This window comes from Streptosporangium nanhuense (assembly GCF_059358815.1).
This window is the reverse complement of the sequence record NZ_JCADBG010000017.1, coordinates 172,199-228,281: the sequence shown is the minus strand read 5'-3', so window position 1 is coordinate 228,281 and position 56,083 is coordinate 172,199. Positions and strand designations below refer to the sequence as shown.

The 56,083-nt window shown below is 73.2% G+C and carries 50 protein-coding genes and 1 riboswitch (2 of these 51 cut by a window edge); of the genes, 24 read left to right on the top strand and 26 right to left on the bottom strand.

The window, feature by feature from the left end; all coding sequences use genetic code 11:
- On the bottom strand, window positions 1-61 hold the 5' end (the start) of the coding sequence (locus tag AC5L38_RS29925) for a hypothetical protein (protein ID WP_362695007.1). The gene continues 134 nt to the left of window position 1, outside the view; the window shows 61 of its 195 coding nt (coding positions 1-61); it begins with the start codon at window positions 59-61; the stop codon falls past the left edge of the window.
- A gap of 295 nt (window positions 62-356) precedes the next feature.
- Between AC5L38_RS29925 and AC5L38_RS29920 the strand changes: the two genes are divergently transcribed.
- Window positions 357-524, top strand: coding sequence for a DUF3073 domain-containing protein (locus AC5L38_RS29920; RefSeq protein WP_350976188.1), 168 nt, complete (start codon window positions 357-359; stop codon window positions 522-524).
- Between the two features lie 1,056 nt (window positions 525-1,580).
- Window positions 1,581-2,672, top strand: a complete 1,092-nt coding sequence (gene speB / locus AC5L38_RS29915) for an agmatinase (protein ID WP_495246173.1) — start codon at window positions 1,581-1,583, stop codon at window positions 2,670-2,672.
- Window positions 2,673-2,789: 117 nt separating this feature from the next.
- On the opposite strand, the gene AC5L38_RS29910 is transcribed toward speB, so the two are convergent.
- Window positions 2,790-3,239 carry a hypothetical protein gene (locus tag AC5L38_RS29910; protein WP_495246172.1) on the bottom strand — a complete coding sequence of 150 codons (450 nt, stop codon included), beginning with the start codon at window positions 3,237-3,239 and terminating at the stop codon, window positions 2,790-2,792.
- A 503-nt stretch (window positions 3,240-3,742) separates the two neighbouring features.
- Between AC5L38_RS29910 and AC5L38_RS29905 the strand changes: the two genes are divergently transcribed.
- From AC5L38_RS29905 to AC5L38_RS29890, 4 genes are all read left to right on the top strand, one after another.
- The gene (locus AC5L38_RS29905) at window positions 3,743-4,807 is read left to right on the top strand and encodes a CHAP domain-containing protein (RefSeq protein WP_495246171.1); all 1,065 of its coding nucleotides are present in this window, start codon (window positions 3,743-3,745) and stop codon (window positions 4,805-4,807) included.
- Window positions 4,808-5,135: 328 nt separating this feature from the next.
- The gene (locus AC5L38_RS29900; RefSeq protein ID WP_495246170.1) at window positions 5,136-6,125 is read left to right on the top strand and encodes a siderophore-interacting protein; all 990 of its coding nucleotides are present in this window, start codon (window positions 5,136-5,138) and stop codon (window positions 6,123-6,125) included.
- 209 nt (window positions 6,126-6,334) lie between these two features.
- Complete coding sequence (locus tag AC5L38_RS29895; RefSeq protein WP_495246169.1) at window positions 6,335-8,173, top strand: glycoside hydrolase family 15 protein; 1,839 nt, start codon at window positions 6,335-6,337, stop codon at window positions 8,171-8,173.
- A 414-nt stretch (window positions 8,174-8,587) separates the two neighbouring features.
- Entirely contained in the window at window positions 8,588-8,776 is a 189-nt protein-coding gene (locus AC5L38_RS29890; RefSeq protein WP_495246168.1) for a hypothetical protein, read from the top strand.
- A 33-nt stretch (window positions 8,777-8,809) separates the two neighbouring features.
- Here AC5L38_RS29890 and AC5L38_RS29885 read toward each other — a convergent pair whose 3' ends face one another.
- Window positions 8,810-12,676, bottom strand: coding sequence for a cobaltochelatase subunit CobN (locus AC5L38_RS29885; RefSeq protein ID WP_495246167.1), 3,867 nt, complete (start codon window positions 12,674-12,676; stop codon window positions 8,810-8,812).
- Between the two features lie 286 nt (window positions 12,677-12,962).
- A riboswitch (cobalamin riboswitch) is annotated at window positions 12,963-13,135 on the bottom strand.
- 46 nt (window positions 13,136-13,181) lie between these two features.
- On the opposite strand from AC5L38_RS29885, the gene AC5L38_RS29880 reads away from it, so the two are divergent.
- The 3 genes from AC5L38_RS29880 to AC5L38_RS29870 are packed head-to-tail and all read left to right on the top strand — an operon-like array spanning window position 13,182 to window position 16,755.
- Window positions 13,182-14,594 carry a ferredoxin-like domain-containing protein gene (locus AC5L38_RS29880; RefSeq protein ID WP_495246166.1) on the top strand — a complete coding sequence of 471 codons (1,413 nt, stop codon included), beginning with the start codon at window positions 13,182-13,184 and terminating at the stop codon, window positions 14,592-14,594.
- On the top strand, window positions 14,591-15,217 hold the full coding sequence (locus AC5L38_RS29875; protein WP_495246165.1) for a precorrin-8X methylmutase: 627 nt from the start codon (window positions 14,591-14,593) through the stop codon (window positions 15,215-15,217). Before AC5L38_RS29880 ends, AC5L38_RS29875 begins: the two co-directional genes overlap by 4 nt.
- Window positions 15,214-16,755 (top strand): precorrin-2 C(20)-methyltransferase, encoded by a 1,542-nt coding sequence (locus AC5L38_RS29870; protein ID WP_495246164.1) that lies wholly within the window; start codon window positions 15,214-15,216, stop codon window positions 16,753-16,755. Before AC5L38_RS29875 ends, AC5L38_RS29870 begins: the two co-directional genes overlap by 4 nt.
- A 377-nt stretch (window positions 16,756-17,132) precedes the next feature.
- On the opposite strand, the gene AC5L38_RS29865 is transcribed toward AC5L38_RS29870, so the two are convergent.
- The 3 genes from AC5L38_RS29865 to AC5L38_RS29855 all read right to left on the bottom strand — a co-directional run bounded on the left by AC5L38_RS29865 (window position 17,133) and on the right by AC5L38_RS29855 (window position 20,839).
- Window positions 17,133-19,364 carry an FG-GAP-like repeat-containing protein gene (locus AC5L38_RS29865; protein WP_495246163.1) on the bottom strand — a complete coding sequence of 744 codons (2,232 nt, stop codon included), beginning with the start codon at window positions 19,362-19,364 and terminating at the stop codon, window positions 17,133-17,135.
- Between the two features lie 301 nt (window positions 19,365-19,665).
- On the bottom strand, window positions 19,666-19,797 hold the full coding sequence (locus tag AC5L38_RS29860; RefSeq protein WP_495246162.1) for a hypothetical protein: 132 nt from the start codon (window positions 19,795-19,797) through the stop codon (window positions 19,666-19,668).
- Window positions 19,798-19,804: 7 nt separating this feature from the next.
- A complete protein-coding gene (locus AC5L38_RS29855) occupies window positions 19,805-20,839 on the bottom strand; it encodes a PucR family transcriptional regulator (protein ID WP_495246161.1) in 1,035 nt (344 codons plus the stop codon).
- 95 nt (window positions 20,840-20,934) lie between these two features.
- Between AC5L38_RS29855 and AC5L38_RS29850 the strand changes: the two genes are divergently transcribed.
- The 3 genes from AC5L38_RS29850 to AC5L38_RS29840 all read left to right on the top strand — a co-directional run bounded on the left by AC5L38_RS29850 (window position 20,935) and on the right by AC5L38_RS29840 (window position 25,458).
- A complete protein-coding gene (locus tag AC5L38_RS29850) occupies window positions 20,935-21,831 on the top strand; it encodes an alpha/beta hydrolase (protein WP_495246160.1) in 897 nt (298 codons plus the stop codon).
- Window positions 21,832-21,898: 67 nt separating this feature from the next.
- Window positions 21,899-23,728, top strand: coding sequence for an ABC transporter ATP-binding protein (locus AC5L38_RS29845; protein ID WP_495246159.1), 1,830 nt, complete (start codon window positions 21,899-21,901; stop codon window positions 23,726-23,728).
- Window positions 23,725-25,458 carry an ABC transporter ATP-binding protein gene (locus AC5L38_RS29840; RefSeq protein ID WP_495246158.1) on the top strand — a complete coding sequence of 578 codons (1,734 nt, stop codon included), beginning with the start codon at window positions 23,725-23,727 and terminating at the stop codon, window positions 25,456-25,458. The genes AC5L38_RS29845 and AC5L38_RS29840 overlap by 4 nt, the downstream gene beginning before the upstream one ends.
- On the opposite strand, the gene AC5L38_RS29835 is transcribed toward AC5L38_RS29840, so the two are convergent.
- The gene (locus AC5L38_RS29835; RefSeq protein ID WP_495246157.1) at window positions 25,459-25,938 is read right to left on the bottom strand and encodes an NUDIX hydrolase; all 480 of its coding nucleotides are present in this window, start codon (window positions 25,936-25,938) and stop codon (window positions 25,459-25,461) included.
- A gap of 244 nt (window positions 25,939-26,182) precedes the next feature.
- Between AC5L38_RS29835 and AC5L38_RS29830 the strand changes: the two genes are divergently transcribed.
- Window positions 26,183-27,007 carry a DUF2599 domain-containing protein gene (locus AC5L38_RS29830; protein WP_495246156.1) on the top strand — a complete coding sequence of 275 codons (825 nt, stop codon included), beginning with the start codon at window positions 26,183-26,185 and terminating at the stop codon, window positions 27,005-27,007.
- Between the two features lie 21 nt (window positions 27,008-27,028).
- Here the strand turns inward: AC5L38_RS29830 and AC5L38_RS29825 are convergent, their stop codons facing one another.
- The 5 genes from AC5L38_RS29825 to def form a co-directional block, all read right to left on the bottom strand.
- The gene (locus tag AC5L38_RS29825) at window positions 27,029-27,835 is read right to left on the bottom strand and encodes a cobalt-precorrin-6A reductase (RefSeq protein WP_495246155.1); all 807 of its coding nucleotides are present in this window, start codon (window positions 27,833-27,835) and stop codon (window positions 27,029-27,031) included.
- A 22-nt stretch (window positions 27,836-27,857) separates the two neighbouring features.
- The gene (gene cobM / locus AC5L38_RS29820) at window positions 27,858-28,601 is read right to left on the bottom strand and encodes a precorrin-4 C(11)-methyltransferase (RefSeq protein WP_495246154.1); all 744 of its coding nucleotides are present in this window, start codon (window positions 28,599-28,601) and stop codon (window positions 27,858-27,860) included.
- A complete protein-coding gene (gene cbiE / locus AC5L38_RS29815) occupies window positions 28,598-30,055 on the bottom strand; it encodes a precorrin-6y C5,15-methyltransferase (decarboxylating) subunit CbiE (protein ID WP_495246153.1) in 1,458 nt (485 codons plus the stop codon). Before cbiE ends, cobM begins: the two co-directional genes overlap by 4 nt.
- Window positions 30,048-30,437: a pyridoxamine 5'-phosphate oxidase family protein gene (locus AC5L38_RS29810; RefSeq protein WP_495246152.1), complete on the bottom strand. Its 390-nt coding sequence runs from the start codon at window positions 30,435-30,437 to the stop codon at window positions 30,048-30,050. Before AC5L38_RS29810 ends, cbiE begins: the two co-directional genes overlap by 8 nt.
- A 227-nt stretch (window positions 30,438-30,664) precedes the next feature.
- Entirely contained in the window at window positions 30,665-31,213 is a 549-nt protein-coding gene (gene def, locus AC5L38_RS29805; protein WP_495246151.1) for a peptide deformylase, read from the bottom strand.
- Window positions 31,214-31,535: 322 nt separating this feature from the next.
- Between def and AC5L38_RS29800 the strand changes: the two genes are divergently transcribed.
- The 4 genes from AC5L38_RS29800 (at window position 31,536) to AC5L38_RS29785 (ending at window position 35,445) form a co-directional block, all read left to right on the top strand.
- The gene (locus AC5L38_RS29800; RefSeq protein WP_495246150.1) at window positions 31,536-32,813 is read left to right on the top strand and encodes a cytochrome P450; all 1,278 of its coding nucleotides are present in this window, start codon (window positions 31,536-31,538) and stop codon (window positions 32,811-32,813) included.
- Between the two features lie 2 nt (window positions 32,814-32,815).
- Window positions 32,816-33,289 carry a low molecular weight protein-tyrosine-phosphatase gene (locus AC5L38_RS29795; protein WP_495246149.1) on the top strand — a complete coding sequence of 158 codons (474 nt, stop codon included), beginning with the start codon at window positions 32,816-32,818 and terminating at the stop codon, window positions 33,287-33,289.
- 264 nt (window positions 33,290-33,553) lie between these two features.
- Complete coding sequence (locus AC5L38_RS29790; protein WP_495246148.1) at window positions 33,554-34,777, top strand: sensor histidine kinase; 1,224 nt, start codon at window positions 33,554-33,556, stop codon at window positions 34,775-34,777.
- Window positions 34,774-35,445 (top strand): response regulator, encoded by a 672-nt coding sequence (locus AC5L38_RS29785; protein WP_495246147.1) that lies wholly within the window; start codon window positions 34,774-34,776, stop codon window positions 35,443-35,445. Before AC5L38_RS29790 ends, AC5L38_RS29785 begins: the two co-directional genes overlap by 4 nt.
- A 49-nt stretch (window positions 35,446-35,494) precedes the next feature.
- Here AC5L38_RS29785 and AC5L38_RS29780 read toward each other — a convergent pair whose 3' ends face one another.
- A complete protein-coding gene (locus tag AC5L38_RS29780; protein WP_495246146.1) occupies window positions 35,495-36,418 on the bottom strand; it encodes an FAD binding domain-containing protein in 924 nt (307 codons plus the stop codon).
- A 160-nt stretch (window positions 36,419-36,578) separates the two neighbouring features.
- Window positions 36,579-39,092: a molybdopterin-dependent oxidoreductase gene (locus tag AC5L38_RS29775; protein ID WP_495246145.1), complete on the bottom strand. Its 2,514-nt coding sequence runs from the start codon at window positions 39,090-39,092 to the stop codon at window positions 36,579-36,581.
- A 93-nt stretch (window positions 39,093-39,185) separates the two neighbouring features.
- Here AC5L38_RS29775 and AC5L38_RS29770 point away from each other — a divergent pair, with 93 nt between their 5' ends.
- A complete protein-coding gene (locus AC5L38_RS29770; protein WP_495246144.1) occupies window positions 39,186-39,731 on the top strand; it encodes a TetR/AcrR family transcriptional regulator in 546 nt (181 codons plus the stop codon).
- Between the two features lie 25 nt (window positions 39,732-39,756).
- Here the strand turns inward: AC5L38_RS29770 and AC5L38_RS29765 are convergent, their stop codons facing one another.
- The 3 genes from AC5L38_RS29765 to AC5L38_RS29755 form a co-directional block, all read right to left on the bottom strand.
- Complete coding sequence (locus AC5L38_RS29765) at window positions 39,757-41,367, bottom strand: SDR family oxidoreductase (protein WP_495246143.1); 1,611 nt, start codon at window positions 41,365-41,367, stop codon at window positions 39,757-39,759.
- 211 nt (window positions 41,368-41,578) lie between these two features.
- Window positions 41,579-42,496 (bottom strand): Sco1979 family transcriptional regulator, encoded by a 918-nt coding sequence (locus AC5L38_RS29760; protein WP_495246142.1) that lies wholly within the window; start codon window positions 42,494-42,496, stop codon window positions 41,579-41,581.
- A gap of 127 nt (window positions 42,497-42,623) precedes the next feature.
- Window positions 42,624-42,860 carry a DUF397 domain-containing protein gene (locus tag AC5L38_RS29755; protein WP_495246141.1) on the bottom strand — a complete coding sequence of 79 codons (237 nt, stop codon included), beginning with the start codon at window positions 42,858-42,860 and terminating at the stop codon, window positions 42,624-42,626.
- Between the two features lie 231 nt (window positions 42,861-43,091).
- On the opposite strand from AC5L38_RS29755, the gene AC5L38_RS29750 reads away from it, so the two are divergent.
- The 3 genes from AC5L38_RS29750 to AC5L38_RS29740 all read left to right on the top strand — a co-directional run bounded on the left by AC5L38_RS29750 (window position 43,092) and on the right by AC5L38_RS29740 (window position 45,569).
- Window positions 43,092-43,592 carry an ATP-binding protein gene (locus AC5L38_RS29750; RefSeq protein ID WP_495246140.1) on the top strand — a complete coding sequence of 167 codons (501 nt, stop codon included), beginning with the start codon at window positions 43,092-43,094 and terminating at the stop codon, window positions 43,590-43,592.
- Window positions 43,593-43,829: 237 nt separating this feature from the next.
- Entirely contained in the window at window positions 43,830-44,645 is an 816-nt protein-coding gene (locus AC5L38_RS29745) for an SAM-dependent methyltransferase (protein WP_495246139.1), read from the top strand.
- A 105-nt stretch (window positions 44,646-44,750) separates the two neighbouring features.
- Window positions 44,751-45,569, top strand: a complete 819-nt coding sequence (locus tag AC5L38_RS29740; RefSeq protein WP_495246138.1) for an SAM-dependent methyltransferase — start codon at window positions 44,751-44,753, stop codon at window positions 45,567-45,569.
- Window positions 45,570-45,746: 177 nt separating this feature from the next.
- On the opposite strand, the gene AC5L38_RS29735 is transcribed toward AC5L38_RS29740, so the two are convergent.
- The 5 genes from AC5L38_RS29735 to AC5L38_RS29715 all read right to left on the bottom strand — a co-directional run bounded on the left by AC5L38_RS29735 (window position 45,747) and on the right by AC5L38_RS29715 (window position 50,311).
- Window positions 45,747-47,399: a RecQ family ATP-dependent DNA helicase gene (locus tag AC5L38_RS29735; protein WP_495246137.1), complete on the bottom strand. Its 1,653-nt coding sequence runs from the start codon at window positions 47,397-47,399 to the stop codon at window positions 45,747-45,749.
- 119 nt (window positions 47,400-47,518) lie between these two features.
- The gene (locus tag AC5L38_RS29730; protein WP_495246136.1) at window positions 47,519-47,950 is read right to left on the bottom strand and encodes a GNAT family N-acetyltransferase; all 432 of its coding nucleotides are present in this window, start codon (window positions 47,948-47,950) and stop codon (window positions 47,519-47,521) included.
- A 305-nt stretch (window positions 47,951-48,255) separates the two neighbouring features.
- Window positions 48,256-48,771 carry a hypothetical protein gene (locus AC5L38_RS29725; protein WP_495246135.1) on the bottom strand — a complete coding sequence of 172 codons (516 nt, stop codon included), beginning with the start codon at window positions 48,769-48,771 and terminating at the stop codon, window positions 48,256-48,258.
- Window positions 48,761-49,189 carry a MarR family winged helix-turn-helix transcriptional regulator gene (locus AC5L38_RS29720; protein ID WP_495246134.1) on the bottom strand — a complete coding sequence of 143 codons (429 nt, stop codon included), beginning with the start codon at window positions 49,187-49,189 and terminating at the stop codon, window positions 48,761-48,763. Before AC5L38_RS29720 ends, AC5L38_RS29725 begins: the two co-directional genes overlap by 11 nt.
- A 465-nt stretch (window positions 49,190-49,654) precedes the next feature.
- Window positions 49,655-50,311 (bottom strand): fasciclin domain-containing protein, encoded by a 657-nt coding sequence (locus tag AC5L38_RS29715; protein WP_495246133.1) that lies wholly within the window; start codon window positions 50,309-50,311, stop codon window positions 49,655-49,657.
- A 213-nt stretch (window positions 50,312-50,524) separates the two neighbouring features.
- Here AC5L38_RS29715 and AC5L38_RS29710 point away from each other — a divergent pair, with 213 nt between their 5' ends.
- Entirely contained in the window at window positions 50,525-50,986 is a 462-nt protein-coding gene (locus tag AC5L38_RS29710) for a PPOX class F420-dependent oxidoreductase (protein ID WP_495246132.1), read from the top strand.
- Between the two features lie 75 nt (window positions 50,987-51,061).
- On the opposite strand, the gene AC5L38_RS29705 is transcribed toward AC5L38_RS29710, so the two are convergent.
- A complete protein-coding gene (locus AC5L38_RS29705; protein WP_495246131.1) occupies window positions 51,062-52,288 on the bottom strand; it encodes an NAD(P)/FAD-dependent oxidoreductase in 1,227 nt (408 codons plus the stop codon).
- 145 nt (window positions 52,289-52,433) lie between these two features.
- Complete coding sequence (locus AC5L38_RS29700) at window positions 52,434-53,069, bottom strand: hypothetical protein (RefSeq protein ID WP_495246130.1); 636 nt, start codon at window positions 53,067-53,069, stop codon at window positions 52,434-52,436.
- Between the two features lie 17 nt (window positions 53,070-53,086).
- Here AC5L38_RS29700 and AC5L38_RS29695 point away from each other — a divergent pair, with 17 nt between their 5' ends.
- Window positions 53,087-53,302 (top strand): hypothetical protein, encoded by a 216-nt coding sequence (locus tag AC5L38_RS29695; protein WP_495246129.1) that lies wholly within the window; start codon window positions 53,087-53,089, stop codon window positions 53,300-53,302.
- Window positions 53,303-53,360: 58 nt separating this feature from the next.
- Here AC5L38_RS29695 and pdxR read toward each other — a convergent pair whose 3' ends face one another.
- Window positions 53,361-54,764, bottom strand: coding sequence for a MocR-like pyridoxine biosynthesis transcription factor PdxR (gene pdxR / locus AC5L38_RS29690; RefSeq protein ID WP_495246128.1), 1,404 nt, complete (start codon window positions 54,762-54,764; stop codon window positions 53,361-53,363).
- Between the two features lie 44 nt (window positions 54,765-54,808).
- Between pdxR and AC5L38_RS29685 the strand changes: the two genes are divergently transcribed.
- Complete coding sequence (locus AC5L38_RS29685; protein WP_495246127.1) at window positions 54,809-55,696, top strand: metallophosphoesterase; 888 nt, start codon at window positions 54,809-54,811, stop codon at window positions 55,694-55,696.
- Here AC5L38_RS29685 and AC5L38_RS29680 read toward each other — a convergent pair.
- Window positions 55,663-56,083 carry the 3' portion of a VC0807 family protein gene (locus tag AC5L38_RS29680; RefSeq protein ID WP_495246126.1) on the bottom strand. 239 nt of this gene lie beyond the right edge of the window, so the window shows 421 of its 660 coding nt (coding positions 240-660); the start codon falls outside the window, past its right edge; the stop codon is at window positions 55,663-55,665. The two genes, AC5L38_RS29685 and AC5L38_RS29680, sit on opposite strands and share 34 nt — an antisense overlap.

Below are 56,083 nucleotides of genomic sequence, written 5' to 3'. Positions count from 1 at the left end.
GCTCCAGCTCGCCGTCGACATCGGCGATGCGCGCTCGTAGCTCGGCCGCGAACTCGCTCATGTCCCCCACCTCCCGTGGATCAGGTCACTCCCCGGCGTCTGGTTTATCGGCACACCGTTCCTCATGATGTGGCAAATTGCATAATTCTTCAAATCGTAATGACGTTGGCTATGATGGCGAAGGCCGTTTTCCAACAGGGCCCGCAGCCGGTTCGAGCCCGATCGATGACGGATCGACCACGAAGCGGGATACTTGGTACGGCTACCGCAGACTGACCTGCGGCGTCAGAGCGCGCCAGCCGGCGATGCGACAGTGACGAGAGGCCGAGCACGGCCTGCGCGAGGGAGTACAGCCAATGGGACGGGGCCGAGCGAAGGCTAAGCAGACGAAGGTTGCTCGCGAGCTGAAGTACAGCAGCCACAGCATGGACATCGACCGGTTGCGCAAGGAGCTCGGCGCCGACGACGATCCCACGCCGGAGAGCGAGGCCGACGACCCCACCGGTGAGCCGACCGGCAGGTGACACGGCGGACGGGCCACCGGTCCCGTCCGGCCGCCGCGGCACCTGCGGAGCCCGCTTCCGGGATCCCCGCGTGACCTCGGCGGCCCCGGCCGCGTGACCCGCCCGCCGGGGTTTCCCCGCGAGGGTTCTCCCGCGACACGCCGACCGACCGGCGCACGGTGAGACGGCGCACCGGTGAGACGGCGCACGGACCGGCCGTCGTGCCGGTGGACGGATCGGCCGCCGCACCGGTGCGGCGACATATGGATCAGTCGTCGTACCGGTGAGGCGACGTATGGACCGGCCGTCGCGCCGGTGGACGGATCGCCCGCGTACCAGTGGGACGGCACGGGATCGGCCCGCGCGTCGGCCGACCGGCGGACGCCCGTGGCGGCGTCCGGCGGGCGACGGCGAATTCCGCGCAACATCCGGCAACATCATTGAGGCACCCGCCCGGGGCTGTTTAACGTCACGGTTGTGCGTACCGCAGCGCGGCGGTCACGCACCCCCGGTCAGCGCGTCGACGGAGAGCTCTGGCGGGTCCCACCTCATCCCACGGTGCCCGGCTTGCCCTTCCCCGCCGGGCATCGGGATCTGCCAGTTCACACGCCGTGGCCCCGGGACGAATCGCCGTGTCGCGCGAGGTCGTGCGCTCTCGCGAGCGGAAAGTCTCCCAGGGCCACGGCCACCATTCGCCTCTTCGGGCCGCGGCGGACCACGCCGTCCCTCACCACGACCGGCCCTCACCGGGTCCGGCCTTCCGGGTCCGGCCTTCCGGGCCTGACCTTCCGGGCCTGACCTTCTGGGCCTGACCTTCCCCGGGCCAGGCCGGACCTCGCCTCCGCGCCCGATCCCCCCGGCTTGAGCCCCCGGGCACGCGCCCCATCCCGTCCTCCGGCCCGGTCTCTCCGGACGCGTGCCCCGCGCCGTCCCTTTCCCGGCCTGTCTGGTCCAATTGACCCACCGGGTGGAGTTCCCGACGAAGATCTCCCCGAGGGCGGCCGAGGCCGCCCGGCGAGCCGCGCCCGGCGGCGACGGGCCGCGCCCGCGGACCGGTACCTTCCCGGCGGAGGAACAGTGACGAACCGCTACGGGCCCCAGTTCGGGCCCGACATCACCTTCCTCGGCGTCGAGCGGTGCTCGCTGGAGGACCCCGAGAGCTACGCGGGCGCCGACATCGTGATCGTGGGGGCGCCGTTCGACGGCGGCACCTCGCACCGGCCGGGCGCGCGCTTCGGGCCGCAGGCGATCCGGATGACCGACTACCTGCCGCACGACGGGGCGCGCCCCAGCCTGGCGCTGCGCACCGACGGGTTGCGCGACCTGCGCGTCCTGGACGCGGGCGACGTCGAGATGCCGCCCGGCGACATCCTGACGTCGCTGGCCGCCCTGGAGGCCGCCGTCGAGAAGGTCGCCCGCTCGGGAGCCATCCCGGTGATCCTGGGCGGTGACCACTCGATCGCCTTTCCCGACGCCAAGGGGGTGGCCAACGTCCTCGGGCACGGCCGGGTCTCGATGATCCATTTCGATGCCCACGCGGACACCGGCGACATCGAATTCGGCTCGCTGTGGGGGCACGGGCAGCCGATGCGCAGGCTCATCGAGTCGGGGGCGCTGCGCGGCGACCGGTTCCTGCAGATCGGCCTGCGCGGCTACTGGCCGCCGCCGGAGACGCTGGACTGGATGGCGGAACGGGCGATGCGCTCGTACGAGATGACCGAGATCACGCACCGCGGCCTGGAGGAGTGCCTGACCGAGGCCTTCGCCATCGCCGTCGACGAGTGCGACGGCGTCTTCCTGTCCGTCGACATCGACGTGTGCGACCCGGGCCACGCGCCGGGCACGGGAACGCCGGAGCCCGGCGGCATCACCGCGCGCCAGCTCCTGGACTCCGTACGGCGTATCTGCCTGGAACTGCCGGTCGTCGGGGTCGACGTCGTGGAGGTCAGCCCGCCCTACGACCACGCCGACATCACCGCCGCGCTGGCCAACCGCGTGGTGCTGGAGGCGTTGAGCGCCATCGCCCGGCGGCGGCGCGACGCCCGGGACGGGACCACCTGGAACCCGCTGCTGCCACTGCTCGCCGAACGCCCTGGCAGCCCTGGCAGCCCTGGCAGCCAGGACCGTACGGATCGCACGGCCGGCCCGCTCGGCCCCGCTGGGCCCTGATCGATTGACGCCGCTCGGCCCCGCTTGGCTCTGATCGATCCGCTCCCGGCTCGATCGGCCGGGCCGCCGAGACGCCCGCCGGTTCACCCGCCCGCCTCTCCCGCGGGCGCGGGTGGGCTATCGGGTCTTCGGGCGGTTGCCCCACTTGGGCTTTCGGAACAGGTCGCGGCGCTCCAGCAGGTAGACGAGCTTCGAGGCCGCGATCCTGACGGCCTCCTCGTGGCGGTGGCGCTTCTGCGGGACGACGGCGCTCCAGCGTTCGAGCAGGAGGGCGATCTCCTCGGCGAGCTCGCCGATCACCCGGTAGCGGGTGCTGAAGGCGTAGAGGTCGCCGTGCACCTCGCCCACGAGGTCCTCGTCGACCCGGTGGGCCAGCGGCCTGACCCTCTTGAGGATCCCGGTCTCCATCGCCGGGGTGACCGGTGCCCGCCGGGCGTCGCCCTCGGGCACCATGATGAGGGCCCGGACCCGCGCGACGGCCAGGGTGCGCTCGGCCTGCGGGGTCGCGGGGTGCTCGGCGAGGTCCAGGAGGCGGCGGAGGGTCTCCTGCGTCTTGTCGTCGAACATGGAAAACCCATTCCGCCTTCGCGTCCCCGTTTTCGCCGGACCGGGAGGGAAGGCCTCGGCGTCGGCACCGGCGCATGCCGCGCACGTGCCATCACATGCTATTCGACCCGATGGGCAGGGACGCGTCCGGTGTGACCCGTGAGCGCGGGGTGAACCGGGATATGCCCGGTGCGCGCGAACGGCCTCCGGCGCCCTCGTACCTCACAGACCGGGACCGGAACGGGCCGCCGGGGCCGGCGTTCCAGGGGCGATGTTCCGGGCCGGCCTTCCGGGGGTGGCGTTCTGGAACCGGGCGTCGGCCGGAGCCTGAGGCCAGTCGATGGTAGGTGCTGCGGGGGTGCTTTTCCCGCCTTTCGCCGAATCCGGTATTTGACAGCCTGTCGACTCGGCTTTTTAAGCAAATAGGCCTACTTTTCCGTTTTTCTGCGAATACAGTCCAGCTTTGTCGGACGGCGCCCCCTTCTCGGAAGGGTGGAGGAGAGTGGACGGGGTGGCTCACAGCCATGGATCCGATCGGTGACGATCTGCTCAGGACCATCAAGCCCGAACTCGGGTACCGGGAGGGATCCGGCCAGCACAGCAAGTTCGGTGAGTGGTACGCGGTGAACGTGGCTCAGGACCCGCAGTACAGGACGGCCCCCTGGTGCGCGATGTTCATCGCCTGGGCCGCGGAGAAGGCGGACGTGCAGGAGTACGTCGGGCAGTTCGCCTGGACCCCGTCGCAGGCCCGCTGGTTCGAGACCCACGACGCGTGGACGCGGACGCCGGAGCCGGGCGCCCTGGTCTTCTTCGACTGGTCCGGCGGCAAGGACATCAAGGGCATCGACCATGTCGGCGTCGTCGAGAGCGTGAACGGTGGAACGATCCACACCATCGAGGGGAACGTCGACCGGGTCTGGCTGAAGCGCAAGACGCGCGACCAGAGCAAGGTGGTCGGGTACGGGCTGCCGCGCAAGGTCAAGGAGAAGCTGACGGGCGCCGCCGAGAAGGACCCGGCCCCCGTGGCGGCCGGGCGGATCGAGGTTCGCCCGGCGCTCGCCCCGGGCTCCGCTCCCCCGGCGGACACGCCGGGAACGCTCCCCGTGTCCATGGAGACCGCCGCGATCGCCGGGTTGCTGGCCTTCGTCCTCGGCACGACGTTCGTCCTGTCCCGGCTGCGCCCCCGTGTCTCGGCGGGACGGCACCGCAGGAGGACGGGGTCGCGGGACCGGGTGGACCCGTGGACCGGCGTGACGTCTCCGGCCGAGGAGGCACTCCCCCGCGCGGAGACGCCCCCGGCCTGGAAGGCGCTCCCCCGGACCGTGGCGCTCCGTCCCGGCGGGCCAGACCCTCTTCGTCCCGGCGGGCCGGACCGGCCGGACACCGCGCCCCGAAGCCGCGAGACGCTCCGCGTGAGCAGGCCGAGCTGGGCGTGCGAGCCGTACCGCACGGGCGTCCCGAAGCGCGCCGACGGCACCGGGACGCCCGGCCGTGCCGGCAGCCGGCCCGTCGCCGGGCCGGACCTCGACGGGAGGACGCGACGCGGCGCGCTGGAGACACGCGAGGGCGAGAAGGCCCGCGCCGCGTGACCGTGCCCGGCGGACGCCGCGCGACCGTACCCGGCGGACGCCGCGCGACCGTACCCGGCGGACGCCGCGCAACCGTACCCGGCGGACGCCGCGCAACCGTACCCGGCGGACATCACGTGACCGTGCCCGGCGGACATCACGTGACCGTGCCCGGCGGACGCCACGTGACCGTACCCGGCGGACGCCGCGACCGCACCGGCGGAGGGTCCCTGGCCGTATCGGCGAAATATGACGAGAACGGGACAGAACGGAGATCCCATCAGGTTGCTTAATAAGGTTAGGCAAAGCTAAGTTGCTGGGGAAGCATTCCCCCAGTGAAGGCGGCACGATGACAGCGGGCGAGCAGACCTTGGAGCGCGCGGCGGAGGTTCCGGCCTATCGCGGCCACCAGGTGGAGGTCCTGCGGACGGTGCGGCTCAGCCCGAGCTTCGTCCGGGTCACCTTCGGCGGCGAGGACCTGGCGGGCTTCGCCGACAAGGGCTTCGACCAGCGGATCAAGGTGATCCTCCCGCTGCCGGACGGCGGCATCACCCCCCTGGGCGACGGCGGCGACTGGTACCAGCGGTGGCGGGCGCTCCCCGACGAGCTGCGCAACCCGATCCGCACCTACACCGCCCGCGCCGTACGGCCCGAGCCGCGCGAGCTCGACATCGACTTCGTCCTGCACGGTGAGAGCGGTCCCGCCTCCCGCTGGGCGACCCACGTCACCCCGGGCGACCGGATCGTGGTGGTCGGCCCCAACGCCGCCCACCCCGGCCCCGTCGGCGGCCAGGAGTGGGCCCCGCCCGCCGGGGCGGCGCACCTGCTGCTGGCCGGGGACGAGACGGCCGTGCCCGCCATCGCCGCGATCGTCGAGTCGCTGGCCGGCTCCGTGCGCGCCACGGCGCTGCTGGAGGTCCCCGAGGCCGCCGACGCGCTCCCGCTCGACGTCCGTCCGGGCGTGAACGTCATCTGGCTGCCCCGCGAGGGGGCCCGCCACGGTGACCTGCTCATCCCGGCCGTACGCGACGTCCTGGGCACGCTCACCGCGCCGGGCGGCACCGTCCCCGGTGAGCCCGTCTCCAGTGAGCCCGTCGCCGGTGAGCCCGTCCCCGCCGCCGTGGCCCCGCTGGAGGACGTCGACGTCGACGAGGAGATCCTCTGGGAGGTCCCCGAGGCCCCCGAGGTGTCGGGCGGCGACGGCCTGTACGCCTGGCTGGCGGGCGAGGCGGGCATGGTCAAGCTGCTCCGCCGCCACCTGGTGCAGGAGGCGGGCGTCGACCGCTCCTCGGTGGCCTTCATGGGCTACTGGCGGCTGGGACGCTCCGAAAGCGCCTGAGTGCCGGCTCCCGGCCGGGAGCCGCACCACGGCCGCACCACGAATCCCGCGCCCGGTGACGGGGCCGTCGCCGGGCGGCCTTTGTCCTCGCCCGCGGAAAACGTGCCGACTCCTTGACGCGGGATTGACGCGGGACGGAACCGGGCAGGCGTCCGGGGCACGTAGCTTGAGGGCGTAAGGTGCCCTGCTCGCGACGTGAGAAGGCCGAGATGACAGCAGCGGAATCCGCTCGTCAGGACCCGGCGGGCGCCCCCGGATACCGGCCCATCGCCGACCACGGGCTGATCGGCGACCTGCACACCGCGGCGCTGGTGGACACCGGCGGCACCATCGTCTGGTACTGCTGCCCGCGCTTCGACGCGCCCAGCGTGTTCGGCTCGATCCTGGACTCCGGCCGGGGCGGTTCGTTCGAGCTGAGCACGGTCGCCCCGGCCAGGACCAAGCAGTTCTACTTCCCCGACACCAACGTGCTGATCACCCGCTTCTCCGCCGCCGACGGGGTGGGCGAGGTCCAGGACTTCATGCCGATCGTCGGCGACACGCGCGACGGCGCCCGGCACCGGCTGATCCGGCGGGTGAGATGCGTACGCGGGTCGCTGCCGTTCCGGGCGCGGGTGGCCCCGCGCTTCGACTACGGCAGGCAGTCACACGTCCTGAGCATGCACCAGGGCCGGGCGCTCTTCGAGTCGCCGTCGCTGTCCCTGACCCTGTCGTCCAGCGCCACCCTGGAGGTGGACGGCCAGGACGTGTGCTCGGAGTTCAAGCTCAACGAGGGCGAGTGCGCGGTGTTCGCCCTCGACAGGCACGGCGAGGATGTGACACCGCGCTCGTGCCCGATCGAGGAGGCCGAGGAGGAGTTCGCCTCGACGGTGGCGTACTGGCGCCGCTGGCTGTCCTCCTCGAACTACCGCGGCCGATGGCGGGAGATGGTCCACCGGTCCGCGCTGACGCTGAAGCTCCTCACGTACGCGCCGACCGGCGGGATCGTGGCCGCCGTGACGACCAGCCTGCCCGAGCAGATCGGCGGGGAGCGCAACTGGGACTACCGCTACGTCTGGATCCGCGACTCGGCGTTCTGCGTGTACGCGCTGCTGCGGCTGGGTTTCACCGAGGAGGCCGAGGCGTTCATGGGGTTCCTGTCCCGGCACGTCAGCCGCGACGGCGGCGGCGCCTCGGGCCCGCTGCAGATCATGTACGGCATCGACGGGCGCACCGACCTGCCCGAGAGCGAGCTGCCCCACCTCGAGGGCTACCAGGGCTCGGCCCCGGTGCGCGTCGGGAACGCCGCCGTGGACCAGCTCCAGCTGGACATCTACGGCGCCCTCCTCGACTCCGTCTACCTCTACGACAAGTGGCACCAGCCGATCTCCAGCGCCCTGTGGGACGACGTGCACATCCTGGTGGACTGGGTCTGCGACAACTGGGACCAGCCCGACGAGGGCGTGTGGGAGACGCGCGGCGGGCGTAAAAACTTCGTCTACTCGCGGCTGATGTGCTGGGTGGCGATCGAACGGGCCATGCGGATGGCCGCCCACCGCGGGCTGCCCGCCGACACGCCGCGCTGGCAGCTGGCCCGCGACACGATCTACCGGCAGATCATGCGGCGTGGCTGGTCGGCGGAGCTGCGGGCGTTCGTCCAGCACTTCGACGACGACGTCCTCGACGCCTCGGTGCTGATGATGCCGATGGCGAAGTTCGTCTCCCCCATCGACCCCAAGTGGCTGTCGACCCTCGACGCGCTGGGCGCGAACCTGGTGTCCGACTCGCTGGTCTACCGCTACGACCCCGCGGTGAGCCCGGACGGGCTGCGCGGCGAGGACGGCACCTTCTCCATCTGCTCGTTCTGGTACGTCGAGGGGCTCACCCGCGCCGGGCGCCTGGACGAGGCACGGCTGGCGTTCGAGAAGATGCTCACCTACGCCAACCACCTCGGCCTGTACGCCGAGGAGATCGGGCAGACCGGCGAGCAGCTCGGCAACTTCCCGCAGGCCTTCACCCACCTCGCGCTGATCAGCGCCGCGTTCAACCTCGACCACGCCCTGGGCTGAGAGCCTCCGCGCCCCCTGCCCGAGACCCACCCGCGCCCGGTGTCCGGCTCCGCTTCCGCGGCGGACCCGGGCGGCTGCCTCCACGCGTGGGTGGATCTCGGGCAGGACCGGCGCCCGGTGCCGTCGGCTCGACACAGCGGGCTCAACACAGCGGGCTCAACACGGCGGGCTCGATCAGCGAATATTTATCCAGAACGTTTTCGATCACCCCACCCGGATAGGGAGAAGGCTCCAACGGCACGACCACAACGGGGCTTGACTGTTTCAGGGGCGAAGGGGATTGACATGACAGACCGCCGATCTCGTTTATGGCGATACGGCCTTCTCGGCATCATCGACATCAAGGATCCCCGAAGTGCTTTGTGGCGAGCGGGTCTTCTCGGTCTCGCGTCAGGTGTTGTCGCGGGTGTCGTGATGGGATTCCTCTCCCTGTGGCTCGGCCCCCTCGGTTCCGGGTCGGGGGACGGCGCCTTCGACTGGCGGGGCGCCGTCATCTACATGCTCTTCGTAACTCCGGCGTTCGTCCTTCTCTTCCTCTTCCTCATGCGCAGACGCCTGAAGGCGGCGGCGGCCGAGAAGGCGCAGCGGACGCCTTCCTCGTAGTGGGCCGGCCGCCGGAGCCGGTGGGGCCTCGGGTCAGGCGCCGTCCTCCAGGTCGCCCTCGGACTTGAGGTAGACCTCCTGGAGGTCGCGCAGGATGGCGGGGTCGGGGTGCTCCCACATGCCCCGGTTGGCCGCCTCCAGCAGCCGCTCGGCGATCCCGTGCAGCGCCCACGGGTTGGACTTGGCCATGAACGCCTGGTTCTCCGGGTCCAGTACGTAGGTCGCGGCCAGCTTGTCGTACATCCAGTCGGCGACGACTCCGGTGGTGGCGTCGTAGCCGAACAGGTAGTCGACGGTGGCGGCCAGCTCGAAGGCGCCCTTGTAGCCGTGCCTGCGCATGGCGGCCAGCCAGCGGGGGTTGACCACCCTGGCGCGGAAGATCCTGGACGTCTCCTCGGAGAGCGTCCTGGTGCGGACCGCGTCCGGCCTGGTGCTGTCGCCGATGTAGGCGGCCGGGGCCTTGCCGGTGAGCGCCCGTACGGTGGCGATCATGCCGCCGTGGTACTGGAAGTAGTCGTCGGAGTCGGCGATGTCGTGCTCGCGGGTGTCGACGTTCTTGGCCGCCACGGCGATCCTGCGGTAGGCCGTCTCCATGTCCTGCCTGGCGGGGACGCCGTCAACGCCCCGGCCGTAGGCGAAGCCGCCCCAGACCGCGTACACCTCGGCCAGGTCGGCGTCGTCGCGCCAGTTGCGGCTGTCGATCAGCGGCAGCAGCCCTGCACCGTAGGCGCCCGGCCGGGAGCCGAAGATCCGCATGGTGGCCCTGCGCTCGTCGCCGTGCCCGGCCTGGTCGGCGAGCACGTGCGCCCGCACGTAGTTCAGCTCCTCGGGCTCCTCCAGCCCGGCCGCCAGCCGTACGGCGTCGTCCAGCATGGCCACGACGTGCGGGAAGGCGTCGCGGAAGAAGCCGCTGATCCTGACGGTGACGTCCACGCGCGGGCGGCCCAGCTCCGCGGCGGGGATGGGCTCCAGGCCGGTGACGCGGCGCGAGGCCTCGTCCCAGACCGGCCGCACGCCGAGCAGCGCCAGCACCTCGGCGACGTCGTCCCCGGCGGTGCGCATGGCGCTGGTCCCCCAGACCGACAGCCCGACCGAGCGCGGCCAGTCGCCGGTGTCGGCGCGGTAGCGCTCCAGCAGGGAGTCTGCCATCGCCTGGCCGGTCTCCCAGGCCAGCCTGCTCGGCACGGCCTTGGGGTCGACCGAGTAGAAGTTGCGGCCGGTGGGGAGCACGTTGATCAGCCCGCGCAGCGGCGACCCGCTCGGCCCGGCCGGGACGTAGCCGCCGTCGAGGGCGTGCAGGATCGCGTCGATCTCGTCGGTGGTACGCGCCAGCCGGGGTACGACCTCGACGGCGGCGAAGCGCAGGATCCGCTCCACCGTCTCGAGGTCCGCGCCGCGCGCACGGCCCTCGCCGGCCGGTCCTCCCGGGCCGCCCCGATGACCGGTCACGCCCTCCGAGCCGGTCACGCCCTCCGAGCCGGTCGCGCCCTCCGAGCCGGTCGCGCCGGTCGCACTGGTCGCACTGGTCGAGTTTGCCGAGCCGGTCGAGTTTGCCGAGCCGTGCCCGCCGCCGGAACCGGCCACGCCGACCGAGCCAGAACCGGCCACACCGGCCACACCGGCCGGACCGGCGTCTTCCGCCGGGGTGTCCGCCCGGCCCAGGACCTCGGCGGTCACCTCCCGCGCCGCCGACGGGTCCCAGCCCCGGTGCTCCATCGCCTCGACCAGGGCGCGGGCCAGGGTCTCGGCCTCGTCGACGCCGATCCGTCCCGCGCTGCCGTCCTCGGCCAGGCCGAGGGCCTCGCGCAGCCCGACGAGCGCCTCGCTGCCCGCCCACATCTGCCGGGCGCGGAGCATGGCCAGCACCAGGTCGACGCGCGGCTGCCCCTCGGGGGCGGCCCCCAGCACATGCAGGCCGTCGCGGATCTGGACGTCCTTGACCTCGCACAGCCAGCCGTCGATGTGCAGCAGGAAGTCGTCGAACTCGGCGTCGTGCGGGCGGTCGGCGACGCCGAGGTCGTGGTCGAGCCTGGCGGCCTGGATCAGTGTCCAGATCTGGGCGCGGATCGCGGGCAGCTTGGCCGGGTCCATCGCCGCGATGGAGGCGTGCTCGTCGAGGAGCTGCTCCAGCCTGGCCATGTCCCCGTAGCTGTCGGCGCGGGCCATCGGCGGGACGAGGTGGTCGACCAGGGTGGCGTGGGCGCGGCGCTTGGCCTGGGTGCCCTCGCCGGGGTCGTTGACGAGGAAGGGGTAGATCAGCGGCAGGTCGCCGAGCGCGGCGTCCGGGCCGCAGGAGGCCGACAGGCCCGCCGACTTGCCGGGCAGCCACTCCAGGTTGCCGTGCTTGCCCACGTGGACCATGGCGTGCGCGCCGAAGCCGTCGGCCAGCCAGCGGTAGGCGGCCAGGTAGTGGTGGCTGGGCGGCAGGTCGGGGTCGTGGTAGATCGCGATGGGGTTCTCGCCGAAGCCGCGCGGCGGCTGCACCATGACCACCACGTTGCCGGAGCGCAGCGCGGCCAGCACGATCTCGCCCTCCGGGTCGCGCGACCTGTCCACGAACAGCTCGCCGGGCGCCGGACCCCAGTGCTCCTCCATCCGGGCGCGCAGGTCCGCGGGCAGGGTGGCGTACCACTCGGCGTACCGGCTCGCCGCGATGCGCACCGGGTTCCCGGCGAGCTGCTCCTCGGTGAGCCAGTCCTGGTCCTGCCCGCCCGCGGCGATCAGCGCGTGGATGAGCGCGTCGCCGTCCTGCCCGGTCACCCCGGGCAGCTCGTCCTCGGCGCCGATGTCGTAGCCGCGCTCGCGCAGCGCGGCCAGCAGCCGTACCAGGCTGGCCGGGGTGTCCAGGCCGACGGCGTTGCCGATGCGGGCGTGCTTGGTGGGGTAGGCCGACAGCATCAGCACCAGCCGCCGCTCGGCGGGCGGGATGTGCCGCAGCGCGGCGTGGCGCACCGCGATGCCCGCCACCCGCGAGGCCCGCTCGGGGTCGGCCACGTAGACGGTGAGCCCGTCCTCGTCGATCTCCTTGAAGGAGAACGGCACCGTGATGATCCGCCCGTCGAACTCCGGGATCGCGACCTGGGTGGCGGCGTCCAGCGGGGACAGGCCGTCGTCGTTCTCCTCCCAGGAGGCCCGGCTGCTCGTCAGGCACAGGCCCTGCAGGATCGGCACGTCCAGCTCGGCGAGCGCGCCGACGTCCCAGGCCTCGTCGTCCCCGCCCGCCGACGCGGTCGCCGGACGGGTGCCGCCCGCCGCGAGCACGGTCACCACCAGGGCGTCCACCGTACGCAGGACCTCCACCAGGCCGGGCTCGGCGGTGCGCAGGGAGGCGCAGTACACCGGCAGCGCCCGCGCGCCCGCGTCCTCGATCGCCGAGCAGAGCGCCTCGACGAAGGCGGTGTTCCCGGCCACGTGGTGGGCCCGGTAGTAGAGAACCCCGACGACGGGCCCGTCGTGTCCCTCCTGGTCTCGCGCCTCGCGCTCCAGCGTCCCCCACGTGGGGGTGGGCTCGGGCGCGGCGAACCCGTGGCCGGTGAGCAGCAGCGTGTCGGACAGGAAGTGGTGCAGCTCGGTCAGGTTGGCCGGGCCGCCGTGGGCGAGGTAGGCGTGCGCCTCGGCGCAGACCCCGCCGGGCACGGTGGACAGCTCCATCAGCTCGGCGTCGGGCGCCTGTTCGCCGCCGAGCACGACGACGGGCCGGGGACCGGCGAGCAGGGCGTCCAGCCCCTCCTCCCAGGCGCGGCGCCCGCCCAGCAGGCGTACCACGACCAGTTCGGCGCCCTCCAGCAGCGGCGGGAGGTCGTCGGCGGTGAGCCTGGCGGGGTTGCCGAGCCGGTAGTCGGCGCCGCTCGCGCGAGCGCTCAGCAGGTCGGTGTCGGAGGTCGAGAGCAGGAGGATCACGCGCCACACTCCAGGAGAGGAAGGGCGGTACGGCCCAGGGGCGCCACGGCGTGGCGGGAGGACAGGCGGGAAAACGGCGATGCCACGGCATGGCGGAGGAACGGCGACGCCACGGCATGGCGGGGGGACGGTGCCGCCACGGTGTGGCGGTCGAGCGGCGAAAAGCGCGCGGCGTGGCGGGGGAACGGCGATGCCACGGTGTCCACGATGTACGCGGTGTCCACGATGTCGCGGGGGAACGGCGAAGAGCGCACGGAGCTTCCTCCCTCGGGGTCCTCGCCCCGGGTCGTCGTCGGCCGCGACGGCTGGAGTCTCCTGGCTCCCGGATCGGTGCTCACCCCGGCCTTCCCGCCCGTCGTCGGACAGTGGCCCGGGTGGGGTTCGCTCCCCGGTTACAGTGGCGGGACCGCGCCGGAATCACACCGGCTTCCTCCCTTTGCCGTCGCCACCGATGACACTACGGCAGTCCGGTTCGTTGCAAGAAACTGGCATTAACATCCTTCGAGTGTCCATTGCCGACTTTTCCGGACGATCGCGACTCGACGCGTGCCCCGGGGCGCTCCAGGTCCATGCCGCCGCGGACGGCGGCCTGGCCCGCGTCCGCGTGCCCGGAGGTCGCCTCACCCCCTCCCAGCTGCGCGAACTCGCCGAAGCCGCCTCGGCGTACGGCGGCGGCGTCATCGAGCTGACCTCCCGCGCGAACGTCCAGGTACGCGGCCTCGGCCCGGAGGACCCGGACGGCGTCACGGACAGCGGGAGGGGGAGCGGGTTCGCCGCGCGCATGGCGAAGGCGGGCCTGCTGCCCTCGGCGACACACGAGCGGATCCGCAACATCCTCGCCTCCCCGTTGACCGGACTGGACGAACCGGCCGGGTCAGCCGATCCAGCCGTACCGACCGGGCCGACCGATCCGGCCGGATCGGAGCATCCGCGCGGCGGCGGGATCGTCGACGTCACACCGCTGATCAGCGAGCTGGACCGGCGGCTGTGCGCCCGTCCCGCCCTCGCCGCCCTGCCGGGGCGCTTCATGTTCGCCCTCGACGACGGCCGGGGGGACGTGGCCGGCCTGGGCGCCGACGCGGGAATCCTGCCCACCGGACCGGACGAGGCCGCGCTGGTCCTCGCCGGGACCGACACCGGCCTGCGCGTCCCGCTGGACGGAGCCGTGACCGCCCTGCTCGCCGCCGCGGAGGCGTTCCTCGACGAGCTGGCCGCCCGGGACGTCACCGCCTGGCGGATCGCCGAACTCCCCGACGGCCCCTCCCTGATCGCCGCCCGGGTGCGAACCGCCCTCGGGGTCTCCGGTACGCCCCCCTTCGCCCCGGTGAGAACGCGGGTCGTGACCCTCGGGCCGGTCGGCGTCATCGGGAGTACGGACGGAACGGGAAACGGGAACGGCGACGAAGGCGCGAGAGTCGCGCTCGGGGTGGCGATCCCGCTGGGGCGGCTCACCTCCGAGCGGGCGCTGCTGCTCGCGGACGCGGCCTCGGGCGGGGAGATCCGGCTCACACCGTGGCGTGGCGTGGTCCTGCCCGGCCTGGACCGCGCCGAGGTCGCGGGCACGGCCGCCCGCCTGGAGGCCGCCGGGCTGGTCGTCGACCCCGCCTCGCCGTGGATCGGTGTGACGGCCTGCACCGGCCGTCCCGGCTGCGCCAAGTCCCTGGCCGACGTCCAGGCCGACGCCGCCGTCGCGACAGCCATCGGCGCGGCCCCGCCGTCCGGGAGCGGGCGGGGCACCGGTACGCTCCCCGTGCACTGGGCGGGCTGCGGCAGGCGCTGCGGCCGTCCGAGGGGGCGGGTCGCGGATGTCGTCGCCACCGGTGACGGCTACCGCCTGGAGCTGGACGGCACCGGCCTGACCTGCTCCGGCATCGAGGAGACCGCGGCCGCGCTGGCGGCCGCCAGAGGGGAACTGTGATCGACTACGTCCGCGACGGCGCGGAGATCTACCGCCGCTCCTTCGCCACCATCCGCGCGGAGGCCGACCTTTCCGGCCTGCCCGCCGACGTCGCCCGGGTCGCGGTCCGCATGATCCACGCCTGTGGGATGGTCGACCTGGTGAGCGATCTGCGCTGGTCACCCGGGGTCGTGGCCTCGGCGCGCGAGGCGCTCCTCGCGGGCGCGCCGGTGCTCTGCGACGCCATGATGGTCGCCTCCGGGGTGACCCGGCGGCGTCTGCCCGCGGGCAACGAGGTGGTCTGCACCCTCGGTGACCCCCGGGTGCCGGAACTCGCCGCGGAACTGGGCACGACCCGCAGCGCCGCCGCGCTGGAGCTGTGGCGCGACAGGCTCCAGGGCTCGGTGGTCGCGATCGGCAACGCGCCGACCGCGCTGTTCCGGCTGCTGGAGATGGTCGAGCAGGGCGCGGGCCGCCCGGCCGCCGTCCTCGGCGTCCCGGTCGGCTTCATCGGTGCCGCCGAGTCCAAGCAGGCCCTCGCCGAGCACCCGGCGAACCTGGAGTACCTGGTCGTGGACGGACGGCGGGGCGGAAGCGCGATGACCGCCGCCGCGATCAACGCGATCGCGAGCGAGGAAGAATGAGTGACGACGTGACCGGACGCGTGACCGGACGGCTGTGGGGCGTGGGACTCGGACCCGGTGACCCCGAACTGGTGACCGTCAAGGCCGCCCGCCTGATCGGCGAGGCGGATGTGATCGCCTTCCACAGCGCCCGCCACGGCCGGAGCATCGCCCGCTCGGTGGCCGCGCCCTACCTGCGGGAGGGACAGGTCGAGGAGGCGCTCATCTACCCGCTCACCACCGAGACCACCGACCACCCGGGCGGCTACCAGGGGGCGATCGACGACTTCTACGCCGCCTGCGCGGTGCGGCTGGCGGCCCATCTGGACGCCGGGCGCGACGTGGTGGTGCTGTGCGAGGGCGACCCGCTCTTCTACGGCTCGTACATGCACATGCACAAGCGCCTGTCGCACCGCTACGTCACCGAGGTCGTGCCGGGCGTGACGTCGGTGAGCGGCGCCTCGGCGGTCCTGGGACGCCCGCTGGTCGAGCGGGACGAGGTCCTGACCGTGCTGCCCGGAACGCTCCCGGCGGAGGTGCTCGCCGAGCGCCTGGCGTCCACCGACTCGGCGGCGGTGCTGAAACTCGGCCGTACGTTCACCAAGGTCCGTGACGCGCTGGCCGAGGCCGGACGGCTCGACGAGGCCTGGTACGTCGAGCGCGCCACCACCGGGCAGCAGCGCCTGGCCCCGCTCGCCGAGGTCGACCCCAGCAGCGTCCCGTACTTCTCGCTGGCGCTGATCCCGAGCCCCGTCAACGCGGCGGGCCCCGCGCCCGTCACCGGGGCCGGGAGCGTGAGCGACGTGAGGGCGCGCGGCGAGGTGGTCGTGGTGGGGCTCGGCCCCGCCGGGCGGCCGTGGCTGACTCCGGAGGCGCAGGAGGCTCTGGCCGGTGTCGACGAGCTCGTCGGGTACGGCCCCTACCTGGACCGCGTCCCGCCCAACCCGCGCCAGCGCCGCCACCCCACCGACAACCGGGTGGAGGCCGAACGGGCCGCGCACGCGCTGGAGCTGGCAGCGGCCGGATCGAGGGTGGCCGTGGTCTCCTCGGGCGACCCCGGGGTGTTCGCGATGGCCAGCGCGGTGCTGGAGGTGGCGTGCGAGCCGAGGTTCGCGGACGTGCCGGTACGGGTGCTGCCCGGCCTGACCGCGGCGCACGCGGTGGCGAGCAGGGCCGGTGCGCCCCTCGGCCACGACTACTGCGTGCTGTCGCTGTCGGACCTGCTCAAGCCCTGGGACGTGGTCGCCGGGCGGATCAGCGCCGCGGCGAAGGCCGACCTCGTCCTGGCGATCTACAACCCGGCGTCGAAGAGCCGTACCTGGCAGGTGGCCGCGGCGCGGGACCTGCTGCTGGAGCACCGGGCGCCGGAGACCCCCGTGGTCGTCGGCCGCGACGTCGGCGGGCCCCGGGAGAGCATGACCGTCACCACCCTGGGCGACCTGGACCCCGACGCGATCGACATGCGCTGCCTGCTGCTGGTGGGCTCGTCCACCACGCGGGTGGCCGAGCGGGGTGACGGCAGCCGGGTGGTGTTCACCCCCCGCCGCTATCCCGCGTGACGCGTCGGCCCGCACCGGGCCGCACCGGGCCGCCGCCGAACCGGGGGCGGCGCGGCGCGCCCGTCGCGGGGGGCCGATCCGGGCCGCCCCTGACCGATCCGGGACGTCGGGTCCCCGCGGCCGGGTGGCTTCTTCGACGCGGGAGCCGGAGCGAGCGAGGGACCTCGGCGGGATGGGCGCCGTCGTAGCCGACCGTTGGCCGTCCGTGCATCGGCCCACGGCCGCCCTTCGTCAGCGGCCGGGGCTCCTGCGCACGGACCGTCGCGACCTCCGACCGCGCGTCACGGCCGGCGGGCGCGGGGCTTCGCCGGAACGGTCTCCGGCGAAGCCCGTGATGTGAGTTTCGGTCTCGCTCTGCTCGATCAGGGCGCCTCAGATCACCAGCACCGGTTGGCCACGCAGAGCGGCAGGCCTCCCGGCGGCGGCGGTTGGGGGTCGTTCGGCATGGGGGTGGTCGTCGTACCGGTCGTGCCGGCGCCGTTGTTGAACCAGGCCTTCACCCCGCCCAGAGTGTCGTGGACGAGGTAGTCGGCCCGGCGGTCACCGTTGATCTCGGCCAGGCCGATGTTCGCGCGGGCCACGCCGACGCCGGAGGCGATCTCGCCGACCGCGAGCCAGGCCGAGCCGGAGCCGCCCCGGTTGTTGGTCCACGCGCGGATCTGGCCGTAGTCGCCGAGGACCAGGTAGTCATCACGGCGGTCGCCGTTGACGTCGGCGAAGGTCACCGTGGGACCGCTCGCGCCGACGCCGGAGGCGATCTCGCCCTGGCCGGCCCACGAGACGGCGTCGCCGGTGCCGGCGTTGCGCCACATCGAGACCTGGCCCTGGTCGCCGACCACGAGATAGTCGTCGCGGCCGTCGCCGTTCACGTCCGCGAACCGCACCTGGTGGCGGGGGGCCGCCCCGGCGGCGATCTCGCCGATGTACCTCCAGCCGCCACCCTGACCGGCGCGGTTGTTGAGCCAGGCCTTGACCTGGCCCTGGTCGCCGACCAGGAGGTAGTCGTCGCGGCCGTCGCCGTTCACGTCGGCGAACCGCACCTGCGCCCGGCTCGCGCCGGAAACCGAGGCGATCTTGCCGGCGTAGTTCCAGCCCGCGGGAGCGGGGCCCGTCTGGGGCGGCGGCGGGCCGGCCGGCGCCGGGGTGCACGGCCGGTCGTCGCCGGGGAGCGCGGGCATGATCAGGCCCTCGCCCATCGCGGCGTCGATCGCGTTGTGGTAGGCGTTGGCCATCTTGCGGTAGCCGGAGTTGTTGGGGTGCAGCGAGTCGTTCAGGTCGGCCGCGGTGAAACCGAGAGCGCCGTTGCCGACCAGCCGTACGCGTCTGCCCTCGGCGCGGAGGTTGTCGACGATGGCCGGCAGCCTGGCGTTGTACGTCGCGATCAGCGCGTTGTCCCTCTCGTCCTTCGCCGGCACGAGGCTGGAGACAAGGACCGTGGTGAGCGGCGAGATGTCGGTGATCCTGCGGACCAGCCCGCCGAGACGGATGTGGGCCGTGTCGGGATCGTCGTCGTTCGCCAGGTCGTTGGTCCCGATGTGCAACACGACGACGTTGGGCCGGTAGCGGCTGATCGTGCACTCGGCCGCCGGCTGGTCGATCTGGTTGATCCGCCAGCGGGGGTGCCCCTCGTGGTCGGTGTCAGGGATGTTGCCGTGCCCGGAGTCCACGGAGCCGACGAAGTCGAGGGAGCTCGTGTCGTCCTGCAACAGGTCCCACAGGCGGCCTCGATAGCCGACGCCGCCGGGGGTCCCGCCGACGCCGTGGGTGATGGAGTCACCGAGCGGCATCACCCGCAGGGCCCGGGTTTGCGAGCCACGTTCGCCGGCGGCGAGTTCGATCTCCTCCACGTATTGAGGGACGTTCTCCTCCACGATCGCGGCCGCGGCTTCCATGGACGCGCCGACGCTGCCCCCCCACCACCAGGTTTTCACCTGGCCGCCGAAATCACGCACGCGCCGGGCCAGGTTCGTGAACGTGCTCCCGTGGTCGAGGTTCAAGCGGGGCCCGAAGTAGCCGTCCCACAGGGCCGCGCTCGCGCCGAGGACAAAGGACCAGATCAGGAGATTCCACCAGGCGTTCGGATCCGCGCTCGGGGCGACGGCCTGGACGATCGCGCCCCTGGCGAAATTCGCGAAGAAGGTCGCCAGCCCCGAACATGCCGCGTTGGCGAGGGGGGCCAGCGGGCCTGACTCTGGAAGGAAGAACAAAGAGCAGGCGATTCGGATGGTGAGATAGATCCCCACGGTGGCGAGGCCGATCAGAAAGGCCGCCCACGGGGACACTCCGGGGGGCGGCGCAGGGGTCGGCTCGGGGGGCGGCTCGTCGGTCTCCGCTGTGATCGTCAGGGTGGAACCTCTCATGGCGATGGTTCCGTCGAAGTCCACCCAGTTGTCCATGAACCCAACCGGAATGGACCCCTTGTTACGCATCAGTTCCTCTTTGAAGGAGTCACTGAGCAGTTCGTTGGCACCGTTCATGTCGGCGACCCAGTCGTGGATCTGGGTACGCTCGAAACCTTCGGGGAGCGCGAAGTTGACCGTGATCGTGATCGTGGTCGCGGCCCTCGCGGTGGGCTGGAAGCCCACCTGGAGCAGCAGTGAAAGGGCCACCAGCAGAGCCGTCAGGACCCTGCCCCTTCTTCTTGGTCGGGTGAACATCCTGCCGCGGGATGCGGGCACGGTCCCTCCACCTGTTCATCCGCCGGCGGCTCGCCGAGCGGGTGGGTTGATCGAAGATGCTTGCCGGGATGCCGGGGCAGTCAGGGTCCGCCTCTGGCGCAGGTCGTGTGAGGCTCCGCTTCCCGTCACGTTGGTCGCGGACGCGGGGCGAGGTGAAGCGCGTCGACGACCGCGGCCCCGCCGGCGGCCCGTCCCCGGCGAGGCCGGACGAGGCGAGAACTCGGTGACACGCTTACCCGTCGTGGTTCCACCGCTGGTGCAGGCCACCGTTCCACGCCTGCGCGTAAGCGTCGCCGGCGCCGGCGTGGGCCTGGGCGGGAGCGGGCAGCGTCAGCCCCAGGGCCGGCGTCAGGGCGGCGCTCATCGCGGCCTCAGTCGTCGAGGAGCCGCCAGGTGGTGAGGGCGACCCCGGCCCGTATCAGGCCGGCGGGCTCGGTGAGTTCGACGCCCAGGGTCCTTCCGATCTGTTCGAGGCGGCGGGAGACGCTGCTGTGGTGCAGGTGGAGGAGGTCGGCGGCCCGGCGCAGGGAACCGGTGGCGCAGTAGGCGTCCAGGGTGTCCAGATCCTCCGGGTTGCCGGCCATCCGGGCGATCGCCATCACGTCGGCGTTGTCCCGCGCGGCGTCCCGGGGCACCTGCGCGAGCAACGCCAGCACGCCCAGGTCGTCGTGGTGGACGACCGGCCGGCGGGCGGTGGTGAAGCGGAGGGCGGTGCGGGCCTCCCGCCAGGATCGGTCGGGACTCTCGGCGGCGCCGATGCCCGCGCGCACGCCCGCCGGGAACCGGGCCGGGTCCATGGTGGTGGCCAGGATGACGCCCACGTCGGCGACCGGGGCCGCCTTCACCGGGCGGGTCGGGCAGATCAGGCCGCCGACCTGGTCGAGCGGGCGCCGCGACCGTACGGCGATGACGCGGATCGGCAGGTCGGCGGCGAACCCCAGTAGTCGCAGGGCCCGGGCCCTGGCCGCCTCGTCGCCGCCGGAACTGATCACCAGTTCGACGAGCGCGGGGTCGGCCATGGTCGTGCGGGCCGGGCCGTACCTCTCGACGACCGCCGTGGCAGCGATGGCGAGCCGGTCCAGCAGCAGCTCGTCGAGCGGGCCGGGCGGGCCGGGGCGTTCCAGCCACACCGTGCCGACCTCCTCCCCGTCGAGGGTGATCGGCGTCGTGGTCGACGCGGGCGGCGCCGGGGCGGACGTCTCCCCGCCGCCGGGCGACATGCGGATCACCCGCCCCGTACCGTGCAGCCGGACCCCGGCCACGCACTCGGCCAGGCCCGCCGAGGCCCGCGCGAGCGCCGGGAGATCCACCCGTCGGCGCATCAGCGTGTCGTAGAACATCACGACGCGGAGCGCGCCCCCGGCCTCCGCGTCCAGCTGCGAGAGCCGTGCGGCCAATGCCTCCATGCCCGAAGGATATGCGGCGATCGTCGCGCGACAAGGGTGGAATGCCCGACGAGTGGCGGATGATCCCCGGGACTCCGGCTGTGAGGATCGTGGCCATGGATCCCGAACTTGAAGCATTCATCCCGCTGTTCCCCCGGGCGGACCTGACCGACCCGGTGATCGAGCGCAAGAACTTCGCCGAGCTGGCCACCGCGGTACCGGTACCCGCCGTCGCGGACATGGAGGTCGAGGACCGTACGGTGCCCGCCGACCCGGACGTGGCGGTGCGGATCTACCGCCCGCACCGGGCGCGGGGCGCCGTCGTCTGGTTGCACGGCGGCGGATTCGTCATGGGCGACGTGGACACCGAGCACCCCTGGGCCACCCGGCTCGCGGACACCTCCGGCGTGGTGGTGATCTCGGTGGGCTACCGCCTCGCCCCCGAGCATCCGTTCCCGGCCGCCCTGGACGACGCCTACGCCGTGCTGACCTGGGCGGCCGAGCACGCGGCCGAGCTCGGCGTCGACCCCGGGCGGATCGCGGTCGGAGGTCACAGCGCCGGCGCGGGGATCGCGGCCGCGACGGCGTTGCGGGCGCGTGACCTGCAGGGGCCGCGGATCCGCTTCCAGCTGCTCAACCAGCCCAGCCTCGACGACCGGCAGGAGACCTGGTCGGCACGGCACTTCACCGACACGCCCTGGATGAACCGCGACAAGATCACCGCGGCTTGGCGGCACTACCTGGGCGCGGCGCCCGCCTCGCCGTACGCCGCCCCGGCGCGCTCCACCGACCTGTCCGGCCTGCCACCCGCCTACATCGCCACCGCGGAGCTCTGCCCGAACCGCGACGAGGACATCAGCTACGCGCTGCGCCTGCTGGAGGCGGGCGTGTCGGTCGAGCTGCACCAGTGGCCAGGCACCTTCCACGGCTCGCAGGCGATCCTGTCCGCCGAGGTGTCGCAGCGGCAGATCGCCGAGCTCGCCGCGGCCCTGCGCCGCGCCCTGGCCGACTGAGGCCGACGCGGACGGCCCCCTGCCCGATCACCACGAGAACAACGAGAACAACGAGGACGGGAGAGCGATGAACGCCACCGGCGTCACCGACGTCACCGAGGCGAGGGCACGGCCCGCACCGGAGGCGGGACACAGCGTGGCAGGGCTGCTGCGGCCCTACCGGCGGGGTCTCGCCGCCGTCGCCGTCCTGCAGATCATCGGTGCCGTCGCGGGGCTGGCGCCGCTGCTGGCGGTCGTCGAACTGGGCCGCACCCTGCTGTCGCCCGGCCCGGTCGATCACGGTCATGTCCGGACCGTCGTGATCGCCGGTGCGGCCGGCCTGTTCCTTAAGCTGCTCCTCACCGCCGCGTCGTCCGGGATCGGGCATGTTCTCGACGACCGGGTGCAGCTGTCGCTGCGCCGGCGACTGGCCGCGCGGCTGGGGCGCGTGCCGATCGGCTGGTTCTCCCGGCGCCGGACCGGCGAGCTGGCGAAGGTCGTGGGGCAGGACGTGAGCGCCGTGCACCCGCTCATCGCCCACGCCCCCGGCGAGCTCGTCTCCGCGTTCGTGGTGCCGCTGGTGTCGCTGGTCTACCTGTTCACGATCGACTGGCGGCTCACGCTGATCACGATGATCCCGGTGGCGCTGGCGGTGGCGCTCGTCCCGCTGATGATGACCCCGGCCCGCCTGCGCGAGCAGGAGGCGCGCGACGAGGCGATGGGACGGATCTCGAACACGGCCGTCGAGTTCGTGCAGGGGATCTCGGTCGTCAAGGCGTTCGGCGGGGGCGAGCGCGCCCACCGCGAGTTCCTCACGGCCACGGACGACTTCGCCGGCGTCTTCTCCCGCTGGGTGCTCGGCATCTCCGGGATCGCCGCGGGGATGCAGCTGGCGCTGTCGCCGCCGTTCGTGCTGCTGGTCGTGCTGACCGGCGGCACGGCCCTGATCACGACCGGCTCCATGGTCGCGGCGGACCTGCTCCCCTTCCTGCTGCTGGGACTGGGGCTGACCGCCCCGGTGGCGGCTCTCGGCCACGGCTTCGACGACCTGCAGACAGCCCGGCGCGCGCTGGGCCGGATCCGGGACGTGCTCGCCGTACGGCCGCTGCCGGAGCCCGCGCACCCGGTCGCGCCGCGGGGACACCGGGTGGAGCTGCGTGACGTCCGGTTCGGTTACGAGGCCGGTCACGAGGTGCTGCGCGGGGTCGACCTGGTGCTCGAACCGGGGACGGTCACCGCGATCGTGGGGCCGTCGGGAAGCGGGAAGTCCACGCTGGTCCGGCTGCTGCCGCGCTTCTTCGACCCGACCCACGGCTCGGTCCTGCTGGGCGGCGTGGATCTCCGCGAGCTCGGCGGCGAAAAGCTCCACCGGATGGTCTCCTTCGTCTTCCAGGACGTCCGCCTGCTGCGCGCGTCGGTCGCGGACAACATCGCGCTCGCGGTGCCGCGCGCCGGCCCCGGCGACGTGGTCCGCGCCGCCCGGCTGGCGAACGTCCACGATCGGATCCTGGAGCTGCCGCGCGGATACGAGTCGGTGATCGGTGAGGACGTCACGCTGTCGGGCGGGGAGGCGCAGCGGATCTCGATCGCCCGCGCGCTGCTCGCCGACGCGCCCGTCCTGGTGCTCGACGAGGCGACCGCCTTCGCCGACCCGCGGACCGAACGGGCGGTGCGCGACGCCCTGGCGACGCCGGCGGGCGACCGGACGATCCTGGTCATCGCCCACCGCCTGGAGACGGTCGCCGACGCCGACACCGTCGTGGTGCTGGAGGACGGGGTGATCGTCGAACGTGGCGAGCCCGCCGAGCTGCTGGCACGGGACGGAAGGTTCGCCGCGTTCTGGCGGGCCCACCGGTCGGCGATCGCCGACGAGGTCGAGACCCCTGCCGGCGCACCCCGAGGAGGCGAGCTCCGATGATCCGGATGCTGCTGCGGTTGCTGGGACACGAGTACGCCCGGCCGATGCGCCGCACCGTGGCCCTGATGACCGTGACCGCGATGGCCGAGGGTCTGTCCTACGCCCTCATGGTCCCGGTGCTGCGGGCGCTGTTCGGGGGCGCGCCCGCGGACGCCCGGCCCTGGCTGATCGCGTTCGGGGCCGCGGTCGCGGGCTACGCGGTGCTGCGCCACCGCAGCGACCTGTCCGGTTTCCACGTCGGGACCGCGCTGCTGCGTGGCGTGTACCGCCGCTTCGGCGACCACCTGGCCCGGCTGCCCCTCGGCTGGTTCACCGCCCGCCGCGTCGGGGAGGTGTCGGTCCTGGCCGGGGAGGGCGTCCTGCGGGCGATGGGCGTGGCGGCGCACCTGCTGGCACCGTTCGTCTCCGCCTGCGTGACCCCGCTGACGATCGTGGTCGTGATGCTCGCCTTCGACCGGCCCATGGGACTGGCCGCGCTGGCCGCCGTACCGGTCGTGGCGGCGGTCCAGGTCTGGACGGGACGCTCGACGGCCGCCGGTGACGCGGAGCGCGCCGAACGCGGCGACGAGGCCACCGGGAGGGTCATCGAGTACCTCCAGGCCCAGCCGGTGCTGCGCGCCGGCGGCCGGACCGCCGAACACTTCCGCTCGCTCGACGACGCGCTGTCCGGGCTCCAGCGCGCGTCCCGCCGTTCCACGCTGGCGGCGCTGCCCGGCGTGCTGGGCCTGACGCTCACGGTGCAGGCGGTGTTCACCGCGCTGCTCACCCTGGGCGCCTACCTCGCGCTCGGCGGGATCGTCGGCACGGCGGAGGTGCTGGCGATCCTGGTGCTCGCCGCCCGCTGCGCCGATCCGCTGCTGTCACTGTCGGACATCGGCGGCAAGCTGCGCGGCGCGCGTTTCGAGCTGGCCAGACTCGACGCGGTGTTGAGCACCGAGCCGCTGCCGCAGGCCCGCGAACCGGTCGAGCCGGTACGCCACGACCTGGAGTTCGAGTCCGTCACCTTCCGGCAGGGTGGCCGCACGGTGATCGACGACCTGTCCCTGTCCGTGCCCGCGGGGCAGCGGCTCGCCGTCGTCGGCCCCTCGGGGGCGGGGAAGACCACGTTGCTGCAACTGCTCGCCCGGTTCCACGACGTGGACGAGGGCGTGGTGCGCGTGGGGGGCGTGGACGTGCGCGCCATCCGTACCGAGGTGCTGATGTCGCGGATCGCCATCGTCTTCCAGGACGTCTACCTCTTCGACGGCACGATCGAGGACAACGTGCGCCTGGGCCGTCCCGACGCCGACGAGGCCGAGGTACGGGCGGCGGCGACCGCGGCGCGGCTGGACGAGGTGATCGAGCGGTTGCCCGGCGGATGGGCGGCGAACGTCGGCGAGGGCGGCGCGCTGCTGTCGGGCGGTGAGCGCCAGCGGGTCTCGATCGCGCGGGCGCTGCTGAAGGACGCGCCCGTCGTGCTGCTGGACGAGGTGACCTCCGCCCTGGACCCGGTGAACGAGGCGGCCGTCCACGAGGGGATCGAGCGCCTGATGGCGGGCCGGACGGTGGTGACGGTGGCGCACCGGATGCGGACCGTCCGGCGCGCCGACCGCGTCGTCTTCCTGGACGGCGGCCGGATCGTGGAGGAGGGCGGCCACGACGACCTGCTGCGCCGAGGTGGCCGCTACGCCGATTTCTGGGAGATCTCCACGACATCGGCCGGCACTCGCCGACGCCCCCTCAAGGAGTGATCACAGGGGTCGGAGGCGGGTGTGTTCCGCCAGGACCACGTCGATGACCTGGGTGTCGCCGGGCGGAGCGCCCGCGGTGTCCCACCAGCGGATGGCGCCGATCTCCTGGTTGGGGGTGAAGGCGTGGTGGAGGGCGGGGACGTGGGCGGTGTGGATCGCGGCGTATTCCTCACGTGGCGGGCCGACGAGCCGGAAGCGCGCGTATCCGGCGAGGGTGAGGGTGGGAAGGAGCAGGCCGCTCTCCTCGTGGAGTTCTCGTACGGCGGCCTGGAGAGGTGTCTCGCCGGGATCGATCCTGCCGCCGGGGAGTTCCCACTCCCCGCGGAAGCGGTCGAAGACCAGCAGCAGGTGCCGGCCGCACCAGACCGCGACCAGAGCCGCGGGCATCGGCGCGTCGTCCGGCACGTCGGCGACGTGTGCGGCCGGCAGGAACGCCATCAGCGCGTTCCCCTTCGTGTCTTGGGCAAGGACTTGTTCCATACGTTCATGGTGAGCGCTCACGTTCGAGCCGGCCCGCGACCGACACGGCCGGGCACCCGCTGACGGCACCTTTTCGAGTTCCGTCCGGCGGATTATCCGCGTCGAAGTCCTCGCCCTTCTTTACCGCGCCCACTCGACTGCCCTGGAATGGCGGTCCCCTGGAACCTTATAGATTCCCAGGATTCCAGCCGGAGAGTGACCATTGTTCAGGTTCCGTATGTCGGCAGATCCTCAAGGAGACCGCGTGAAACAGACGGGCTCGACCTCCGGCGGCGTTTTTCCGACCGCTTGTCCCGCGAGGCCCGCGGGGAGAATCGCACGACGTCTCGCGGCGTTGACCGTAGGCGTACTGGTCCTGTCGTCAGGGGTGACGGGCACGGCGGACGCGGCGACCAGCCATGTGTGGGTCCGTCACGCGGCGGGTAACGCGGCGGGGGAGGTCTGGTTCAACTCCGGCCCGCACAATCTGGACCGCGGATACAACTCCTTCACCATCAAGGACGTCATGTGCGGCGACGGCTGGGGGATCAAGGTCCGCTACCGGGTCAACGGTTCCAGCCGCTGGAACTGGACCGGCGGCGTCGCCTGCGACGGCGGGGGGCCGCGCGAACGGAACGTCACCATCCCCGGCCGATCCGGGTACGTCAAGATGACCTGGTACGGCTGCAAGTACGCGCTGGACGGATCGTACCAACCCGAATGCAACGGCCCGGTGAACGACCAGGTAGGCCGCTCGGACAACCAGTGCGGCAGCCGCTGGATGTCGCGGGCGAACGGATATTTCTACAACGACAACTGGGCGGTTTCCATTCGTCCCACCACCGCGGCCCGTGTGGCCGGGGCGGCGTTCACCGGAAGCATGTGGAACGCGCTGCGGGCATGCGTCAAGGTCCCCAACGATTTGACGTCCGCCAAACGGGATTCCCTGTACAAACAATTGTGGTGTCACGTCGCCTATGCGAAGAACGCGAAAATCGGCGGGGGGCCGACCTGGGATCTCGAGGCTTCCAGGCCCAACGTCTCCTGGGCGAAAGCCGCCAACGTAGTGTCACATCGCTGCAACTGGTGACGCGCGCCCCGGCCGGGACCGTCACGCGGAACCGGAACCGGAACCGGAACCGGAACCGGGGGCGGGGGCGGGGGCGGGGGCGGTCGTGGTCTCCAGCCAGGCGAGCGCGGCCTCGACCGTCCCCACGGAGACCACCCCCTCGGGCGGGGGCGGGCGGCGCACGATCACGACCGGCAGCCCGAGCTCACGGGCGGCCAGCAGCTTGGCGGTGGTCATCTCACCGCCGCTGTCCTTGGTGACCAGCACCTCCACCCGGTACTCGCGCATCAGGGCCCGCTCGCCCTCCACCGTGAACGGCCCCCGGCTGAGCAGCACCTCCAGGCGCCGCGGGACGACCGGCCCCGGCATGTCCACCGAGCGGGCCAGGAACCACTGGCCGTCGAGTCCGGCGAAGACCGGCAGGCTGCGGCGTCCCGTGGTGAGGAACACCCGTTCCCCCAGCGAGGGCAGCAGCCCGGCGGCGGCCTCCAGGGAGGGCACCCAGCGCCAGTCGTCGCCGGGAGCCTCCTGCCAGCCCGGCCGCCGCAGGATCAGCAGCGGCAGGCCGGTCCGGCCCGCCGCCTCCACCGCGGAGGCGGTCATCCTGGCCGCGAACGGGTGCGTGGCGTCCACGACGACGTGGACGTCGTGCTCCGCCAGCCACGCCGCGAGCCCGTCGGGACCGCCGAAACCGCCCTCGCGCACCTCCCCCACCGGCAGCTTCGGGTCGCGTACCCGGCCCGCCAGCGAGGACACCACGCGCGTCCCCGCGCGGCCGTCGAGCGCGGCGGCCAGCCGCCTGGCCTCGTCGGTGCCGCCCAGTATCAGCACGTTCAGCGTGTCCGGCACGCCGTCACCTCGGAACACGGGGTCAGTCACGGCAGCGGGCGGCCGAGTACAGGTGGCTGTCGGGGAACTCCGAGGCGGTCAGCACCCGGCCGACGACGATCACCGCGGTGCGGAGGATCCCCGCCTCGCGGACCTGCCCGGCGATGTCGGCCAGCGTGCCGCGCAGGATCACCTCGTCGTCGCGGCTGGCCCTGGCCACCACGGCCACCGGGCAGTCGGCGCCGTAGTTGGGGACGAGCTCGGCCGCCACGGCCTCGACGCGCTGCACCGCCAGGTGCAGGACCATCGTGGCCCGGCTGCGGCCGAGCGTGCCGAGGTCCTCGCCCTCGGGCATGGGGGTGGCGCGCACCGAGGTGCGGGTCAGCACGACCGTCTGCCCCACCCCCGGCACGGTCAGCTCGCGCCGCAGCGACGCCGCGGCGGCGGCGAAGGCGGGCACGCCCGGGATCACCTCGTACGGCACCCCCTCGGCGTCCAGCCTCCGCATCTGCTCGGCCATCGCGCTGAACACCGACGGGTCGCCGGAGTGCAGCCTGGCCACGTCGTGCCCGGCCTCGTGAGCGGCGACCATCTCCGCGACGATCTCCTCCAGGGCCATCCTGGCGGTGTCGACCAGCCGCGCCCCCGGCGGGCACGACTCCAGCAGCTCGGCCGGGACCAGCGACCCGGCGTACAGGCACACCGGCGCGGACGCGATCGCCCGCTGGCCCCGCACGGTGATGAGATCCGCGGCGCCCGGACCGGCGCCGACGAAACGTACCGTCATAGCTCCCCCTCCGGAGCGGGCGGCTTGACCGCGGTCCAGATCGTGACGGGCATCATGGGCCGCCAGCCGGTGAACCCGCCGACCGGGGCCGCCCTGCTGACCGCGAGCCTGACCATGCCGCCGCCGAGCCTGCCGTGCCAGAGCGCCAGGACCGCCTCGGACTCGACGGTCACCGCGTTGGCCACCAGCCTGCCGCCCGGCCGCAGCGCCTCCCAGCACGCCTCCACCATCCCGGGAACGGTCACCCCGCCGCCGATGAAGACGGCGTCGGGCCGCTCCTCCAGCCCGGCGAGCGCGGCGGGCGCGGCACCGGTCACCACGTCGAGACCGGGGACGCCCAGCGCCGCGGCGTTGCGGGCGACCCCGGCCGCCCTCTCCCGGTGGGACTCCACCGCGACGGCCCGGTTGTCCGGGTGCGCGCGCATCCACTCGATGCCGATGCTGCCCGCCCCCGCGCCGACGTCCCACAGCAGTTCGCCGGGTACCGGCGCCAGCCGGGACAGGGTGACCGCGCGCACCTCGCTCTTGGTGAGCTGGCCGTCGTGCTCGAACGCCTCGTCGGGCAGGCCGGGCAGGCGGGGCAGCGGTACGGTCCCGGCGTCGGCGCGGCACTCCACGGCGACGACGTTGAGGTCGTGGGTCACGGCCGGGGACCAGGTCGCGGCCGTACCGGAGACCACGCGCTCCCCGGCGCCGCCCAGCCGTTCCAGGACCGTCACCGAGCTCGCGCCGTAGCCCCGGGCCGCGAGCAACCCGGCGACCCGGGCCGGGGTACGGCCGTCGGAGCTGAGGACCAGGACGCGGCGACCGTCGTGGACGACCGGGTGCAGCGTCTCGAGAGGGCGTGCCACGAGGCTGACCACCTCGACCCGGTCGGCGGCCCACCCGAGCCTGGCGCAGGCCAGGGAGACCGACGACGGGTGCGGCAGGACCCGGACCCGGTCCGCGCCGAGCAGCCGCACGAGGGTCGTGCCGATGCCGTGGAACATGGGGTCGCCGCTGGCCAGCACGCACACCCTGCGCCCCCGATGTGAGGCGATCAGCGCGGGCAGGGCCGGGAGGAGCGGCGAGGGCCAGACGACACGCTCGACACCCGGCCCGACACCGGACCCGACGCCCGGTCCGACACCGTGCTCGACGCCGTGTTCAACACCGGACCCGCCCCCGATTTCGACACCGTGCTCGACGCCGTGCCCGGCACTGTGTTCGACGCCGTGCCCGGCACCGGGTTCGGCACCGGTTTCCGGGATGAGCCCCAGTTGCCGGGCGCCGCCCATCAGGACCTCGGCGGCGCGCAGCTCGCGCCGCGCCGCCTCGGAGAGACCGGCCCAGCCGTCGTCCCCGACGCCGACGACGGTGACGACCGCGTCGAGGACGTCGGCATCGGGAACGACGGCGGTGACGGGGCCGAGGGTGGTGAGGGTGGCGAGGTCAGGGTCGACGAGGTCAGACACTGCCCAGCACCCGGGTGATGCGGATCTCAACCACGACGCGGGCGGGATTCTCCCTGGGCGCGCGGTAGCGCTCGGTGTAGCGGCGCTCGGCGTCGGCGACCGACTCGGGGTCCGTACGGATCACCGCGCGCCCCTCCAGGGTCGACCAGCGCCTCCCGTCCACCTGGCAGACCGCGACGGCCGCGCCCTCGTCCCCCGCCGCGAGCACGTGGCGGACCTTGTGCGACCCACCCGAGGTGATCACCCTGGCGATCCCCGCGTCGGCGTCCAGCGTCACCCCCACCGGGATGACGTGCGGTGTGCCGTCGGCGCGCACGGTGCTCATCGTGCACAGGTGACGCTCCCGCCAGAAGGCGCGGAGCTCCTCCCCGAGTTCCTTCAACAGCCGATCCTTCCCCGATACCGTTCTACCGGGCGACATGGTAGCCCCGGACCGCGTCCACCGCCCGACCCGGCACCGCTCACGCCGGCGCGCTCTCCCCCGCTCCGCCCCGCCCGCCGGACCGGCCCGAAGCCGGTCGGCGCCGCCCCGGTCGGAGCGGCGCCGTCGACCGGTCCCTCGGGCCGGTGCCGGTCGGCTCCGGTCATCACCCTCGGGCCGGGCGCCGGTCAGTCCTCCGAGGCGGGCCGGTCGCGCTCCTCCTCGTAGGCCCGCAGGACCTCCTCACGCCGCTCCGCCGGGAGCCGGTCGATGTAGAGGCGGCCGTCGAGGTGGTCCGTCTCGTGCTGCAGGCACCGGGCCAGCAGCCCGGTTCCCTCGACCGTCAGGGGCACCCCGGTGACGTCGACACCGTGCACGACCGCCCGGTCGGGCCTGGCGAGCGACGCCCGCTGCCCAGGCACCGACAGACAGCCCTCGTCGTAGTCCGCCAGGGTGCGCGAGGCGGCCTCGGGCAGCACCAGGACCGGGTTGACCACGACGCCCTTGCGGTACTCCTCGGTGTCGTCCGGGCAGTCGTAGACGAACACGCGCAGGGGGACCCCGATCTGGTTGGCCGCGAGCCCCACGCCGTCGGCGGCGTACATGCTGGCGAACATGTCGTGCACCAGCGTGGCCAGGTTCTCGTCGAAACGGGTGACCGGCTCGCAGGGCCGGTGCAGCACCGGGTCGCCGACGTGACGGATGGGCGCGGGACGGCCCTCTCCACTCGCCTCCATCGCTCAGCCCCCCGGGGTGAGGACGGCGTCGGGCGCGACCCTCACGGCGACATGCCGATCGTCCGGAGCCCGGAGCCGTTCCTTGACGTCTTCACCTTCACCGAGTTCTCCCACCGGGACCTCCACCCTGCCGACAATGCCTACGAGCCCATCGAACATCACGTACGCCTGATCGCTTCCCCTGCCCCCGGGAAAACCGCCGGGCTCGCGAAACCGGGGACGCACCCGGGCCGGAGCTCCAATCGATTACTCATCGTTGACTATTGATTACTCTGCGTGTTACCACTTGACCCGGCATTCCGGTGGCGACCTGAGGGGATCGATGTCGTTTCTCGACCGGTACGAATCGGCGGAGGAGGGCGGGCGGGCCGCCCTGGTCGTCTCCTGGATCCGCGACGAGTGGCGAGAGTTCTTCGCCGAGCTGCGGGAGCGGCGGCCGATCATGCACACGCCGCTGCTCACCCTGGTGACCCGCTTCCCCGACGTCGTCGAGGTGCTGTCGCGCGAGCGCGTCTTCACCGTCCGGCTCTACGCCCCGCGCGTGGACCCTTTCCTGGGCGGCGGCTTCATGCTGTCGCAGGACGACACGCCGCTGCACTGGGCGGAGCGGGGTCTCATGCAGAGCGTGCTGCCCGTCCAGGACGTGCCCCGGGTCCGTCGCATGGCCGCCGGCTTCACCGACGAGGCCCTGGACCGCGCCCGGCCCCGCGGGCGGATCGAGGCGGTCGCGGAGCTGGCCCGCCACGTCCAGCTACGCCTCTGCCGCGAGTACTTCGGGCTGGCGGGCATCGGGCTCGACGAGCTGTCCACGTGGTCGCGGGCGGCTCAGAGCGACATCTTCAAGAACCTGCACGGCGACCCCGCGGTCCACGCCGCCTCGCTGGACGCCGGCGCCCGGTTGCGCGACCGCCTCCACGACGTGATCGACGACCGGCGGGCCCACCTCGACCGCGGCGGGGCCGTCCCCGACGACGTGCTGACCCGCCTGCTGCGCGGCCGGCCGCCGGAGGAGGTCGCCTTCGGCGACCGGCGCGTGCTCGCCAACCTGGCCGGCCTGCTCGTCGGGTCGGTGGAGAACACCGCGCAGGCCGTGGCCGGGGCGACCAGGGAGCTCCTGTCGCGAGACGGCCTGCGGAGGGCGGCCGTCGCCGCGGCGGCGGAGGCGGATCCGGCGCCCTTCGACGCCCATGTCTGGGAGGCCCTGCGGTTCGCCCCGCCCAACCGGACGATCTTCCGCCTGTGCGAGAGCGACCACGTGCTCGCCGCGGGCACCCCGCGCGCGACGCTCATCCCGGCGGGCACGCTGGTCTTCGCCTGCGTCGCCTCGGCGATGTTCGACGCGGACGCCGTACCCGAGCCCGACGCCTTCCGCGCCGACCGGCCCTCCCACACGGGCCTGCACTTCGGCCACGGCCCGCACCTCTGCCTGGGACGGCACCTGGGCGCCGCGATCGTCCCCGAGGTGGTGCGGCGCGTCCTGCTGCGCCCCGGGGTGCGCCCGCTCCCCCGGACCGAGACCGGGATCCGCTTCGGCGACACCCCCTCCCCCGCTCCCCCGCTCCCCCGGCCGGCGCACCCCAGGCAGGCGGCATCCTGGTAGGCATGAGTTATCGCATATGCGTGGTGTGCATGGGGAACATCTGCCGCTCCCCCATGGCCGAGGTCGTGCTGAGGAAGACCCTCGACGACCACGGTCTCGGTGACCTCGTCACGGTCGACAGCGCGGGCACCGGCGGCTGGCACCAGGGCGGCCCGATGGACGCGCGGGCCGCCCAGACGCTCTCCGACCACGGCTACGACGGTTCGGAGCACCGGGCCCGGCAGTTCCTGAGCGACTGGTACGACCGGGTCGACCTGGTGCTCGCCATGGACGCCCACAACCTCGGCGCCCTGCGACGCCTGGCACCCGAGGGCGCGGACGTGCGCCTGTTCCGCTCCTTCGACCCCGCCGCCCCCGAGGGCGCCGAGGTGCCCGACCCCTACTACGGCGAGCGCGAGGGCTTCGCCGAGGTGCTGGAGATGGTCGAGGCCGCCTCCAAGGGCCTGGCCGAGCACCTGGCGACCACCCTCAAGTAGATCTCCTCCGCCTTCGGCGCCTTCATGGCCGTTGAGGGTCTTTTCGCGACGGGATCTCACCCGCGCCACCGCCTTTACAAAGTAGATCAAAGACCGGCCTCCCCCGGCCGGCCGTTTCGCGAGGTGGCCGCCGCCCGCTCCCGATCGGGGACCTGCCCCTGACGATCGGTGGTCGCCCCTGCCCCTCGCGCGGGAGGGTCGGCCCCGGGGATGACATCCCACGGGAGGAGGCGGGGACGCGAACCCGGCGGATACGGTCTCATCGTGGACCTCACCGTGGACGACTCGCTCTTCCCGCGGCACTGGAGCCGCGCCCGGCTCGTCCGCCTCGACGCCCTGGGGGCGGCGGGGTACGCGCTCACGCTGCTGCTGTTCGGCGCCGGGCGCCTGGACCCGGCGGTGCCCGGGTGGGCGGAGCTGCTGATCCTGGCCGGGGCCACCCTGCCGCTCGCGGTGCGGCGGCTGTGGCCGCTCACCGTCTTCTGCGCCGTCCTCGCGGCGTCGCTGGTGTCCCTCGTCCTCCTCGGCACGGTGCACGACAGGTTCGCGGCGGCGGCCTTCGCGCTCTACCTGGTGGCCCTCACCCGGCCCCGCCCCCGGCGGGAGCCCACGATCGCGATCGGCGCCTGCGGCGCGGTGGCCGTCCTGACGCTGTCGGCGACGGGCACCCCCGCCCCGGCGCCCGGAGTCGCCGGGCCGCTGCTGGTGGGGGTGGCGTTCATGGGCGGCGCCTGGGTCGCGGGTCGCGCCGTGCGCGAGCGGCGGGCGTACACGGCGCGGGCGGCCGAGGAGCTCGCGGGCCGGGCGGTGGCCGAGGAGCGGCTGCGGATCGCCCGCGAGCTGCACGACGTGGTGGCGCACAGCATGAGCCTGATCGCGGTCAAGGCGGGCATCGCCAACCACGTCGCCGCCGTACGGCCCGAGGAGGCCACGGACGCGCTGCGCGTCATCGAGACCACCAGCAGGAGCGCCCTGGCCGAGATGCGCCAGCTGCTGGGAGTCCTCCGCTCCGACCTCGACGCGCCGCCCGCCCTCGCCCCCTCCCCCGGTCTCGCGGGTCTCACCGGCCTCGCGGAGCGGGCGTCGACGGCCGGGGTACGCGTCGAGCTGGACGTCCGGGCGACCGGCCTGCCCGAGGGGGTGGAGCTGTCGGTCCACCGGATCGTCCAGGAGGCGCTGACCAACGTCGTCAGGCACGCCGCCCCCGCCCGGTGCCGGGTCTCGATCCAGGCGGGCGGGGGCGAGGTCCGGGTCGAGGTCGCCGACGACGGTCCCGGCGGGCGGACGCCGCCCGGCGGGCCGGGGCACGGGCTGATCGGGATGCGCGAGCGGGTGGCCATGTACGGCGGGAGCTTCACGGCCGGGCGCCGGCCGGAGGGCGGGTTCAGGGTCTCGGCCCGCATCCCGTACGGGGAGGCACGCATGCCGGACGAGGGGACGCGCACACCGCACCGGGAGACACGCGTGCCGGGCGGGGAGGCGCTGTGATCCGGGTGCTCGTGGCCGACGACCAGGCGCTGTTGCGCGGGAGCTTCCGGGTGCTGGTGGACACCGCGCCCGACCTGGTGACGGTCGGCGAGGCCGGGACGGGCACCGAGGCGGTGCGGCTGGCGCGCGACGGGTCGCCGGACGTCGTGCTCATGGACGTGCGGATGCCGGAGATGGACGGCATCGAGGCGACCCGCCGCATCTGCGGCCCGGCGGGCGTTTTGGGGGTGCGGGTGCTCATGCTCACCACGTTCGACCTGGACGAGTACGTCTACGCGGCGCTGCGGGCCGGGGCCAGCGGCTTCCTGCTCAAGGACACCCCGCCGGGCGACCTGCTGGCCGCGATCCGGGTGGTCGCCTCCGGTGAGGCGCTGCTCGCGCCGACGGTGACGCGCCGGCTCATCGCCGAGTTCTCCCGGCGCCCCGAACCGGCCCGCCCGGTGGCCCGCGGGCTCGACGGGATCACCGGGCGGGAGCTCGACGTGCTGGAGCTCATCGCCAGGGGACTGTCCAACACGGAGATCGCCGACCGCCTGACCCTGAGCCTGGCGACCGTGAAGACGCACGTGGGCCGCCTGCTCGGCAAGCTCGGCGCGCGTGACCGGGCCCAGCTCGTCATCGTCGCCTACGAGACGGGCCTGGTCACGGCGGCGCGCCCGCCCCGCTAGGCCGTACGGCCGAACGCGAACCAGGGCACGAACCACGAAGCGGGACCGGTCAGCGGGCCTCGCCGGTTCCGGTCGCGCGTTCCAGCACCTCCAGGACGGTCCCGGCGAGCAGCGTGAGCTTGTAGTGGTCACGGGCCGCCGGAGCGCACCGGGCGGTGGCCAGCCCGGCCGCCCGGTCCAGGGGTTCGCCCGCCAGGAGCGCCTCCTCGACCTCGGGCAGGCGGACGGGGACGCGGGCCACGCCCCCCACGGCCACCCTGGCGAAGGTGATCCTCCCGTCGTCGGCGACCAGCCGCGCCGCCGCCTCCACCAGCGGCCACTCGGCCTCCGACCTGCCGATCGCCCGGTGGTAGGCGGCCCGCTCCCCCGGCACGGGCGGCGGCAGGACGACCGAGAGGAGGATCTCCCCCGGCGACAGCAGGTGGTCGCGGGACGGGTCCGAGCCGTCTCCGTACAGGTCGGCGATCGGGAACGCGTCCCTGCCGTGCGCCTCGACGGAGGCGTCGCAGGCGAGCAGGGCCACCGCCAGCGACGACGGGTGCGGCGCGACGCACGGGCCGCTGTCGAGGATCGCGGCGTTCGGGGCGAGCCCGGCGCGGGCCGGGCAGTGGTCGCCGCCGTTCTGGTGGCAGGAGAAGGCCGGGTTGCGGAAGTACGCGCAGCGGTTGCGCTGCAGCAGGTTGCCGCCGACGGTGGCCACCTCGCGGATCTGGGGGGTGGCCAGACCCGCCGCCGTCAGCGTCAGGCAGGGGTGGGCATCGGCCAGGCGCGTGTCGCGGGCCACCCGGGCGACCGTGGTCAGCGCGCCGATCCGGGCGGAGCCGTCCGCTTGCCAGGTGACGCCGGACAGGCCGGGCAGGCCGCGCAGGTCCACGTGCGGTCCCGCCGCGCGGCGGCCCATCAGGTCGGTGCCTCCGGCGCGGAACTCGCCGCCGCGCCGCACGGCCTCGCCGAGGTCGGTGAGTACGGTCATCGAACGCCTTCCAGTGTGGGATTCCAGGGGCGGTGCTCCGGGGAGAAGGCCGTCGGGCGCCCCTTCGCGCGGCCCTGAGCCAGAGGCGAGGCCAGGTCCGAGGCCAGGTCCGGAGCCAGGGACGGATCCGGCTTCAGCCGCCGCCGTCGCGAAAAGACGATCATCGGCCGATCCCCTCAAGGAGCCGGTCGGGGCGGATGGGCAGGTCGTGGGGGCGCCAGCCGGTGGCGTTGTGGACGGCGTTGCCCACCGAGGCGGCCACGCCGACCGTGGAGATCTCGCCGACCCCGACGCCGTTGCCGTTGACGTGGTCCCATCCCTCCTCGTGGAAGTGGACGGTGATCTCGGGGGTGTCGCCGATGCCGGGGACGCGGTAGTCGTCGAGGTTGGCGGTCAGCACGGTTCCCGTCACCGGGTCGACCAGGCGCTCCTCGTACAGGGCGTAGCCGATGCCCTGCACGACGCCGCCCTCGCACTGGCTGCGCGCCAGCCGCTCGGCGTAGATGTGGCCCACCGCGATCCCGGCCCACACCCGCAGCGGCCTGATCGCGCCCAGGCGGGTGTCGACCTCGACCTCGGTGACGTGGACGGAGCCGCTGAACCCGCGGCCGATCGCGATGCCGCCCATCGGGAACGGGGTGACGTAGCCGCGCCGGTCGCGGCGGCGCCCGCCGACGGCCTTGGCGCCGTCGGTCACGCCCAGCTTCCGCAGGCGCCGCGCGGCGTCGCGCGCGGCGGGGGCCACCGAGGCCGTGGTGCGGCTGCCGATCGAGGGCGGCCCGTGCACGGTGCCCGTCCTGCCGATCTCGACGCGGACGCGCTCGGCGGGCAGCCCCAGCTCCTCGCGTACGACGTCGGCGATGACGGTGCGGATGCCGGTCCCGATGTCCTGGGTCGTGGTGCGGGCCACGACCACGTCGCCCTCGACGCGCAGCTCCACCTCCGTGCCGGGGTCGAGCATGTAGGGCCAGTTGGCGGCGGCCACCCCGACGCCCCGGCGGAAGCGGCCCGTCTGGGAACCGGTGCGCGGCCTGGTCGTCCACCCGGGCAGGGCCGCGGCCAGGTCGTAGAGGGCGTGCCGTTTGCGGTTGCCGTCCCAGCGGCGGCGCAGCGCGATCGGGTCCTCGCCCCGGCGGTGGGCGGCCTCGTCCACCGCCTGCTCCAGCGCCCAGAGCATGGGCGGCGCCCCCGGCCCGCGGAACGGGGTGCCGGGCGGCTCGTTGGTGACCACGTCGTAGTCGCGGAGCCGCCGGGGCGCGGTGCCGTACATGAGGCGGGCCATCACCGCGACGGCCGACCCGATGGCCACGCCGCCGCGCCCGTGGACGTCCATGGTGAGGGCGGCGAGGTCGCCCCGGTCGTCGGTGAGCAGTTCGAGGGTGGTGCGGGTGCCGGGGCGGTTGCCCGCGTCGGTGAGCTCCTCGGCGCGGCTGAACACCACGCGCACCGGCGCGCCCCAGGCCCTCGCGAGCTCGACGGCGGCGATCGCCTCCGTGCCGATGCCGTTCTTGGCCCCGAAGCCGCCGCCGACGTGTTCGGTGACGACGTGGACCCGCTCGGCGGGCAGGTCCCACCGCTTGGCGGCCTGCTCGGCGGCGAGGCCCACGGTCTGGGTGGACAGGTTCAGGTGCAGGTCGCCGCCGGCGTCCCAGCGGGCGACGCAGGCGTGCGGCTCCAGCGGGGTGTGGACCTGGACGGCGGTGGTGAACGTGCCGGTCACCAGGCGGGGACCGGCGTCGCGCCTGGCGGCCTCGATCCGCTTGACGGCGGTGCGCCCGCGCCAGCTCGCCCTGGTGAAGGGGCCACGCACGTTGCCGTCCCAGCCGCCGGGCAGCTCCATCCCCTCGCTGGAGCTGGGGACGTGCTTCCTGGCGGCCTCGTCGTAGACGGGCGGGGCGTCCGGCGCGTCGTCGAGCGCGGCGGGCATCGGGTCGTAACCGATCTCCGCGGCCTCCGCGATCGCCAGCGCCTCGCGGCGGGTGGGGGCGGCGACGGCGGCGACGGGCTGGCCCGCGTAGCGGACGGTACGGTCGGGCGGCAGCAGGTCGACCACGTGGACGGCGTCCACCGTGACCGAGGTGACGCGGGCGTGCGCCTTCACGGAACGGATGATCACCCCTTCCAGCTGGCCGTCGAGGCGCACGTCGGTGGTGTAGCGGGCGCGGCCGGTGACCTTGTCCATCGCCTCCACCCGGGCGGGTTCCCCCCCGGCGCCGTCGTGCTCTCCCCGGCAGGCGGCGGCGATCGCGGCGTAGATACCCTCGTACGCGCCGCACCTGCACAGGTGGCCCGCCAGGGCTGCGGCGATCCGCTCGCGCGGCGGCGCGACGTCGCCGTGCTCGGCGCGCCAGGCGTCGACGAAGGCGGCGCCCTCCACCGCGAACCCGGGCGTGCAGTAGCCGCACTGCAGGCCGTCGTGGACCGCGAGCGCCCGCTGGACGGGGTGGTCGAGGCCCTCGACGGTGGTGATCTCGCGATCCTCCAGCGCGGCGGACGGCAGCAGGCAGCTCGCCTGGGGCACCCCCTCCACCATGACCGTGCACGCGCCGCAGACGCCGGTACGGCAGGCGGCCTTGGTGCCGGTGAGGCCGAGTCCGTCGCGCAGGACGTCCACGGCGGCGTCGTCGGGGCCGGCGTCCACCGTGGCGGGCAGCCCGTTCACCGTGATCTTCATAGCTCTCCGGTTGACGTCGTCAACATCATGTTGACAGTGTCAACCAGGTACGTTGACGTTGTCAACTACGAATGCCCGGGAAGGAGGACCTACGTGGTGGACGACACCAGGACGCGCCTGGTCGACAGCGCGCTGAGACTGCTGCGCGAGGGGGGCCTCGACGCGGTGACGCTGCGCGCCGTCGGCGACCTGACCGGCCTTTCCCGTACGGCCCCCTACCGGCACTTCGACGACAAGACCGCGCTGCTGGCGGCGCTCGCCGTCCGGGTCATCGCCGACCTCAGCGCGCACGTCGCCGCGGCGATCCGGGAGGGGACGAACCCGCGCGACCGGCTGCGGGCCTTCTACCTGAGCTACGTCGAGTACGCCACGACGCACCGCGAGGAGTACCGGCTGGTGTTCGCCGCGGAGTTCCTCGCCGGGCACCACCCGGAGCTGGAGAGGGCGATCGACCAGGTGACGACCGCGCTCGGCATCCAGGGCCCCTGGGACGGGCCCGCGCCCAAGGCCCGGGTGATGGCCCTGCTCTCGACCGCCCACGGCCTCGCGGAGTTCGCGGTGGCCGGACAGTTCACGCACAAGGAGATCGGCTACGAGGACATCGTCGACGTCCTCGTGGCCCGCGACGGCGAGCCGTGACGGACGGACCTCCGGCCGCCGTCACTCAGCCGGAGGTGCCGGAGGCGGGCGGGGCGAGGACGGGAGCCCGGCCGTCCGGGGGCACGGGCAGGCCGCCGCGCTCGGCGGCCTTCGCCACGTTGCGCAGCATCGGCCCGAAGATCAGGCTGTGGAAGGGCGCGATCGACCACCAGTAGAGGTGCCCGGCCAGGCCGCGCGGGTGGAAGATCGCCCGCTGGCCGTAGACGGTCTCGCCCCGGTGGGTGAGCACCCGCATCTCCAGCCAGGCGAGGCCGGGCAGGCGCATCTCCGCGCGCAGCCGCAGCAGGCGCCCGGGTTCGACCTCCTCGACCCGCCAGAAGTCGACCGAGTCGCCCACCCAGAGCCGCTTGGGGTCGCGGCGCCCCCTGCGCAGGCCCACGCCGCCGACCATGCGGTCCATGAGGCCGCGCAGGCTCCAGGCCAGCGGCAGGGAGTACCAGCCCGCCTCGCCGCCGACGGCCTCGACGACCGCCCACAGGGCCTCCGGCGCGGCGTCGACCCGGCGGGCCCGCGCGTCGACGTACAGGCTGCCGCCCGCCCAGTCGGGGTCGGTGGGCAGCGGGTCGCTGGGCGCGCCGGGGGTGGAGGCCGAGGACCAGCGGGTGATGACCTTGGCCTCCCTGATGCGCTGGAGGGCGAGCTCGATCGCCCGCCTCAGCCCGACCAGGCCGCCGGGCGGGTCCTCGACGTAGCGGGCGATGTCGTGCTCGTCGCACACGGCCTCGTGGCGCAGCGACTCCACCAGCGGGCGGGCCAGGCCCGCCGGGACCGGGGTGACCAGCCCCACCCAGTGGCTCGACAGGCCGGGGCTGAGCACCGGGACCGGGATGATCAGCCGGCGGGACAGCCCGGCGACGTCGGCGTACACCCGCATCATGTCGGCGTAGGTGAGCACGTCCGGGCCGCCGATGTCGAAGGAGCGGTTCACCTCCTCCTCGACGGAGGCCCAGGCCACGAGGTAGCGCAGCACGTCGCGGATCGCGATGGGCTGCGTCCTGGTGCTGACCCAGCGCGGCGTCGTCATCACGGGCAGCCGCTCGGTGAGGTAGCGCAGCATCTCGAAGGAGGCGGAGCCGGATCCGATGATGACCGCCGCCCGCAGCACCACCGCGGGCGTCGAGGAGCTCAGGAAGATCTCCCCCACCTCGACACGGGAGCTCATGTGCGGCGAGAGCTCCCCGCCCGGCGCGGGCCCGCCGGAGGACTCACCCGGGACGGGGCCACCGGAGCGCTTCTCGCCCGGCACGGGCCCGCCGGAGTGCGAGTGCCCCTCGTCCGGGACGAGGCCGCCGAGGTAGACGACGCGGCGGACCCCCGCGCGATCGCACGCGGCGGCGAAGGTGGTGGCCGCCTCGCGGTCGGCGGCGGCGAAGTCGCTTCCGCCGCCCATGGTGTGGATGAGGTAGTAGACCACCTCGATGCCCTCAAGGGCTTTGGCCGCCTGCTCGGCGTCGGACGCGTCGGCCTGGGCGACCTCGACCTGGGAGACCCACGGCTGGTCGCGCAGGCGACCGGCCGACCTCACCATGCAGCGGACCTCATGCCCCGCGTCCAGCAGCTCGGGGACGAGCCGCCCTCCGATATATCCGGCCGCGCCGGTCACGAGACATCTCATTCACACATTTTCGTACGGCACCGCTCAGCGGTTGCGGCCGGGCGGCGTCACGCGCCCTCTTCGCGCGGCACGGCCCATCGGTCGTCGCGGCGCCCCGGGCCCACGACCCCGTGCTCGCCGGCTCCCCAGGCCCCGGGCCCCGGGTGCCTGGCCCCGGGCCCTCGTTCGCGGATCGCCGTCCGCCGGCTCGCGGGGATCGCCGTCCGCCGGCTCACAGCCTCCGCTGGAAGTCCTCGCGCATCCCCAGGAGGATCTCACGGGTGCGCGTGACCGGCTCGGCCTCGATGCACAGGCGCTCCATGACCTCCAGGTAGCTGTCGACGTCGTCGCGCTTCTCCAGGTAGACGGCGCTGGTGAGCTGCTCCATGTAGACGACGTCGGGCAGGTCGGGCTGGGAGAATCGCAGGATGCTGAAGGGCCCCCCGGCCGCGGCGTGGCCGCCGACGCTGAAGGGCACGATCTGGACGGTCACGTTGGGCAGCTCGATGGCCCGCAGGATGTGGTCGATCTGGTCGCACATCGCCTGGACCCCGCCGAGCGGTCGGCGCAGCACGGCCTCGTCCAGCACCGCCCACAGGTGGGGCGGCTCCGGGCGGCGCAGCAGCCGCTGGCGCGCCATGCGCAGCTTCACCCTGCGGTCCAGCTCCTCGTGGGAGGCCGAGGGGAAGCCCAGCTGGATGACGGCCCGCGCGTAGCCCTCGCTCTGCAGCAGGCCGGGCACGAACTGCACCTCGTAGTTGCGGATGCCGGTGGCCGACTCCTCCAGGCCCACGTACGTCTCGAACCAGGGGGGCAGCACGTCGTTGTAGTTGTGCCACCAGCCGGTGAGGTTGGCCTTCTCGACGAGGGACAGCAGCGGCTCGCGCTCCTCGTCGCCGGTCACCCCGTACAGGGTGAGCAGGTCGGCCACGTCCCTGATGCGGAAGCTGACCCTGCCGAGCTCCATGCGGCTGACCTTGGAGTGCGAGGCGCGGATGGAGTGCCCCGCCTCCTCCAGCGTGATGCCCCGCTGCTCGCGCAGGCGGCGGAGCTGCGCGCCGAGGACGATCCGCAGCACGGTGGAACTGCCGCGCGGCGCGACCATGGAGGTCGGGCTGACCGGCCGGTCGTCGGCGTTGGGTGTGATCATCTACAGTCCTTCGGGCGCGGAACGCGATCCTACGCGCACTCTTTGTGGCGATCGCGAGCCTTCACGGTACTCCGCTCGCCCATATCTAGACCATAGAGAGTTTTATTTTTCAATCACGTCAAAACCCTCAGACGATCAGGTCGTCGAATTCCCCGCCCTTCACACCCCGGACGAAGTCGTCGGCCTCGCGGCGGGTGTAGATCAGCGCGGGCCCCTCGGGGTCGCGGGAGTTGCGCATCGCGACCCTGCCGTCGGGGAGCTCCGCGAGTTCCACGCAGTTGCCGCTGGGGTTGCTGAAGTGGCTCTTGCGCCAGACGACGCCGTCCATCAGGGCGGCCGGCATGCCGCTGTACAGCTGGTTCATCCTCGCCTCTCAACGGTCGGGGAGGGAGACAACACCTCGAGCATAGAGCTTTTTGTGCAGATGCACGTGCATCTGTACTTGCCTATGCACATTACGGAAGGCAAGATGACTAGACGGATCAACCTCGCCATACGATCGCCCCCCTCCGCAAGGTCGCCGATGACTGGTTACCAAAGACACGAAGCCACACCTATCCGAGCTGAGATCGGAGGGTGGGAACGGTGGTTGTCGATGCTTGATCACCTACTCCCCCCGAGCGGTCTGCCCCCCTGGGCCGACGAGAGCCACGCCGGCCAGTTGCAGATGGCCGTGCGCAGCCTTCGCTACGACCCGTGCGCGGCACGCACCGCCCGCGAGTTCACCACCAGGTCCCTGAGAGCCTGGGCGCTGGAACCGCTGATCGACGACACCAGCGTCGTGGTCTCCGAACTCGTGACCAACGCCCTGCGCCACGGCACCCGCGGCGTCCTGCACCCCCGTTCCTTTCCCGAGGTCAAGGTGATCCTCTGCCACACCGAACGCTCGGTGCTGTGCGCGGTCACCGACCCCAGCGACCAGGGCCCCTGCCTGCGCGAGCCCGACTACGAGGCGGAGAACGGCCGGGGGCTCCAGATGGTCGACGGCGTCAGCGAGACGTGGGGCTGGGCTCCGCTGGAGAGCCGCGGCAAGGCGGTGTGGGCGGCCTTCGCCCTGCCCTCGGGCGGGGAACGCCATCTGGAGGCCTGCCACTGACGACACGACACGTGAACGCCCGCCACCGGCGACACCGGGAAGATCCGTTCCGGCGCCCCGGCCCGCCACCGGCGAGGGGCACGCGAGGCGAGACACCGAGCGGGGTGGGCAGCCCGCGGACGGCCGAGTGCCCAAAAAGTGACATGACTAGAAGGAGGATCTGACAAGAAATCCATCACAGTGTGGGCGGAAGGTCGATAATGTCCGCTGCAACCGCACGTCTGGACGGAGGACATCATGGCGTCGCCGCACCCTGAGCGCGTCAGGTTCGATCCCACGATCCCGAACGCGGGCCGGATAACCGACTACTTCCTCGGCGGCAAGGACAACTTCGCCACCGACCGCGCCGCCGCGCAGGCGGCACTCTCGATCGCCCCCGAGCTCCCCGCCATGTCGCGGGAGGGGCGCAGGTTCCTCGGCCGCGCCGTGCGCTTCCTCGTGCAGACCGGCATCCGGCAGTTCGTCGACATCGGCTGCGGCCTGCCGACCCAGGGCAGCGTGCACCAGATCCTGCGCGGCATCGCCCCCGACGCGCGGGTCGTCTACGTCGACAACGACCCGATGGTCGTCGTCCACGCCCAGGCCCTCCTGAAGGAGAACAACCCGGCCACGGTCATCGAGGCGGACATCCGCGACCCGGAGCGGCTCCTGGCGCACCCCGGCCTCACCGGCATGATCGACTTCGACGAGCCCGTGGCGATCCTGCTGTTCTCGGTCCTGACGGACCTCTCCGACGACGTGCAGATCATGCAGATCATGGCCGCCCTGCAGAAGGCCGTCGCGCCGGGCAGCTACCTGGCCCTCTCCCACGCGGTCTCGGACCTGTGCCCGGAGCGGACGGCCAGGCTCGCCGCCCTCTTCCAGGACAGCGGGTCGATCACCGGTCCCCGCCGGGCGAACCTGCGGACCAAGGCCGAGGTCGAGCTCTTCCTCGACGGGTTGGAACCGGTCGAGCCGGGCGTCGTCTACGTCCCGGAGTGGCGGCCGGAGGGCGCGGTGCCGCACCGGCCGGACTCCGTCTGGGTCGTCGGCGGAGTAGCTCGCAAGGAATAGACTTTCTTGAGAAATAACCACGTTTTTCATGAATTAACTGCGCCTTGATACCTGTTCACACCTTCTGCGGTTCTTTAGTGTCACAGGCAACAAAGGAGTCGACACATGAGCGATGAGTCCCGGCGGCCGGGGGCGGGCCTGGACACCAGCGTGCCCAACATCGCCAGGATGAACAATTACTTCCTGGGCGGTAAGGACAACTTCGCCGCCGACCGCAAGGCGGCCGAGGAAGTGCTGGCCATCGCGCCCGAGGTCAGGGCCATGACCCACGAGGCCCAGGCGTTCCTGGGCCGGATCGTGCGCTATCTCGTCGAGGAGGGCATGACCCAGTTCGTCGTCATCGGCTCCGGGCTGCCCAACCAGCGCAACGTCCATCAGGTGGCCCAGGAGATCGTGCCCGACACGCGCGTGGTCTACGTCTCCAACGACCCGGTGGTGCTCTCCCACGCCCGCGCCATGCTGGCCACCAACCCGCACACCGGCGTCGTCGAGGGTGACGTCATGCACCCCGGCGAGCTGCTCACCGACCCGGAACTGCTGCGCTTGGTCGACCTGGACGCGCCGGTGGCGGTGCTGATCCTGTCGGCCCTGCAGTTCATCCCCGACGAGGACGACCCGCACAAGTGCGTGGCCATTCTTCGCGACGCGGTGCCGGTCGGCAGCCACTTCGCCATCGGCCACGTCGTCTTCGACACGCGCCCGGACGCCCAGGGCCCGGTGGTCAAGATCTTCCAGCGCGTCCTCAGCCGCGGCGAGGACGCCTCGCGGCGGAGCGAGCAGGTGCTGCGCTTCTTCGACGGGCTGGACCTGGTCGACCCCGGCCTGGTCTACGTGCGCCACTGGCGCCCCGACAACCCGCTCACCGCGCAGGGCCGCGACAAGACGTGGACGATGGGCGGGGTGGCCCGCAAGTCCGGGAACTGACCCGGCCCCGGCCGCGCGGGCCGCTCCCGCCCGGCCGCGCGGCCCCTTCCCGCACCGGTCTCGAAGCCCCCTCCCGCTCCCGCGAGCCCTTCCCGCCCCTGACTCGCGGACCGCTCCCGCCCGGCCCGGCCGGCCTGGCCGGCCTCCGTCCGGTTCCGCGGGCCGGTCCCGCCCCGCCTAGCCCGCCACCAGGAGGTCGTCGCGCTCGACGGCCTCCAGGGAGAGCGTCTTGTAGCCGACCTCGTCGAACAGCACGGTGATCCGGTCGCTCTCCCGGCTCATCACCATTCCCGGGCCCCAGGCGCTGTGCCGCACCCTGGCGTGCATCGCGAAGGGCCCCTCCTCCCCCGCCCCCGTCACGGCCTCCGGCTCGTCGGGGAGACCGGCACGGCAGGTGTCGCAGGCCCCGCAGCCGCGCTCGCGCGGCTCGCCGAAGTACTCGAGCAGGAAGCGGCGGCGGCAGCCCGTGGTCTCCGCGTACGCGCGCATCATGTCGATCCGGGAGTCGTCGATGCGGCGCCGGGTGTCGTCCAGCTCGACGGCGCGCGCCGTGGCCGCCTCGGGCTCGGGCCCGTCGGGCGCCGTGCGCAGGTCGCCCTCACCGGTGACCTCGATCGCGCTCGCCCGCTCCAGCAGGTTGACCAGCCGGGTGAGCCGGGTGGCGCCGACGCCGAGCAGGGTTCGCAGCTCCCCCGCCGGTACGGTGCCGCCGTGCTCGTGCACCAGCGTGGCGACCCGCAGCAGGAGCTCCTCGTCGGCCCGTCCCCCGGCGAAGAACCTGCGCAGCCCGAGGTCCTCGGAACGGTAGAACAGCACCGCGGCGGCGGGCTCGCCGTCCCGCCCGGCGCGGCCGATCTCCTGGTAGTAGGAGTCCGGCGACTCCGGCGGGGCGGCGTGCAGCACGAACCGCACGTCCGGCTTGTCGATGCCCATGCCGAACGCCGAGGTCGCGACCACGACGTCCAGCTCGTCGTCGCGGAACATCTCGTGGATCCTGTGGCGCTCGGCCGCCTTCATCCCCGCGTGGTACGGCTCGGCCCTGCGACCGGCCTCGCGCAGCGCGGTGGCGTACTCCTCGGCGGCGCGGCGGGTGGCGACGTAGATCAGCCCGAGCCCGGAGCGGGACGCCGCGTCCTCCACCAGCGCCCGCCTCAGGTCCTCCTGGGTGACGAAGCGGCGCACCTCCAGGTCGATGTTGGGCCGGTCGAAGCCCCGTACGATCTGGCGGACGTTCCTCAGGCCGAGGGCGGCGACGATCTCCTCGCGCACCGCGGGGGCGGCCGTGGCGGTCAGCGCCACCACCGGCGGATGCCCCAGCCGCTCGATGACCTGGCCCAGCCTCAGGTAGTCGGGCCGGAAGTCGTGCCCCCACGCCGACACGCAGTGTGCCTCGTCCACGGCGATCAGCGAGGGACGCGCGGCGCGCAGCCGCTCGACCGTCTCCGGCTTGGCGAGCTGCTCGGGCGAGAGGAACACGAACTCGGCCTTGCCCGCGCGTACGGCGTCCAGGGACTCCTCGCCGCCGGACTGGGCGGAGTTGACCGCGACCGCCCCGCCCGCGTCGGCCTCGCTCAGCCCTGCGACCTGGTCGCGCTGGAGGGCGATGAGCGGCGAGACGACGATCGTGGGCCCGTCGAGCAGCAGGGCGGGCACCTGGTAGACGGCCGACTTGCCGCTGCCGGTGGGCATCACCACGAGCGCGTCGCCCCCGCCCAGCAGGTGGCGCATGGCGTCGAGCTGCCCGGGCCGCAGGTCCCGCCAGCCGAAGACCTTGCGGGCCACCGCCCGCAGCCTCCGCGCCCTCGGCCCGAACCTGTCCTTGATGTTCATTCCCTCCGCCTTTCCCGCCGTGTGACGGCCAGTTACCCGCGGATCAAGGCACTAGTCGCACGACATCCCCTTGATCGTCGAACGACGCGAAACGGGTATGGGCGAGCGGTGGGGTACGTCTACCGCGGCTGCCAGCGGCCGATCCTCTTGGAGACGAGAGTGGCGCCGACGCGCGTGTAGAAGCGTTGCGCGGCCACGTTGGTCTCGGCCACCTCCCAGCGGATCACCTTGCCGTCGGCGGCCTTCGCGGCGGCCCGCATCAGCAGCTCTCCCACGCCGTTGCCGCGTTCGGCGCCGGTCACGTACAGGTCGTCCAGGGCGAGGTAGTCCTCGCCGGACCAGAAGCCGACGCGTCGCAGCCAGGAGACGTAGCCGATGGCCGCGCCGTCCCGCTCGGCGATCAGGTAGGTGATCTCCGGGCGGGCGAGCATCCGCTTCAGGTCGTCGACGCTCACCGTGACGCCTCCGGCCTGGTCCTGGTGCTCGGCCAGCCCGCGGATGAGGCCGTGCACGGTGGGGGCGTCATCGGGCGTGGCACGACGGATGTCCATCACAGTGGTCCTTCCGGACGGGGGTTCGGGAAGTGGGTGGGGTGTGCTCTCGGGCCGGTCGCCGTCGCCCGCCGGGCGGGTGGCCCTGGTCGCGCCCGGCGGACGGGACGCGGCTCAGCCACCGCGACGCCGGGCCGGGGACGCTCGCCGCGCCCGGCGAGGGTGCCCCGGCAGCCGGGAGGACCCGCCTGCCGGGGCGAAACAGTACCGGGGTTAGGTATTCGTACGAACGAGGGAAACCATACCCCGGATAGGTATGAACGGGGTAGACGGGTCCGGCGGGAGAAAAGAGCTCGGGGGTGGGGTCAGCTGTGTTCGGCGTGCCGGCCGTGGTCGGTGACCTGCGCGTCGAACCACGCGTGCAACGCCGTGACCAGGGGCGCGTCAGAGGTGGTGTAGGTGATCCGGGCACCCGCGGGCAGTTCGGCGTAGCGGACGTCGATGCGGCCGTGGCCCTGTTCGAGGTCGCGCAGGCCCGGCATCTCCCCGCCGTGGATGGAGGCGGGGTCGCCGTAGTCGCCCTCGGCGAAGCTCGCGGCCTCGGCGGTCAGGTGCTCGCGGATCAGCTTGACCTGCTCGGCGTCGGCGGAGTCGTCGGAGGTGACGGTCTGCACGCCGCCGGTGGCGGACTTGGCGAAGCGGTGCGTGGTGCGCTCCAGGTCGAACGGCATCACCTGCCGGCTCCTGGCCGCCACCTCGGCCTGCCGGGCGGCAGACGCCCGCTGCTCGTCGCGGCCGATGAGCACGTACGCCGTCGCGGCGGCGACGACGAGCGCGAGCGCCGCGACGAGCGCCTGGACGCGCCGATTCCTAGGTTTCATCTATGGCCTCCGTAAGAATGGTCAGGGCGCGCAGCACGTCGGCACGCTCGCCCTCGGGGACACGTTCCAAAACGGCGGAGAACCGCGCGGCTCTGGCCTCGGCCAGCCGGGCCGCGGCCCTCACCCCGTCCGGGGTGAGCCGGACCAGCACGCCGCGCCCGTCGTCGGGCGCCGGGATGCGCTCGGCCCAGCCCCGGTTGATGAGCTGCGTGACCAGCCGGCTGGTGGAGCTCTTCTCCAGCCGGAGCCGTTGCGCCAGATCGCTCTGCCGCAACGCGCCGTCCCTGCCCAGCTCGCCCAGCGCGTGGGCCTCCGACACCGGGACGGGCTGCCCGCACGGGGTCCGGTCCGGCTGGTGAAGACCGAAGGCCCGCACGAAGCGGGCCACGGCCTCCTGGAGTTCGCGATCATCCGCCATGGTTCGACCATACAACCAGATAGTTGTATGGAGCAACCAGATGGCCGGCGGGGTGAGCACACCGCCGTGCGGCGAACCCCGTGACCTGGCGCCGCACATGATGCCGGGCTCCGACCGGCCGTCTCTCAGCAGCAGCCGGCGCCCGCCGCGGCGCCGACCGGCCGGCCAGGGGCCTGGTCCGCGGCCGGACCGCGGACGCGGGGCGCCGCCGGGTCCCGCTCCGCGCCGGAGGGCCGGACGTGAACACCGCCGCGGGGCCGCGTGGGTGGGGCCACGGGTGAGGGGCGCCCTGTGCGGGCACCCCTCCGTCGGTCAGATCCGCCGCTCGGATCCGTCAGCCGGATCCTTCGGCCGGATCACGACCCGGCCGGTCGGGCCACGACGGCCGCCGAAAGCTTCAGGACTTTCGGGACCTTCAGGATCTCCGGCACCATCGTGGCCGTCACGAGCGTCGCGTCACCGCGGTCACTTCGGCGTGAGCACCGTGTCGATGAGGTAGACGACGGCGTTGGCGGTCTGGATGTTGCCGCAGACGACCTTGGCGCCGTTGACGGTGAATTCCTCGCCGGAGCCCGCGACGGTCAGCGGCCCTCCCTGCATCGTGGTCAGTTCGCCGCTGGTCAGGTCCTCCGGCGCCTTCTTCCCCTCGACGACGTGGTAGGTCAGGACCTTGGTCAGCTGCGCCTTGTCGGCCAGGAGCTTGTCGAGGGCGTCCTTCGGGATCTTGGCGAACGCGTCGTTGGTGGGCGCGAACACCGTGATGTCCTTGGCGGAGTTGAGCGTCTCGGTCAGGCCGGCCTGCTCGATCGCCTGGGCCAGCGTGGACAGGGCGGGGTTGGACGCTGCCGCGGTGGCGACCGGCTGCGAGGCCATCTCGCTGAGGCTGCCCTCACCGCTGGCGGGCAGGGACGCGCACCCGGGGCCGAACGGCTCCGTCGCCACGCCCGAGGGCTCGGGCGACATGCTGTCCGTGGGTGAGGCGCTGTCGGTCGGCAGAGCCGTGTCCGTCGGGATCGGTGTGGGAGAGAGGATGTGCGCGGAGCCCGCGGCCGCCTGCGCGGCGGGGACGGCGGTCAGGGCGAGCACGGTCAGGGCCGATGCCAGAAGAGACTTCTGCTTCACGGTTATCTCCTTGTTTGGGCGGATGAGCCATCCGGGGTCCGTCGGCGGGTTCCCGAGCCACTCATGTCCTGCATTGGAGATCAATTCCCTGATATTTGGTGTCAAATGCCCCATTAGACGACTCTTGACCACATATCTCCCGAGAAAGAGAGCCATTTTCCATTCGTCAGGGCGTTAATTCGGGCGTGCCACATCCCCCGTAGAGTGGGCATTATGAGCCCGAAGATCGCGACCAACGAGGTCGTCTCCCGCGACCAGCTCCTGGATTTCCTCCGTGACCGCCACCGCGCGCTCATCATCACGGCGCGACGCGACGGCAGGCCGCAGGCGTCCCCGGTGACCTGCGGGGTCGACGCCGAGGGCCGGATCGTGGTGTCCACCTACCCCGAGCGCGCCAAGACCTCCAACGCCCGCCGCGACCCCCAGGTCAGCGTCGTGGTCCTGTCGGACGACTTCGACGGCCCCTGGGTGCAGGTGGACGGCACCGCCGAGGTGCTCGACCTGCCGGAGGCCCTCGAACCGCTCGTCGACTACTACCGGTCGATCTCCGGCGAGCACCCCGACTGGGACGAGTACCGGGCGGCCATGGCCCGGCAGGGCAAGTCGCTGCTGCGCCTCACCCCCGAGCGCTGGGGCCCCATCGCCACCGGCGGCTTTCCCGCCCGGCCGGCCTGAGGACCGCCCAGCCGGCCTGAGGACCGTCAGGCGCCGGCCTGAGGGACACCGGCCGGCACGAGGGACGCCTCCCGGTCAGGCGCCGAGGTCGGCCAGGACGGCCTCGGCCGCCCGGCGCCCCGAGACCAGGGCGCCCTGCTGCGAACCGGTGTCGCGATGGTCCCCGCACACGTAACGGCCCGGCGCGAGGCGCACCGCGCGCCGCATCCGGAACGGCGGCACCATCGCGGGCAGCGCCTCCTTGACGGCATACGTCGCCAGATGCTCCCAGCCCGAGGTGTCGGTCCCGTAGATCTGCGACAGCCGCGCCCTGACCCGGGGCTCGTCCGCGCCGGAGAGGACCCCCAGCACCGACGTGGAGACCAGCGCGCGGCCCGGCGGGGCGTACTCGGGCGCGGCGTCGCTGATGACGAGGGTGTCGGTGATGTGGCCCTCCGCGTCGACGATCTGCGTGGGGTCGTCCATGGGTGAGCGGGCGGCGGCGTGGTAGAAGGTCGTCACCGAGCGCATCGCCGGGATCTCCAGCCCCGGGCAGAGCCTCGCGGCCGTGGCGGGGTCGGTCGCCACCACCACCGCGCGGGCCGGGATCGTCATGCCCCCGGCCGTCTCCACCCCCTCCCCGGTCACGGCCGCGACCGGGGTGTCCAGCGTGAGCGCGCCCGGGGGGAGGCGGGCGGCGAGCTGCCGGGTGATCTCCCCCATCCCGAGGGCGGGCACTCCGACCGTTCCCCGGGCGAAGGCGCGCCAGATGAGGTGGAAGAACCGGCTGGAGGTCTCCAGCTCCCGCTCCAGGACGACGCCCGACAGGAACGGGCGGATCAGCTTCTCGACCATCCTGGGCGAGACGCCCCAGTGCCGCAGCTCCTCGCGCGTGGTGCGCTCGGGCGCGTCGCGCAACCGGCTCACCGGCAGCAGGAGGTCCCGCGCGGTCAGCGCCGCCAGGGCCGCCTTGTCGGCCGGTGAGCCCACGTCGGCCAGGAGCCCGCTGAGCGCCTGGCCCGGGTGGCGCCAGGGCAGCATGAACCGCTCCCGCCGCCCTCGCTCGAAGGAGATCAGGCCGGACGGGATCGGGCGCAGGTCCAGGGCGGCGACGTCGAGGACCCGCGCGGCCTCCGGGTAGGCGGTGTTGAACACCTGGAAGCCGTGGTCGAGCCGGAAGCCGTCCACGACGTCGGTGCGTACCCGGCCGCCCACCTCGTCCGCCGCCTCGACGACGCGGACCCCCACCCCCGCCGAGCGCAGCCGGAGGGCGCACGCCAGACCGGCGAGCCCCGCACCGACGATGACCACCGTGTCCGGCATGACGCAATCCCCCCGGGTCGACGGCGGCACGGAGTCCATGGGTTCATGGGTCCGTGGAGTCCCCCGGGTGGAGGGATCCGCCGTCCGTGTCTTCGAGAAGGCGGGTGCCGGGGGTTGCGCCCGCCGCTCCGTTCCTCGTACGGCCCTACCCCAGCTTCACGGTGATCTCTCCCCCGAGGCGGAAACCTCCGGTCAGCTCCAGGTCGTCGCCGCTCCAGAACCGGCCGGGGTCGTACCAGTTGGGCCGCCGCCCGCCGGGCAGCAGCCCCATGGCCTCGTAGGTGACCGCGACGACCTCGGCGCAGTAGGCGCTCTCCAGGGCGCTCTCCTCGGTGCCCCGCTTGAGGAGCTTGGGCACCCGCCCCCTCATCCAGCGGCCGGCCAGCCTGGCCGTCGACGGGAAGGGCGTGCCGTCCAGCCGGGCGACGGTGCGCAGGACGGCGTCCTCCATCTCGCGGGGGGTCTGCGGCTCCAGCTGCCGCAGCCAGCCGCGCTGGCCGTATCTGGTCGCCCAGACCGTGACCGCCTCGCGCAGGTCGTGCAGCTGGACGCCGCGCTGGTGGGTTCCCGACCACAGGTCGGGCAGGGAGCGGCCCAGCTCCGCGTGCCACATCAGGGGCGGCATGTCGTCGATGACGACCGACATGCCGACGTGGTTGACGGGGCTGTTCGTCATGGTCTGGATGGCTCGATCGGGCACCGTTCGACCGCGGAACAGCCACACGTCGCCGGTGCGGGTCAGGTTGACGGCCTCATCGAGGCTGATGCTCTTGCCGGACATTCCGCTAGCGTAGGCACATGCGATGGTGGAAGATACTCGGTCTGGCAGGTGTGGCGGGCGTCGCGGCCACCGGAGTCGTGATCGCGCGAGCCGAGCGCCGGCGGCAGGCGTACACCCCCGACGAGATCCGCACCCGCCTCCGCGCCCGCCTGGAGGAGTCCGCGGGAGAGCCTTCCGGGGAGTCCGCCAAGCCCGACCTGAGGATCGTCGGCCCGGCCGACCAGGCTCCCTGAACGAACGCCTGACGACGCGGCCGGGACCGGGCCGGGCAGACGGCCGGGCAGACGGAGCTCACGCCGGGCCGTCGGAGGCCAGGGCAGCGGACAGGGCGTCGAGGGCGGCCGGGTAGGCGCGCTCGGACGGGGCGGCGAAGCCGACCAGCAGGCCCTGCGGCCGGCCGGCGGGATCGTGGTGGAGTTCGGTGAGACCGCGCAGGGCGACGCCGCGGCGGGCACACCCGGCCAGGAGCCTCTCCTCGGTGGGGCCGCCGGGCGCGAGGGTGACGAGGGTGTGCAGGCCGGCGGGGACCCCGTGGGCGGTGAGGCCGGGGACGGCGGCCAGCCGGTCGAGGAGGAGTTCACGGCGGCGGCGGTAGCGCAGGCGGGCGGCGCGGATGTGCCGGTCGTAGGCGTGGGTGGTGATCAGGTCGGCGAGGACGAGCTGGCCCAGGGTCTCGGTGTACAGGTCGGATCGCTGTTTGGCCAGTGTCACCGGTCCCACCAGGCGCGGCGGCAGGACCATCCAGGCCAGGCGGAGGGCGGGGCCGAGGGTCTTGGACGCGGTGCCGCAGTACACGACCTGGTCGGGGGCGACGCCCTGGAGGGCGCCGACGGGCTGGCGGTCGTAGCGGTACTCGCCGTCGTAGTCGTCCTCGACGACCAGCCCGCCCGTGGAGCGCGCCCACGAGACCAGTGCCCTGCGGCGGCCGGGACGCAACGGAACGCCGGTCGGGTACTGGTGCGAGGGGGTGAGGAACACCGCTCCCTCGCGCCGCGTCAGTGCCTCCACGCGGGCGCCGTGCCCGTCGACGGGCAGTGCGAGGACGGTGAGCCCCGCACGCCTGACGACGTCCCGGAAGCTGTCGTGGCCCGGGTCCTCCACCGCCGCGACGCGGGTGCCGCCCGCGGCCAGCACCCCGCTGAGCAGGCCCAGGCCCTGGTAGTAGCCCGAGGTGATCACGATACGGTCCGGGGTCGTGACCACGCCGCGGGTGCGGCCCAGGTAGCCGGCGAGCGCGGCGCGCAGCTCGATCCGCCCCTGCGGGTCTCCCGCGGCGAAGACCTCGGGGTGGGCGCGGGCGAGGACGCGGCGGGTGGAGGCGAGCCAGGCCCTGGTGGGGAAGGCGCTGACGTCGGGGCGGCCGGGGCGGAGGTCGTGGCGCGGGGTCACCGGCGCGGGCGCGCGGGGCTCGGGGGCCTGGGCGCGTCGCGGCGCCTCGGCCACGCTGGTGCCCGACCCCGGCCGCGTGGTCAGGTAACCCTCCTCGACCAGCTGGTCGTAGGCGGCGCTGACGGTGCCCCGCGAGAACCCGAGTTCCCGGGCCAGGCCGCGCGTGGACGGCAGGAGCGTCCCGGCGGGCAGGCGCCCCTGACGGATCGCCGCCCGCAGCGCGGACTCCAGGCCGGAGCGCCGCCCGCCCGCCGCGTCGGGGGAGATGTACAGGTCGAGCCGGGAACCGGCCCAAGAATTCGGCATGAAACCGGATCTTATTTCTGGTCCGGTGACCTTCTACGTTCGAGGTGAGCCTGGACGGGGGCACGAGCGCGAACCGGATCGCCGTCCTCGCGGCCGGCGCGCCGGCCGGGACCGCCCGGCCGTCCTCGCCCACCCCCGCACACCGCAACGAAGGGACCCCGGTCATGATCGTGATCGCCCACCTCAGCGACACCCACATCGACGACGGACAGCGCGCCGCGGAGCGCACCCGGGCCGTCATGGAGCACCTCGAAGGCCTCCCCCGCGACCTGGACGCCGTCCTGGTCACCGGCGACATCGCCGACCACGCCCTGCCGGAGGAGTACGAGCGGGCCCGCCGGCTCCTGACCTCCCGGCACCCGGTCATGATCTGTCCCGGCAACCACGACGAACGCGCCGCGTTCCGGCGGCACCTGCTCGGGCAGCCGGGGACGACGGCACCGGTCAACCAGGTGCACCGCGCGGCCGGCGTCGTCATCGCCCTGTGCGACTCCTCCGTGCCGGGCAAGGACGAGGGCTTCCTGGAGGACGAGACCCTGACGTGGCTGGAGGACACCCTGGCCCGGACACCGGCCCGGGTGCCCGTCCTGGTCGGCTTCCACCACCCGCCGGCCCGGCTGCACATCCCCTTCGTCGACGGCATCCGCCAGTTCGGGGCGGAGCGGCTCGCCGCGATCGCGGACCGCCATGCCAACCTCGCGGCCTTTCTGTGCGGGCACGCCCACACCGCGGCGGCCACCACCTTCGCCGGACGGCCGCTGCTGGTGGCGCCGGGAGTCGTCTCCACCACCCGGCTCCCCTGGGAGCACCGGGCCCACCCCGAGGACCACGTCCACCTCGACCGGCCGCCCGCGCTCGCCTTCCACGTCCTGGACGACGAGGGACGGCTGACCACCCACTACCGATGCGTCCCCGCGCCGGCGTCGAGGTAGAGCCCGGAGCGAGGGTCGTGGAGCCCGGCGCGCGCCTGGTACACGTTGACGATCACCAGTATCAGGACCGAGAACGCCCCGTACTGCAGGCCGCCCAGCCCCACGGCGAGGTCGATCGGGAGGGTCAGCGCGATCACCACCCGGACGGCCGCGTCGGCCAGCGCCCCGGCGCCCCAGACGACCGTGGAGACCCGCCACACCCGGCGGAAGCGCGGCGAGGCGGCCCACAGGTCGTCCCACGACACGTCCCTGGCGCCGACCCGGCCCTCCAGCAGCGGCCGGGAGAACTGCAGGGCCAGCGGTCGCGGCCCCCGGGCGGTGGCCAGGAACCAGCCACCGGCCACGACCATCACCAGGGCGCCCTTGAGGAGCAGGAAACGGGGACTG

Excerpts from the sequence above, each read along its gene's own strand:
- AC5L38_RS29920 (WP_350976188.1), top strand. The coding sequence starts at position 357 with ATGGGACGGGGCCGAGCGAAGGCTAAGCAGACGAAGGTTGCTCGCGAG.
- AC5L38_RS29910 (WP_495246172.1), bottom strand. The coding sequence starts at position 3,239 with ATGTTCGACGACAAGACGCAGGAGACCCTCCGCCGCCTCCTGGACCTC.
- AC5L38_RS29905 (WP_495246171.1), top strand. The coding sequence starts at position 3,743 with ATGGATCCGATCGGTGACGATCTGCTCAGGACCATCAAGCCCGAACTC.
- AC5L38_RS29900 (WP_495246170.1), top strand. The coding sequence starts at position 5,136 with ATGACAGCGGGCGAGCAGACCTTGGAGCGCGCGGCGGAGGTTCCGGCC.
- AC5L38_RS29895 (WP_495246169.1), top strand. The coding sequence starts at position 6,335 with ATGACAGCAGCGGAATCCGCTCGTCAGGACCCGGCGGGCGCCCCCGGA.
- AC5L38_RS29890 (WP_495246168.1), top strand. The coding sequence starts at position 8,588 with ATGGGATTCCTCTCCCTGTGGCTCGGCCCCCTCGGTTCCGGGTCGGGG.
- AC5L38_RS29870 (WP_495246164.1), top strand. The coding sequence starts at position 15,214 with ATGAGTGACGACGTGACCGGACGCGTGACCGGACGGCTGTGGGGCGTG.
- AC5L38_RS29860 (WP_495246162.1), bottom strand. The coding sequence starts at position 19,797 with ATGAGCGCCGCCCTGACGCCGGCCCTGGGGCTGACGCTGCCCGCTCCC.
- AC5L38_RS29855 (WP_495246161.1), bottom strand. The coding sequence starts at position 20,839 with ATGGAGGCATTGGCCGCACGGCTCTCGCAGCTGGACGCGGAGGCCGGG.
- AC5L38_RS29850 (WP_495246160.1), top strand. The coding sequence starts at position 20,935 with ATGGATCCCGAACTTGAAGCATTCATCCCGCTGTTCCCCCGGGCGGAC.
- AC5L38_RS29845 (WP_495246159.1), top strand. The coding sequence starts at position 21,899 with ATGAACGCCACCGGCGTCACCGACGTCACCGAGGCGAGGGCACGGCCC.
- AC5L38_RS29840 (WP_495246158.1), top strand. The coding sequence starts at position 23,725 with ATGATCCGGATGCTGCTGCGGTTGCTGGGACACGAGTACGCCCGGCCG.
- AC5L38_RS29835 (WP_495246157.1), bottom strand. The coding sequence starts at position 25,938 with ATGGAACAAGTCCTTGCCCAAGACACGAAGGGGAACGCGCTGATGGCG.
- cobM (WP_495246154.1), bottom strand. The coding sequence starts at position 28,601 with ATGACGGTACGTTTCGTCGGCGCCGGTCCGGGCGCCGCGGATCTCATC.
- def (WP_495246151.1), bottom strand. The coding sequence starts at position 31,213 with ATGGAGGCGAGTGGAGAGGGCCGTCCCGCGCCCATCCGTCACGTCGGC.
- AC5L38_RS29800 (WP_495246150.1), top strand. The coding sequence starts at position 31,536 with ATGTCGTTTCTCGACCGGTACGAATCGGCGGAGGAGGGCGGGCGGGCC.
- AC5L38_RS29795 (WP_495246149.1), top strand. The coding sequence starts at position 32,816 with ATGAGTTATCGCATATGCGTGGTGTGCATGGGGAACATCTGCCGCTCC.
- AC5L38_RS29780 (WP_495246146.1), bottom strand. The coding sequence starts at position 36,418 with ATGACCGTACTCACCGACCTCGGCGAGGCCGTGCGGCGCGGCGGCGAG.
- AC5L38_RS29775 (WP_495246145.1), bottom strand. The coding sequence starts at position 39,092 with ATGAAGATCACGGTGAACGGGCTGCCCGCCACGGTGGACGCCGGCCCC.
- AC5L38_RS29765 (WP_495246143.1), bottom strand. The coding sequence starts at position 41,367 with ATGAGATGTCTCGTGACCGGCGCGGCCGGATATATCGGAGGGCGGCTC.
- AC5L38_RS29760 (WP_495246142.1), bottom strand. The coding sequence starts at position 42,496 with ATGATCACACCCAACGCCGACGACCGGCCGGTCAGCCCGACCTCCATG.
- AC5L38_RS29755 (WP_495246141.1), bottom strand. The coding sequence starts at position 42,860 with ATGAACCAGCTGTACAGCGGCATGCCGGCCGCCCTGATGGACGGCGTC.
- AC5L38_RS29750 (WP_495246140.1), top strand. The coding sequence starts at position 43,092 with ATGCTTGATCACCTACTCCCCCCGAGCGGTCTGCCCCCCTGGGCCGAC.
- AC5L38_RS29745 (WP_495246139.1), top strand. The coding sequence starts at position 43,830 with ATGGCGTCGCCGCACCCTGAGCGCGTCAGGTTCGATCCCACGATCCCG.
- AC5L38_RS29740 (WP_495246138.1), top strand. The coding sequence starts at position 44,751 with ATGAGCGATGAGTCCCGGCGGCCGGGGGCGGGCCTGGACACCAGCGTG.
- AC5L38_RS29735 (WP_495246137.1), bottom strand. The coding sequence starts at position 47,399 with ATGAACATCAAGGACAGGTTCGGGCCGAGGGCGCGGAGGCTGCGGGCG.
- AC5L38_RS29730 (WP_495246136.1), bottom strand. The coding sequence starts at position 47,950 with ATGGACATCCGTCGTGCCACGCCCGATGACGCCCCCACCGTGCACGGC.
- AC5L38_RS29725 (WP_495246135.1), bottom strand. The coding sequence starts at position 48,771 with ATGAAACCTAGGAATCGGCGCGTCCAGGCGCTCGTCGCGGCGCTCGCG.
- AC5L38_RS29720 (WP_495246134.1), bottom strand. The coding sequence starts at position 49,189 with ATGGCGGATGATCGCGAACTCCAGGAGGCCGTGGCCCGCTTCGTGCGG.
- AC5L38_RS29710 (WP_495246132.1), top strand. The coding sequence starts at position 50,525 with ATGAGCCCGAAGATCGCGACCAACGAGGTCGTCTCCCGCGACCAGCTC.
- AC5L38_RS29705 (WP_495246131.1), bottom strand. The coding sequence starts at position 52,288 with ATGCCGGACACGGTGGTCATCGTCGGTGCGGGGCTCGCCGGTCTGGCG.
- AC5L38_RS29700 (WP_495246130.1), bottom strand. The coding sequence starts at position 53,069 with ATGTCCGGCAAGAGCATCAGCCTCGATGAGGCCGTCAACCTGACCCGC.
- AC5L38_RS29695 (WP_495246129.1), top strand. The coding sequence starts at position 53,087 with ATGCGATGGTGGAAGATACTCGGTCTGGCAGGTGTGGCGGGCGTCGCG.
- pdxR (WP_495246128.1), bottom strand. The coding sequence starts at position 54,764 with ATGCCGAATTCTTGGGCCGGTTCCCGGCTCGACCTGTACATCTCCCCC.